General features: G+C 65.5%; 55 protein-coding genes and 1 pseudogene (1 of these 56 running past the window's edge). 33 read left to right on the forward strand and 23 right to left on the reverse strand.

The features are described 5' to 3' along the window. From BST47_RS17270 to BST47_RS17285, 4 genes are all read left to right on the forward strand, one after another. Nucleotides 1-634, forward strand: the 3' portion of a protein-coding gene (locus BST47_RS17270; protein ID WP_207568627.1) for a DUF885 domain-containing protein. The gene continues 581 nt to the left of window position 1, outside the view; only the last 634 of its 1,215 coding nucleotides appear in the window; the start codon falls outside the window, past its left edge; the stop codon is at nucleotides 632-634. Nucleotides 635-660: 26 nt separating this feature from the next. Further along, the gene (locus tag BST47_RS17275; protein WP_083126748.1) at nucleotides 661-2,109 is read left to right on the forward strand and encodes a glycine hydroxymethyltransferase; all 1,449 of its coding nucleotides are present in this window, start codon (nucleotides 661-663) and stop codon (nucleotides 2,107-2,109) included. Nucleotides 2,110-2,163: 54 nt separating this feature from the next. Continuing rightward, nucleotides 2,164-2,991 (forward strand): acyl-ACP desaturase, encoded by an 828-nt coding sequence (locus BST47_RS17280; protein ID WP_083126749.1) that lies wholly within the window; start codon nucleotides 2,164-2,166, stop codon nucleotides 2,989-2,991. Between the two features lie 190 nt (nucleotides 2,992-3,181). Next, nucleotides 3,182-4,495 (forward strand): RNA 5'-3' helicase PhoH2, encoded by a 1,314-nt coding sequence (locus tag BST47_RS17285; protein ID WP_083126816.1) that lies wholly within the window; start codon nucleotides 3,182-3,184, stop codon nucleotides 4,493-4,495. Nucleotides 4,496-4,499: 4 nt separating this feature from the next. On the opposite strand, the gene BST47_RS17290 is transcribed toward BST47_RS17285, so the two are convergent. From BST47_RS17290 to glpX, 4 genes are all read right to left on the reverse strand, one after another. Beyond that, nucleotides 4,500-4,757, reverse strand: a complete 258-nt coding sequence (locus tag BST47_RS17290; RefSeq protein ID WP_083126750.1) for a hypothetical protein — start codon at nucleotides 4,755-4,757, stop codon at nucleotides 4,500-4,502. A gap of 97 nt (nucleotides 4,758-4,854) precedes the next feature. Then, the gene (locus BST47_RS17295; protein ID WP_083126751.1) at nucleotides 4,855-7,614 is read right to left on the reverse strand and encodes a helix-turn-helix transcriptional regulator; all 2,760 of its coding nucleotides are present in this window, start codon (nucleotides 7,612-7,614) and stop codon (nucleotides 4,855-4,857) included. Nucleotides 7,615-7,768: 154 nt separating this feature from the next. Then, nucleotides 7,769-9,187, reverse strand: a complete 1,419-nt coding sequence (locus BST47_RS17300; protein ID WP_083126752.1) for a class II fumarate hydratase — start codon at nucleotides 9,185-9,187, stop codon at nucleotides 7,769-7,771. 31 nt (nucleotides 9,188-9,218) lie between these two features. Beyond that, a complete protein-coding gene (gene glpX, locus BST47_RS17305; RefSeq protein WP_083126753.1) occupies nucleotides 9,219-10,247 on the reverse strand; it encodes a class II fructose-bisphosphatase in 1,029 nt (342 codons plus the stop codon). Between the two features lie 54 nt (nucleotides 10,248-10,301). Between glpX and BST47_RS17310 the strand changes: the two genes are divergently transcribed. Both BST47_RS17310 and BST47_RS17315 read left to right on the forward strand, forming a co-directional pair. Beyond that, on the forward strand, nucleotides 10,302-10,949 hold the full coding sequence (locus tag BST47_RS17310) for a DUF4245 domain-containing protein (RefSeq protein WP_083126754.1): 648 nt from the start codon (nucleotides 10,302-10,304) through the stop codon (nucleotides 10,947-10,949). 23 nt (nucleotides 10,950-10,972) lie between these two features. Beyond that, a complete protein-coding gene (locus BST47_RS17315) occupies nucleotides 10,973-11,800 on the forward strand; it encodes a dienelactone hydrolase family protein (protein WP_083126755.1) in 828 nt (275 codons plus the stop codon). Here BST47_RS17315 and BST47_RS17320 read toward each other — a convergent pair. From BST47_RS17320 to BST47_RS17330, 3 genes are read right to left on the reverse strand one after another with little or no spacing between them, the layout of a single operon-like run. Then, nucleotides 11,781-13,007 (reverse strand): AI-2E family transporter, encoded by a 1,227-nt coding sequence (locus BST47_RS17320; RefSeq protein WP_083126756.1) that lies wholly within the window; start codon nucleotides 13,005-13,007, stop codon nucleotides 11,781-11,783. The two genes, BST47_RS17315 and BST47_RS17320, sit on opposite strands and share 20 nt — an antisense overlap. A 9-nt stretch (nucleotides 13,008-13,016) precedes the next feature. Next, the gene (locus BST47_RS17325; RefSeq protein ID WP_083126757.1) at nucleotides 13,017-13,844 is read right to left on the reverse strand and encodes an SDR family NAD(P)-dependent oxidoreductase; all 828 of its coding nucleotides are present in this window, start codon (nucleotides 13,842-13,844) and stop codon (nucleotides 13,017-13,019) included. Continuing rightward, nucleotides 13,841-14,608, reverse strand: a complete 768-nt coding sequence (locus BST47_RS17330) for an SDR family NAD(P)-dependent oxidoreductase (protein WP_083126758.1) — start codon at nucleotides 14,606-14,608, stop codon at nucleotides 13,841-13,843. The genes BST47_RS17325 and BST47_RS17330 overlap by 4 nt, the downstream gene beginning before the upstream one ends. Nucleotides 14,609-14,669: 61 nt before the next feature. Between BST47_RS17330 and BST47_RS17335 the strand changes: the two genes are divergently transcribed. Further along, complete coding sequence (locus BST47_RS17335) at nucleotides 14,670-15,134, forward strand: SRPBCC family protein (RefSeq protein ID WP_083126759.1); 465 nt, start codon at nucleotides 14,670-14,672, stop codon at nucleotides 15,132-15,134. A gap of 4 nt (nucleotides 15,135-15,138) precedes the next feature. Here the strand turns inward: BST47_RS17335 and BST47_RS17340 are convergent, their stop codons facing one another. Genes BST47_RS17340 through BST47_RS17355 form a run of 4 tightly spaced genes read right to left on the reverse strand, consistent with a single transcriptional unit; the run spans nucleotide 15,139 to nucleotide 20,049 of the window. Beyond that, on the reverse strand, nucleotides 15,139-16,017 hold the full coding sequence (locus BST47_RS17340) for a formylglycine-generating enzyme family protein (RefSeq protein ID WP_083126760.1): 879 nt from the start codon (nucleotides 16,015-16,017) through the stop codon (nucleotides 15,139-15,141). After that, nucleotides 16,010-16,903, reverse strand: a complete 894-nt coding sequence (locus BST47_RS17345) for an HAD family hydrolase (RefSeq protein ID WP_083126761.1) — start codon at nucleotides 16,901-16,903, stop codon at nucleotides 16,010-16,012. Before BST47_RS17345 ends, BST47_RS17340 begins: the two co-directional genes overlap by 8 nt. Continuing rightward, entirely contained in the window at nucleotides 16,903-18,447 is a 1,545-nt protein-coding gene (locus BST47_RS17350; protein WP_083126762.1) for an arylsulfatase, read from the reverse strand. The genes BST47_RS17345 and BST47_RS17350 overlap by 1 nt, the downstream gene beginning before the upstream one ends. A 48-nt stretch (nucleotides 18,448-18,495) precedes the next feature. Continuing rightward, nucleotides 18,496-20,049, reverse strand: coding sequence for an arylsulfatase (locus tag BST47_RS17355; RefSeq protein WP_083126817.1), 1,554 nt, complete (start codon nucleotides 20,047-20,049; stop codon nucleotides 18,496-18,498). A 164-nt stretch (nucleotides 20,050-20,213) separates the two neighbouring features. Between BST47_RS17355 and BST47_RS17360 the strand changes: the two genes are divergently transcribed. Then, a complete protein-coding gene (locus BST47_RS17360) occupies nucleotides 20,214-20,492 on the forward strand; it encodes a DUF1876 domain-containing protein (protein ID WP_083126763.1) in 279 nt (92 codons plus the stop codon). A 19-nt stretch (nucleotides 20,493-20,511) separates the two neighbouring features. Here BST47_RS17360 and BST47_RS17365 read toward each other — a convergent pair whose 3' ends face one another. The 4 genes from BST47_RS17365 to BST47_RS17380 form a co-directional block, all read right to left on the reverse strand. After that, nucleotides 20,512-21,624: a 3-beta-hydroxysteroid dehydrogenase gene (locus BST47_RS17365; protein ID WP_083126764.1), complete on the reverse strand. Its 1,113-nt coding sequence runs from the start codon at nucleotides 21,622-21,624 to the stop codon at nucleotides 20,512-20,514. A 63-nt stretch (nucleotides 21,625-21,687) separates the two neighbouring features. After that, the gene (locus tag BST47_RS17370) at nucleotides 21,688-21,900 is read right to left on the reverse strand and encodes an exodeoxyribonuclease VII small subunit (RefSeq protein ID WP_083126765.1); all 213 of its coding nucleotides are present in this window, start codon (nucleotides 21,898-21,900) and stop codon (nucleotides 21,688-21,690) included. Then, nucleotides 21,897-23,141 (reverse strand): exodeoxyribonuclease VII large subunit, encoded by a 1,245-nt coding sequence (xseA, locus tag BST47_RS17375; protein WP_083126766.1) that lies wholly within the window; start codon nucleotides 23,139-23,141, stop codon nucleotides 21,897-21,899. Before xseA ends, BST47_RS17370 begins: the two co-directional genes overlap by 4 nt. A 21-nt stretch (nucleotides 23,142-23,162) precedes the next feature. Beyond that, nucleotides 23,163-23,726 carry a lipid droplet-associated protein gene (locus BST47_RS17380; protein WP_083126818.1) on the reverse strand — a complete coding sequence of 188 codons (564 nt, stop codon included), beginning with the start codon at nucleotides 23,724-23,726 and terminating at the stop codon, nucleotides 23,163-23,165. 53 nt (nucleotides 23,727-23,779) lie between these two features. Here BST47_RS17380 and BST47_RS17385 point away from each other — a divergent pair, with 53 nt between their 5' ends. Then, nucleotides 23,780-24,781, forward strand: a complete 1,002-nt coding sequence (locus tag BST47_RS17385) for a 4-hydroxy-3-methylbut-2-enyl diphosphate reductase (RefSeq protein WP_083126767.1) — start codon at nucleotides 23,780-23,782, stop codon at nucleotides 24,779-24,781. A 5-nt stretch (nucleotides 24,782-24,786) separates the two neighbouring features. Here BST47_RS17385 and BST47_RS17390 read toward each other — a convergent pair whose 3' ends face one another. After that, nucleotides 24,787-25,797, reverse strand: coding sequence for a DUF6542 domain-containing protein (locus tag BST47_RS17390; protein ID WP_083126768.1), 1,011 nt, complete (start codon nucleotides 25,795-25,797; stop codon nucleotides 24,787-24,789). Between the two features lie 84 nt (nucleotides 25,798-25,881). Between BST47_RS17390 and ychF the strand changes: the two genes are divergently transcribed. Then, a complete protein-coding gene (gene ychF / locus BST47_RS17395; RefSeq protein ID WP_083126769.1) occupies nucleotides 25,882-26,955 on the forward strand; it encodes a redox-regulated ATPase YchF in 1,074 nt (357 codons plus the stop codon). 187 nt (nucleotides 26,956-27,142) lie between these two features. Next, on the forward strand, nucleotides 27,143-27,904 hold the full coding sequence (locus BST47_RS17400; RefSeq protein ID WP_083126770.1) for a bestrophin-like domain: 762 nt from the start codon (nucleotides 27,143-27,145) through the stop codon (nucleotides 27,902-27,904). Nucleotides 27,905-28,023: 119 nt separating this feature from the next. Here the strand turns inward: BST47_RS17400 and arr are convergent, their stop codons facing one another. Further along, on the reverse strand, nucleotides 28,024-28,452 hold the full coding sequence (gene arr, locus BST47_RS17405) for an NAD(+)--rifampin ADP-ribosyltransferase (RefSeq protein WP_083126771.1): 429 nt from the start codon (nucleotides 28,450-28,452) through the stop codon (nucleotides 28,024-28,026). A gap of 133 nt (nucleotides 28,453-28,585) precedes the next feature. Between arr and BST47_RS17410 the strand changes: the two genes are divergently transcribed. Both BST47_RS17410 and BST47_RS17415 read left to right on the forward strand, forming a co-directional pair. Further along, a complete protein-coding gene (locus tag BST47_RS17410; RefSeq protein WP_207568628.1) occupies nucleotides 28,586-29,125 on the forward strand; it encodes a putative immunity protein in 540 nt (179 codons plus the stop codon). Continuing rightward, the gene (locus BST47_RS17415) at nucleotides 29,122-29,868 is read left to right on the forward strand and encodes an alpha/beta fold hydrolase (protein WP_083126819.1); all 747 of its coding nucleotides are present in this window, start codon (nucleotides 29,122-29,124) and stop codon (nucleotides 29,866-29,868) included. Before BST47_RS17410 ends, BST47_RS17415 begins: the two co-directional genes overlap by 4 nt. On the opposite strand, the gene BST47_RS17420 is transcribed toward BST47_RS17415, so the two are convergent. Next, nucleotides 29,869-30,162: a hypothetical protein gene (locus tag BST47_RS17420; RefSeq protein ID WP_083126772.1), complete on the reverse strand. Its 294-nt coding sequence runs from the start codon at nucleotides 30,160-30,162 to the stop codon at nucleotides 29,869-29,871. Between the two features lie 31 nt (nucleotides 30,163-30,193). Then, nucleotides 30,194-31,369 carry an acyltransferase family protein gene (locus BST47_RS17425; RefSeq protein WP_083126773.1) on the reverse strand — a complete coding sequence of 392 codons (1,176 nt, stop codon included), beginning with the start codon at nucleotides 31,367-31,369 and terminating at the stop codon, nucleotides 30,194-30,196. Between the two features lie 88 nt (nucleotides 31,370-31,457). Between BST47_RS17425 and BST47_RS17430 the strand changes: the two genes are divergently transcribed. Both BST47_RS17430 and BST47_RS17435 read left to right on the forward strand, forming a co-directional pair. Next, complete coding sequence (locus tag BST47_RS17430) at nucleotides 31,458-32,768, forward strand: S1C family serine protease (protein WP_083126774.1); 1,311 nt, start codon at nucleotides 31,458-31,460, stop codon at nucleotides 32,766-32,768. Between the two features lie 52 nt (nucleotides 32,769-32,820). Beyond that, nucleotides 32,821-33,828, forward strand: coding sequence for an LmeA family phospholipid-binding protein (locus BST47_RS17435; RefSeq protein ID WP_234809750.1), 1,008 nt, complete (start codon nucleotides 32,821-32,823; stop codon nucleotides 33,826-33,828). Here BST47_RS17435 and BST47_RS17440 read toward each other — a convergent pair. After that, a complete protein-coding gene (locus BST47_RS17440) occupies nucleotides 33,825-34,517 on the reverse strand; it encodes a guanylate cyclase (RefSeq protein ID WP_083126775.1) in 693 nt (230 codons plus the stop codon). The genes BST47_RS17435 and BST47_RS17440 overlap by 4 nt on opposite strands. Before the next feature lie 41 nt (nucleotides 34,518-34,558). Here BST47_RS17440 and BST47_RS30310 point away from each other — a divergent pair, with 41 nt between their 5' ends. Further along, on the forward strand, nucleotides 34,559-34,723 hold the full coding sequence (locus tag BST47_RS30310) for a hypothetical protein (protein WP_107528999.1): 165 nt from the start codon (nucleotides 34,559-34,561) through the stop codon (nucleotides 34,721-34,723). Here the strand turns inward: BST47_RS30310 and BST47_RS17445 are convergent. Then, nucleotides 34,720-35,496, reverse strand: coding sequence for an adenylate/guanylate cyclase domain-containing protein (locus tag BST47_RS17445; protein WP_083126776.1), 777 nt, complete (start codon nucleotides 35,494-35,496; stop codon nucleotides 34,720-34,722). The genes BST47_RS30310 and BST47_RS17445 overlap by 4 nt on opposite strands. Before the next feature lie 31 nt (nucleotides 35,497-35,527). Between BST47_RS17445 and BST47_RS17450 the strand changes: the two genes are divergently transcribed. Both BST47_RS17450 and BST47_RS17455 read left to right on the forward strand, forming a co-directional pair. Then, nucleotides 35,528-36,499 (forward strand): hypothetical protein, encoded by a 972-nt coding sequence (locus BST47_RS17450; protein ID WP_083126777.1) that lies wholly within the window; start codon nucleotides 35,528-35,530, stop codon nucleotides 36,497-36,499. Nucleotides 36,500-36,617: 118 nt separating this feature from the next. Continuing rightward, nucleotides 36,618-37,460 carry a hypothetical protein gene (locus BST47_RS17455; protein WP_083126778.1) on the forward strand — a complete coding sequence of 281 codons (843 nt, stop codon included), beginning with the start codon at nucleotides 36,618-36,620 and terminating at the stop codon, nucleotides 37,458-37,460. A gap of 53 nt (nucleotides 37,461-37,513) precedes the next feature. Here BST47_RS17455 and BST47_RS17460 read toward each other — a convergent pair whose 3' ends face one another. Both BST47_RS17460 and BST47_RS17465 read right to left on the reverse strand, forming a co-directional pair. After that, the gene (locus tag BST47_RS17460; RefSeq protein ID WP_083126779.1) at nucleotides 37,514-40,423 is read right to left on the reverse strand and encodes an aminotransferase; all 2,910 of its coding nucleotides are present in this window, start codon (nucleotides 40,421-40,423) and stop codon (nucleotides 37,514-37,516) included. Then, the gene (locus tag BST47_RS17465; protein ID WP_083126780.1) at nucleotides 40,420-41,292 is read right to left on the reverse strand and encodes an alpha/beta fold hydrolase; all 873 of its coding nucleotides are present in this window, start codon (nucleotides 41,290-41,292) and stop codon (nucleotides 40,420-40,422) included. Before BST47_RS17465 ends, BST47_RS17460 begins: the two co-directional genes overlap by 4 nt. 99 nt (nucleotides 41,293-41,391) lie before the next feature. Between BST47_RS17465 and BST47_RS17470 the strand changes: the two genes are divergently transcribed. From BST47_RS17470 to BST47_RS17540, 15 genes and pseudogenes are all read left to right on the forward strand, one after another. Further along, nucleotides 41,392-41,994 carry a TetR/AcrR family transcriptional regulator gene (locus BST47_RS17470; protein WP_234809751.1) on the forward strand — a complete coding sequence of 201 codons (603 nt, stop codon included), beginning with the start codon at nucleotides 41,392-41,394 and terminating at the stop codon, nucleotides 41,992-41,994. Between the two features lie 30 nt (nucleotides 41,995-42,024). Further along, nucleotides 42,025-42,495: a VOC family protein gene (locus tag BST47_RS17475; RefSeq protein ID WP_083126782.1), complete on the forward strand. Its 471-nt coding sequence runs from the start codon at nucleotides 42,025-42,027 to the stop codon at nucleotides 42,493-42,495. A gap of 192 nt (nucleotides 42,496-42,687) precedes the next feature. Beyond that, nucleotides 42,688-43,455: an MlaE family ABC transporter permease gene (locus tag BST47_RS17480; RefSeq protein ID WP_083126783.1), complete on the forward strand. Its 768-nt coding sequence runs from the start codon at nucleotides 42,688-42,690 to the stop codon at nucleotides 43,453-43,455. A gap of 53 nt (nucleotides 43,456-43,508) precedes the next feature. Next, complete coding sequence (locus BST47_RS17485) at nucleotides 43,509-44,327, forward strand: ABC transporter permease (protein WP_234809755.1); 819 nt, start codon at nucleotides 43,509-43,511, stop codon at nucleotides 44,325-44,327. 4 nt (nucleotides 44,328-44,331) lie between these two features. Continuing rightward, the gene (locus BST47_RS17490) at nucleotides 44,332-45,789 is read left to right on the forward strand and encodes an MCE family protein (protein ID WP_083126784.1); all 1,458 of its coding nucleotides are present in this window, start codon (nucleotides 44,332-44,334) and stop codon (nucleotides 45,787-45,789) included. A gap of 46 nt (nucleotides 45,790-45,835) precedes the next feature. Next, complete coding sequence (locus BST47_RS17495) at nucleotides 45,836-46,867, forward strand: virulence factor Mce family protein (RefSeq protein ID WP_083126785.1); 1,032 nt, start codon at nucleotides 45,836-45,838, stop codon at nucleotides 46,865-46,867. Then, a complete protein-coding gene (locus BST47_RS17500; RefSeq protein ID WP_083126823.1) occupies nucleotides 46,864-48,219 on the forward strand; it encodes an MCE family protein in 1,356 nt (451 codons plus the stop codon). Before BST47_RS17495 ends, BST47_RS17500 begins: the two co-directional genes overlap by 4 nt. Beyond that, nucleotides 48,216-49,538 carry a virulence factor Mce family protein gene (locus BST47_RS17505; protein ID WP_083126786.1) on the forward strand — a complete coding sequence of 441 codons (1,323 nt, stop codon included), beginning with the start codon at nucleotides 48,216-48,218 and terminating at the stop codon, nucleotides 49,536-49,538. The genes BST47_RS17500 and BST47_RS17505 overlap by 4 nt, the downstream gene beginning before the upstream one ends. Further along, entirely contained in the window at nucleotides 49,535-50,692 is a 1,158-nt protein-coding gene (locus BST47_RS17510; protein WP_083126787.1) for a virulence factor Mce family protein, read from the forward strand. The genes BST47_RS17505 and BST47_RS17510 overlap by 4 nt, the downstream gene beginning before the upstream one ends. Before the next feature lies 1 nt (nucleotide 50,693). Continuing rightward, nucleotides 50,694-52,142 (forward strand): MCE family protein, encoded by a 1,449-nt coding sequence (locus BST47_RS17515; RefSeq protein ID WP_083126788.1) that lies wholly within the window; start codon nucleotides 50,694-50,696, stop codon nucleotides 52,140-52,142. Further along, nucleotides 52,106-52,801 carry an Rv1363c family protein gene (locus tag BST47_RS17520; protein ID WP_083126824.1) on the forward strand — a complete coding sequence of 232 codons (696 nt, stop codon included), beginning with the start codon at nucleotides 52,106-52,108 and terminating at the stop codon, nucleotides 52,799-52,801. The genes BST47_RS17515 and BST47_RS17520 overlap by 37 nt, the downstream gene beginning before the upstream one ends. Continuing rightward, nucleotides 52,798-53,553: a hypothetical protein gene (locus BST47_RS17525; protein ID WP_083126789.1), complete on the forward strand. Its 756-nt coding sequence runs from the start codon at nucleotides 52,798-52,800 to the stop codon at nucleotides 53,551-53,553. The genes BST47_RS17520 and BST47_RS17525 overlap by 4 nt, the downstream gene beginning before the upstream one ends. After that, a complete protein-coding gene (locus BST47_RS17530) occupies nucleotides 53,553-54,455 on the forward strand; it encodes an alpha/beta fold hydrolase (protein ID WP_207568629.1) in 903 nt (300 codons plus the stop codon). The genes BST47_RS17525 and BST47_RS17530 overlap by 1 nt, the downstream gene beginning before the upstream one ends. Before the next feature lie 3 nt (nucleotides 54,456-54,458). After that, a complete protein-coding gene (locus BST47_RS17535; protein WP_083126791.1) occupies nucleotides 54,459-55,718 on the forward strand; it encodes a WS/DGAT domain-containing protein in 1,260 nt (419 codons plus the stop codon). Between the two features lie 45 nt (nucleotides 55,719-55,763). Then, nucleotides 55,764-55,880: pseudogene (locus BST47_RS17540) on the forward strand (DivIVA domain-containing protein); the annotation flags it as partial. Nucleotides 55,881-56,037: the final 157 nt, after the last annotated feature.

Below are 56,037 nucleotides of genomic sequence, written 5' to 3' on the forward strand. Positions count from 1 at the left end.
CAACTACTACCTCGGCAACTACACCTCGACGGTGGCTGTCAACGCCGACCTCAAGCAGCAGATGTCCAACCTGCCGCGACTGGTGGCGCACGAGTCCTATCCCGGCCACCACACCGAGCACTGCCGCAAAGAGGCCGGACTGGTCGAGGGCAAGGGTCAGGCCGAGCAGACGATCTTCCTCGTCAACACCCCGCAATGCCTGATGGCCGAGGGGCTGGCCGACCTCGCGCTGCACGCCGCGATCGGCCCGAACTGGGGGACCTGGGCCGCCGAGATCTACGCCGATCTGGGCCTGAGTTTCGACGGCGATCGTGCGCAGGCCGTCTCCGAGGCGGCAGCAACGCTGGCCGACGTGCGCCAGGATGCCGCGCTGATGCTGCACGACGAGCACCGTGACGTCGACGAGGTCGTCGAGTTCCTCAAGCGCTGGCTGCTGGTCAACGACGAGCGGGCCCGCCAGATGCTGCGGTTTCTGTCGTCGCCGCTGTGGCGGGCCTACACCAGCACCTACGTCGAGGGCTATCGGCTGCTGCGCGCATGGCTGGAGGCGCGACCTGCGGATGTTTCGCTGACCCAGCGGTTCGGCCGGCTACTCGACGAGCCACTGATCCCGTCGACGCTGCGGACCGCCTGAAATCTCGCCCGACTAGGCTGAGCTGCATGACTGCAGAGTCCAATGGTCTGGGCGCCGAATACGCCGACACCGCCAGCGAGGCCTACCGCGCCGCCCTGCGGGTGATCGAGTCCGTCGAGCCCCGAATCGCCGATGCCACCCGCAAAGAGCTTGCCGATCAACGGGATTCGCTCAAGCTGATCGCCAGCGAGAACTACGCCTCGCCCGCGGTGCTGCTGACGATGGGCACCTGGTTCTCCGACAAGTACGCCGAAGGCACCATCGGTCACCGGTTCTACGCCGCCTGCCAGAACGTCGACACCGTGGAGGCGCTGGCCGCCGAGCACGCACGCGAACTGTTCGGCGCGCCGTATGCCTACGCCCAACCGCACTCGGGTATCGACGCGAACCTGGTCGCGTACTGGGCGATCCTGGCCACCCGGGTCGAGGCTCCGGGTCTGGCCGAACTCGGCGCCAAGCACGTCAACGACCTCTCCGAAGCCGACTGGGAGACCCTGCGCGGCAAGCTCGGCAACCAGCGGCTGCTGGGCATGTCGCTGGACACCGGCGGCCACCTGACCCACGGCTTCCGGCCCAACATCTCCGGCAAGATGTTCCACCAGCGCCAGTACGGCACCAACCCAGAGACGGGTTTCATCGACTACGACGCCGTCGCCGCTCTCGCCCGCGAGTTCAAGCCGCTGGTACTCGTCGCCGGCTACTCCGCCTATCCGCGGCGGGTCAACTTCGCCAAGATGCGCGAGATCGCCGACGAGGTCGGTGCGACGCTGATGGTCGACATGGCGCACTTCGCCGGCCTGGTTGCGGGCAAGGTGTTCACCGGCGACGAGGATCCGATCCCGCACGCCCACATCACCACCACGACCACGCACAAGTCGTTGCGCGGACCGCGCGGCGGACTGATCCTGGCCACCGAGGAGTACGCACCCGCAGTCGACAAGGGGTGCCCGATGGTGCTCGGCGGACCGCTGTCGCATGTGATGGCCGCGAAGGCCGTTGCGCTGGCCGAGGCCCGCCAGCCGGCGTTCCAGACGTATGCGCAGTCCATCGCCGACAACGCGCAGGCGCTGGCCGACGGATTCACCAAACGCGACGCGGCGCTGGTCACCGGCGGCACCGACAACCACCTCGTGCTGCTCGATGTGACGTCCTTCGGCTTGACCGGACGGCAGGCGGAGTCGGCGCTGCTTGACTCCGGCATCGTGACCAATCGCAATGCGATTCCGGCTGACCCGAATGGCGCCTGGTACACCAGCGGCGTCCGGCTGGGCACACCCGCGCTGACCACCAGGGGATTCGGCGCCGACGACTTCGATCGCGTCGCCGAGCTGATCGTCGAGGTGCTGTCGAACACCGAGGCTGAGGGCACTTCGAAGGCCAAGTACAAGCTGGCCGACGGCACCGCGGACCGCGTGCACGCCGCCGCCGGCGAACTGCTGGCGGCCAACCCGCTGTATCCGGGGCTCACGCTGTAAGACACGCCCCGCGCGATTTTTGGAAACCTGTGAATTCGGGTTACAGTTACTTTCATGGCACAGAGACCTGTCGCTAATGCGCTGATCCTCGAACTCGAGCCGGTCGTGCAGCGGGAGCTGCGTCGTCATATCGACTCGGAAGACCTGTGGTACGCCCACGACTACGTCCCGTTCGAGCAGGGCGAGAACTTCGCCTTCCTTGGCGGAAAAGACTGGGATCCGGCCCAGGTGACGCTGCCCAAGGTGGTCACCGATGCGCTGGAGATCCTGCTGATCAACAAGGACAATCTCGCCGGCTATCACCGCGAGCTCGTCTTCAGCTTCATCCTCGAAGAGAAGTTCGGGCGCTGGATCGGCCGTTGGACCGCTGAGGAGCATCTGCACGCGATCGCGCTGCGCAACTATCTGGTCGTCACCCGTGAGATCGATCCGGCCGCCAACGAGGATGTCCGCGTCGAGCACGTGATGAAGGGCTACCGCGCCGACACCTACAGCCAGATCGAGCGCCTGGCGTTCATGGCCTTCTTCGAGCGCGAGCACGCGGTCTTCTGCCGCAACCTCGAAGCGCAGATCACCGAGTGCACGCTGAAGGCGCTCCTCGGCCGCATCGCCAAAGACGAAGAACGGCACGAGGAGTTCTTCGCCAACCTCGTCGCGCACCTGCTGACGACGAATCGCGACGAGACCGTCGATGCCATCGCCAAGCGCGCCGCCGAGCTCGACGTCGTGGGTGGTGACATCGACGCCTACGCCGACAAGGTGCAGCACCTGGCCGAGGCCGGCATCTTCGGGCCCGAGCAACTGCGCCAGGTCATCGCCGATCGCATCACCGCGTGGGGTGTGGCCGACGAGCCCGCGCTCCAGCAGTTCACACAGCGCTAACTCGTAGCCACGGCGCGCCTGCGCGGCGCATATGGCGCCACGGGAGTAGCGTCGTTTTCGATGGCTAGCGACATGCTCTGCTATCCGGGCGGTACCGATCGTTTGATCACGAGAGGACCGGCCCCGGTCCTAGTACCGCAGCGTCCGCCGAACGGTTCGCGTGGGGCCGCGCGGGCTCGAGGAGCGCTACGTGACTGATTCGCCCTTGCGGACCTATGTTCTCGACACCTCTGTCCTGCTTTCCGATCCGTGGGCTTGCACCCGGTTCGCCGAGCATGACGTCGTGGTCCCGCTCGTGGTCATCAGCGAACTGGAAGCCAAGCGGCATCATCATGAGCTCGGCTGGTTCGCGCGGCAGGCACTGCGGATGTTCGACGATCTGCGACTCGAACACGGCCGGCTGGACCAGCCGATACCCGTTGGGACGCAAGGTGGAACGTTGCATGTCGAGCTCAACCACAGCGATCCGACGGTGTTACCTGCGGGATTCCGCAACGACAGCAACGATGCGCGCATCCTGACGGTCGCGGCCAACCTCGCTGCGGAGGGCAAACTGGTCACACTCGTCAGCAAGGACATCCCCCTGCGGGTGAAGGCGGGCGCGGTCGGCCTGACTGCCGACGAGTACCACGCGCAGGACGTCGTCACGTCGGGCTGGACCGGGATGGACGAGGTCGACGTCACACCCGACGAGATCGACACGCTTTTCGCCGATGGTGAAATCGACCTCGAATCGGCACGGAACATGCCGTGCCACACCGGAATCCGGCTCCTCGGTGGCAGCTCGTCCGCGCTGGGACGGGTGAACGCCGAGAAGCGAGTGCAGTTGGTTCGTGGCGACCGCGAAGTGTTCGGCCTACGGGGAAGGTCGGCCGAGCAACGCGTGGCACTGGATCTCCTGCTCGACGAATCGGTGGGCATCGTGTCGCTGGGCGGCAAGGCGGGTACCGGTAAGTCCGCACTCGCGTTGTGCGCAGGCCTCGAGGCAGTGCTCGAGCGCCGGACCCAACGAAAGGTCGTGGTGTTCCGGCCGTTGTATGCGGTCGGCGGACAGGATCTCGGTTACCTACCCGGCAGCGAGAGCGAGAAGATGGGCCCCTGGGCGCAGGCGGTTTTCGACACGCTCGAGGGGCTGGCCAGCCCCGCGGTGCTGGAGGAGGTGCTGTCGCGCGGCATGCTCGAAGTGCTTCCGTTGACACACATTCGCGGCCGGTCCCTACACGACTCGTTCGTCATCGTCGACGAGGCGCAGTCGTTGGAACGCAACGTGCTGCTGACGGTGCTGTCGCGGTTGGGTGCGGGATCTCGGGTGGTGCTCACCCACGACGTCGCCCAGCGGGACAATCTGCGCGTGGGCCGTCACGACGGCGTAGCCGCTGTGATCGAAAAGCTAAAGGGCCACCCGCTATTCGCCCACATCACCCTGCTTCGCAGCGAGCGTTCGCCGATCGCGGCCCTCGTCACCGAGATGCTCGAGGAAATCAGCCCGGGCGCCCTGCCCTGATCGACTAGGCGCGGCGGCGGCCCCTGAGCCGCCTGGCCGGCGACATGGAACCCCGGACCAGGAACCATCCCGCGGCCGCCGCAGCGCTCAACGCCACGACTCGGTCGCCCCGGTCCGCCCTCGGCAGATCGAGCAGCGACACCAACCCCAGCACCGCGAAGCCTGTCCGCAGTGCCGGTGTACTGGTCGCGGTCGTCACCAGAGCGGTGCTGCTCTCGGAGACCACGGGAGTCGGGATTGAGCCAGTTTGGTCAACGCTCACCTAGTCCTCCTGGGGAAGCCTGTTCGGTCCGGGCGACTTGACGCTAATTCGTCGGACGGCGCTGGGAAATAGGGTGTTTCCCTATCGTCGAGTCGCTCTAGACCCGACCTATGTGGCGGCCCAGCTCCGCACGTGACCGGATGCCGAGCTTGCGGTAGATCCTGGCCAGGTTCGCCTCGACGGTCTTGGGACTGATGAACAGCGCATTGGCGACGTCACGGTTCTTCATGCCCGACGCGGCGAGCTCGGCGACGCGCTGCTCAGACGGGGTCAGTTGGCTGGATCCCTGCGGGCCGACGTTGGCCCGCGCCAGCTCGGCGCGCGTGCGGTTGGCCCAAAGCGGTACGTTGTGCCGCTCGAAGACCTCGAGCGCCATCTGCAGGCTTCTCGACGCCGCCTCCTTCTTGCGCATGCGACGTTCGAGCTGGCCGAGCAGCAGCAGGGTCCGCGCCCGGTCGAACGGCATGTCCACCCGCTCGTGTTCGGTCATCGCCTGCTGCGCCGCGGCGTGAGCGCCGGCGAGGTCACCCGTCGCCGCGAGCGTCATGGCGCGGCCACGCGCGCCGACGGCCGACATCCAGGCCCGGTCGAAGGTACGGCCGTTGCGTTCCAGTGCCTCGATGAGCGGCGCGGCTTCGGCGAGCCTGCCCAACTGCACCAGGGACTCGATGGCATCGGGCAGGAACGCGGCACCGGGCAGTTCGGTCGGCGTGGACGCGGGATCGAAGCCCGACAGCAGCGGAGCGACCGCGGCGAGCGCTTCCGGGTAGTTGCCCAGCGATACCTCGAGGAAAGCGAGGGTGGCAAGCAGCCGCTCCCCGAGCCGGAAAGTTCCTGTCTGCCTGCCGATCTCGAGTCCTGCTGCGATAGTGCGACGAGCTTCATCCTCCTGGCCGGCAAACACGGCCAAGGGTGCGCGCATGCTGTGCGCCAGGAACAGTGGCGTGCCGCCGCTGAGCTGACGGGCGCGTTCCATGGCGTCTTCTGCCACCAGGTTGGCGTTGATGAAGTCGCCCGCCCATACCGAGCTCATCACGACGTGCTGAGCGATGAAGACGTATTCGCCTTCCTCGCCCTTCTCCATGCAGCGCAGCCGGATCGCTTCGAGTTTCTGCCGCGCTGCCGCCAGTTCGCCGGTCCACTCCAGCAGGAGTGCGTGCTGCATTCTTGGCCGGAACACCAGCGGTGTGAAGGTGTCCTCATCCTCGAGTTCGAGCGCACGTTGCAGGCTTGCGCTATCGAAACCTTCGCCGGCCACGAAGTCCAACATGACCCGCATGCCCAGCGCCAGGCTGAGCAGGTGTGGCTGGCCGAGTCGCTCGGCATCTTCGACTGCCTGCCGTGCGACGTCCTTGCCCTCGCGAACCTGGTTGGCGTGCATGAGCGAATAGGCCAGCGTGATCAGCACCTGCACGCGCAGCGGACTGTTGTCATCCGCATCGTTGAGTGCCTGCTGCAGCACGGTCGTCGCCTCGAAAAAGCCCTCGGTGTAGAGGCGTACAACGGCCAAGCGGCACAACGCCTCTGCCCGCAGATCTCCCGGCGGCAGCCGGTCCACCGTCTCCTCGAGCATTGTGGTCGCCCGCTCATGGTCGCCGGCATCGAAGTGATTCAGCGCCGAGCGGAGCCGACGTTCTGGCGCGTCACCGCCGAGGCCGATGGCCAGGTCCATGAGTTCGGCAGCGGCCTCGGGTGCCCCACGCGCCCGCGCCGAGTCGGCAGCCTTGTCGAGCGCGCGCAGCGTCACATCGTCGCCTCTGGTAGCGGCCAGAGCGAGATGCCTTGCGCGCAGCTCGGTCTCGTCAACGAGCTCGGCGAGCCTACGGTGCATCGCTCGGCGGGTTGCGGGACGCGCCTCGGTGTAGACGCCCCTTGCCAGCAGCGGGTGCGTGAAATGGATCCGGTTGCCGTCGATGGAGATGATGCCTTTGCCCTCGGCGATCTCGAGAAGGTCCACCAGCTGGTCACCGTCGCCGATCGTCGCCATCGCCACCGTCTCGACTGTGGGCGTGGCCATGCACGACGCCGCGAGCAGCGCTTCGTGCACATCGGGGTCGAGGCTGCCGAGGCGGCTGCGGACGACATCGTTGAGCGTTCGCGGTAACGATGCCACCGTGGTGCTGAGCGTCCCGTCGTCCAGCGCCCTGGCCAATTCGATGGCATAGAAAGGATTTCCGCCGGACACCTGATGGATACGTCCCATTGCGGGCCGTGAGAAGGGCCGCTGCAGGCGCGACGAAACCGCGGAGTGCAGTTCGCGAACATTCAACGGACTGAGGCGAATACGGGTCAGGGCTTCGGGTCGCGGCAACTGCAGCCATGCCGCGCTCGCGCCGTCGTGGACCTCGGTGCGCACGCTGCCGAGTATGCCGACCGGCCCGGTGAGGCGCCGCGCGACGAATGCGATCACGTGCACGCTGGAAGGGTCGAGCCACTGCAGATCGTCGATGGCCAGCAACACCGGGCCGATTTCGGCGTGGCGCTCGATGACGGCGAGGAACGCGGCCGCGACGGCGCGTTGGTCGGTCACCTCACCCGTGCCTGCGCGCAACAGCACCTGGTCCACCGCGAGCAGCTGGGGGGCGGGCAGGTCCGCCCACGTGTGGGGGTCGACGTCGTCGAGCATGTCCGCCAGGGCGGTGTAGGCAAGAACGGATTCAGCGGCCGCGGCACGCGTGGACAGCACCCGGAACCCTCGCGCCGTTGCCTCCTCGATGGCGGCCAACCACAGCGTGGTCTTGCCGATTCCCGGCTCGCCTTCGATCAGCAGCGCGGATGGCCCGACGGTCGTCGAGGTCAAGAACGTCTTGACCGAACGATCCTCCGTCGGGCGGCCTCGTAGACCAGCCTCCGGCATCCACAATTCCCGGCACGTAGACAACTGACACAACCCCTGCACCGCACGACGCCCCGGACGGGACCGGGATCACGCGGTGGCAGTGTGCCTGTACCCGCTACGCGGCGGATCTAAGCAACTGCTCAGCGCAATGGGATGCTCTTCGCGCGAGCGCTCATCGCTCGCCGTCCTTGACCTTCGCCATCGCCAGCACGTCGAGACGCTTGTCGAGTTCTTCGAGGGACAGCTTGTCGCCGATCAGCCCGCGGTCGATCACGGTCTGACGGATGGTCTTCTTCTCCTTGAGCGCCTGCTTGGCGACCGCGGCGGCCTCCTCGTAGCCGATCGCCGAGTTCAGCGGCGTCACGATCGACGGCGAGGACTCGGCCAGCTCGCGCAGGCGCTCTTCGTTGGCGACCAGGCCGTCGATGCAGCGCTCAGCGAACAGCTTGGACGAGTTGGTCAGGATCTTGAACGATTCGAGCAGGTTGCGCGCCATCATCGGGATGTAGACGTTGAGTTCAAAAGCACCCGATGCGCCTCCAAAAGCGATCGCGGCATCATTCCCGATGACCTGCGCGGCGACCTGGGTGATCGCCTCCGGAATCACCGGATTGACCTTGCCCGGCATGATCGAACTGCCTGGTTGCAGGTCGGGAAGCTGGATCTCGCCGAGGCCGGTCAGCGGGCCCGAGCCCATCCACCGGACGTCATTGGCGATCTTGGTCAGCGACACCGCGATGGTGCGTAGCGCTCCGGACGCCTCGACCAGTCCGTCGCGGGCGGCCTGGGCCTCGAAATGGTTTGCGCAGACGCGCAGTTCGGCCAGACCGGTCAGCTCCGTGAGGACGGCGACGACACGCTCGTCGAAATCATCGGGGGCATTGAGGCCAGTGCCCACGGCGGTCCCGCCGATGGCCAGTTCACCCAGCCGCGGCAACGTGGACTTCACCCGTTCGATCGAGGCCTCCACCTGGCGGGCGTAGCCGCTGAACTCCTGGCCCAGCGTGACCGGGACGGCGTCCATCAGGTGGGTACGGCCGGACTTGACGACCGTGCGCCACTGGTGGGCCTTGGAGTCGAGCGACTCGTGCAGGATCTCGAGCGCCGGGATCAGGTGGCGTACAGCGGCTTCGGTGGCCGCGATGTGCGTCGCGGTGGGAAACGTGTCGTTGGACGACTGCGACATGTTGACGTCGTCATTGGGATGCACCTTCACGCCGTTGCGCTCGGCGACGCTTGCGATGACCTCGTTGGTGTTCATGTTCGAGCTTGTGCCCGAACCGGTTTGGAACACGTCGATGGGGAACTGGTCGTCGTGCAGACCGTCGGCGATCTCGCCGGCGGCGGCGATGATCGCGTCGGCCTTGTCGGGCGCCAGCAGACCGAGATCCTTGTTGACCTGTGCGCAAGCGCCTTTCAGCAGGCCGAGTGCACGGATCTGGGTCCGCTCGAGCCCACGGCCGGAGATCGGGAAGTTCTCCACCGCACGCTGGGTCTGTGCCCGCCAGAGCGCGTTGATCGGCACCCGGACCTCGCCCATGGTGTCGTGCTCGATGCGGTATTCGGTGCTTTCCGCAGCGCTGTCGGGCATTTGTGCTCCCTGTTCTTCGGTGTGTTTGTGGTTATGGCAGCGGGTAGACCGCATTGCTGTCGCCGATGAAATCGATCGCGGAGTACTCGTTGAGTTTCGAGAGGCGGTGGTAGGCCTCGATCATGCGCACGGTGCCGGACTTGCTGCGCATCACGATGGACTGGGTGGTGCAGCCGCCGCCGGAGTAGCGCACGCCCTGCAGCAGGTCCCCGTCGGTGACACCGGTGGCGCAGAAGAACACGTTCTCCCCGGACACCAGGTCTTCCGTGGTCAGCACCCGGTCGACGTCGTGGCCCGCGTCGATGGCCTTCTGCTTCTCATCGTCGTCGGTGGGTGCCAGCACTGCCTGGATGGCGCCGCCCATACAGCGGATCGCGGCGGCGGCGATGATGCCCTCGGGAGTGCCACCGATGCCGGCCAGCATGTCGGTACCCGAATTGGGTCGGCACGCGGAGATGGCGCCTGCCACGTCGCCGTCGGAGATCAACCGGATACGGGCGCCCGCCTCGCGGACGTCGGCGATGAGTTGTTCGTGGCGCGGCCGGTCCAGGATGCACACGGTGACGTCCCGCACCGACAACCCCTTCACCTTGGCGACGGCGCGGACGTTCTCGCCGATCGGCGCGGTGATGTCGATCGCGCTCACCGCGTCGGGACCGACGGCGATCTTGTTCATGTAGAAGACCGCCGACGGATCGAACATGGCGCCGCGCTCGGCGACCGCGAGCACCGAGATGGCGTTGGGCATGCCCTTGCTCATCAGGGTGGTGCCGTCGACCGGGTCGACCGCGAAGTCGCACTCCGGTCCGTCACCGTTGCCGACCTCTTCGCCGTTGTAGAGCATGGGCGCGTTGTCCTTCTCGCCCTCGCCGATCACGACGACGCCGCGCATCGATACGGAGTTGACCAGCTCGCGCATTGCGTCGACGGCGGCCCCGTCGCCGCCCTCCTTGTCACCTCGGCCTACCCAGCGTCCTGCTGCCATCGCACCGGCTTCGGTGACTCTCACGAGTTCAAGGGCGAGGTTACGGTCGGGTGCTTCACCGCGCGCGGGTGTCATGGGCAGATTGTCCCATTAGCCCCCCTCCCTTTGGGACCTGGGATACTGGCGACCATGACCACCCAGCCGCAGCCGGCTCCGAAGCCAGCGAAGTCGCGGCTACTGCAGGACGGCCGGGATATGTTCTGGTCGATCGCACCGCTGATAGTGGCCTGCATCGTGCTGGCCGGGGTGCTGGGTATGTGCTCGTTTCAGGCCAGCGGGCCCGCCGAGGGTCCCGTGCCCACCTACGACGCACCGGGCGCGCTTCAAGCCGACGCGGACGCCCTCAAGATCCCGATCAGGGTGCCGCAGCTGCCCGAGGGCTGGCAACCGAACTCCGGCAGCAGGAACGGCATCGATGGGGGCCGCACCGACCCGACGTCGGGGGAGAGCCTGCGAGCGGTCAGCTCGACCGTCGGCTTTCTGGCGCCGAGCGGCATGTACGTGAGCCTGACGCAGAGCAACGCCGACGAGGACAAGCTCGTTGCTTCGATGAGACCCGACATGCGCCCGACGGGCGCCGAGGACGTCGACGGCGTGACGTGGGTGGTCTACGAGGGCGGAGATCAGGAGGGGCGGCCTGCCGAGCCGCTGTGGACGACGCGGCTGAACGGCCCGACGGGGCCGGCGCAGGTTGCGCTGACCGGGGCCGTTACGACCGACGAATTCCGTACGCTGGCTGCGGCGACGCAGACCGCCGCTCCACTGCCCACCAAATAGCCGACTGCCAAGTAGGAGACGTCATGACCGCGCCCGATCCCGATGTCGCCGGCCAGGCGGCTCCGGAAGCAGACCTCACCGGCTGGACCGTTTCGCCGTTCGCCGCTGCGGGCTTCACCCATGACGTGTATCGCAGAGGTGAGGGTCCCGGAGTGGTGCTGATCCCGGAGATGCCCGGCGCCCATCCTGGTGTGTTCGCGCTGGGAAATCATCTGGTGGACAACGGGTTCACGGTGGCAATACCGTCGCTGTTCGGCACTCCCGGGGCGCCGGCGATGCGTCCCGGCGCGGTCCCGGTCATGTTGCGCGGTTGTGTGGCAAAGGAATTCGCGGGTTTTGCGACCAACGCCGACCGTCCGGTCGCGCACTACTTGCGTGCGCTGGCCCGCGATCTCAATGAGAACACACCGGGTAAGGGCGTCGGTGTGATCGGGCAGTGCTTCACCGGCGGCTTCGCGCTGGCGGCTGCGGTCGACGACAGCGTGCTCGCGCCCGTTCTCAGCCAGCCATCGCTGCCGTTTCCGCTGACGCCGAAACAGCGGCGCGACCCGGGACTGTCGGAAGCCGAGCTGAAGATCGTCGAACGGCGCGCGGCCAACGAGGGACTGTGCGCGCTGGGATTGCGCTTCAGCGAGGACCCGCTGGTGCCTGCCGAACGATTCAAGACTCTCAAAGACCGGCTCGGCGATGCGTTCGAGGTCATCGAGATCAACTCGAAGAAGGGCAACGAGCACGGCTTCGGCAAGATGGCGCACTCCGTGCTGACCCTTGAGCGCCGCGAGCAGGAAGGCCACCCCACCGACGACGTGATGAAGCGCGTCATCGAGTTCTTCAATCAGCGCTTGAGGTAGCGGCGGGCGACTTTTCGTCCATCTCGGGCTCGCCCTCGCTCTCGGCTTCTTCTTTGGCCTGTTCACGCTTCTGCTTGATGCGGCGGCCCAACCGCCACAACGGGTTTCGCTTCTTGGGTTTGGTGTCTTTCTCGTCGGGCTGGTCCATCGGCACACCCTTGTAAACGGCCAGATACACGCTGATCGTGGTGACGATGACGATCATCAGCACCGGGCCGATCACGATGCCCCACGCGCCGAACATCGCGATTCCGGCGAACACCGCCAGCAGCATCAGTGCCGAGTCCAGGCGGGCAGCGCGGGGAACCAGTATGGGGCGCAGGAAGTTGTCGATGTTCGTCACCACGATGAGGTGGAACAGGATCACGAATATGCCGCCGTAGATATTGCCGAACAGGATCATTCCGACACCGAACGGGATCGTGATGATGCCGCTTCCGAGCGGAATGACCGACAGCGCGGACAATAGAACGGCGAGCAGGAAGAAGCCCTGGTGGAATCCGGCGATGTAGATCGACCCGGCGCCTGCGACACCCTGGCAGACGGCGATGACGAACTGGCCCATGACGGTGCCCTTGACCATCGCGCCCATCTTCGACATGTAGAGGTCGGTGATCTCCTCGCCCAGCGGATTCAGTCGCCGGATGAGCAGCAGCACCTTGTCCCGGTTGGTCAGCAGCGACAGGAACACATACAGGAACAGGATGGCCGACGTGATCGCACCGAACGCGCCGCCGGCCGCGCCCTGGAGTAGGCCGAGCAACCACTTGCCGACTTCCTGAGCGACGGTCGTCATCGAATCCTGTAGTGACTCAGGGGTGATCGTGTAGTCGACAAACGGCACGCGGTGCAGCAGTTCGTTGGCCAACGCCAACGACCGGTCGCCGAGGGCCGACAGATCGGTGTTCTCGACCCAGACGGCGACCCGCTCGACCATGGTGGTGATCTGGATGACCGCAAGGAACACGAACAGGCTCAACGGCACGATCACCGCGGCGAAGGCGGCCAGCAGCGTCAGCGTCGCCGACAATCCCGCGCCGAGTTTCTTGTTGAGCCGTGAGTAGAGCGGCTGGAACAGATAGGCCGCCACCGCGGCGACCACGATCAGAATGAAATACCCACGCAGGAAGTACGCGCCGAAGGCGATCGCGACGACGGTCGCGACGGCAAGCGCACGTTTTTGTGTCAGCGTGAATTCGGTGTTCACGCGCTATTTCTACAGAACTTTCGCTCGGGCCTCGACCTGTTTGGCGCGTTGACCCTCGATGAACCGCATCGACATGCGATTCAGCAGAGTGGGGGCCATCCTGGCGAACAACCATTGAACGCGCGCGATCCGTGGCTTCACCAGGATCGCCTTGTTCTTCTCGACCGCGCGCAGGATGTCCTGCGCCAACCGGTCGGCGTCGTACGGCTTGCCGCCCTGCGTTTGCAAAAAGTAGTCACGGCCGACGAATCCGCCGATGGCGCCCTTGTCGAGGATCGGCGTCTCGACGGCGGCCGGGCACACCACGAGCACGCCGACGCCGCGCGGGACCGCTTCGGAGCGCAACGCCATCGACAACCCGACGACAGCATGTTTGGTCGTCACGTAACTGGTTATCTGGCCCGCCGCGGCAAGGCCTGCCATCGACGCGGTGTTGACGATGTGGCCGTGGCCCTGGCGCAGCATCAGCGGATAGGCCGCCGCGACGCCATGGACGACGCCGCGCAGGTTGATGTCGATGATCGCGTTCCACTGGTCCAGCGTCAGCAACTCGGTATCACCGCCCCAACAGATTCCCGCGTTGTTGAACATCAGGTCGAGTCGGCCGGCGCGGTCGACCACGTCGTTGACGACGGCCTGCACCGCCCCCGCGTCGGTGACGTCGAGTCGTGCGGCGCGTGCCCCGCCACCCAGTGCAGCGGCGGTCCGCTCAGCGGCCTCACCGTCGATGTCGGTGCAGACCACATGCGCGCCCGCGCCGACGAGCGCGCGGCACAACGCTGCGCCGATGCCCGACCCGGCGCCGGTGACGATGGCCTGCTTGCCGGCGAAACTCACTGCGCCTCCGCCAGTTTCATCACATGTCCCAGCACATCCGGGTACTTCTTCAGGTGTGCGCCGCCGTTGAGATCGAGGACTTCACCGGTGAGCCACGAGTTCTGCGGCGAACACAGGAACACCACGGCGTTCGCGATCTCCTCCGGCTTACCCGCACGCCCTAGCGCGGTGTTCTCGGTGTAGTCCTCGACGAGGCCGGGGATGAGCGACGAGCCCGCCGTCAGCGGCGTGTCGACGAAACCGGGCGCCACCGCGTTGACCCGGATGCCGCGCGGCCCCCACTCCAACGCCGCGACCTGGGTCAGCATCGACAGCCCGGCCTTGGCCGAGCAGTAGGCGCTCATCCCGACGGCAGGCTGGCGACCGTTGAGGGAGCTGATCGACACGAGCGAGCCGCCCGCTCGCAGCTTCTGTCCGGCGTACTTGGCGACGATGAAGGAGCCGTTCAGGCACACATCGACGACTCCGCGAAACTCGTCGACCGACAGGTCGGTGATCAGGCCGAGGCTGCCGAACCCCGCGCAGTTCACCACGACGTCGAGCGGACCGATCTCGTCGAAGAGGCGTTGCACCGAGGCCTCGTCGGTGACGTTGACCTGTGCAGCGGTATGGGGCTCGCCGAGTTCGGCGGCCCGTTCTCGCGCGCCGTCGGCGTTGAGGTCGGCGATCGTGACGCGGCAGCCGTCGGCGGCGAGCGCCTGCGCGCTGGCCCAGCCGATGCCGGACGCACCACCGATCACGACTGCCACTCGCCCGTTGCTCATACAGTTGCCCTTTCGACGCAGTGGAACGCGTTCCAACTTAGCGCTTTGACACACTCGACTCATGAGCGATCTGAATATGTCGCAGACGGTCCACGTGGCGGCCACTCCCGAGGACCTCTACGAGATGGTGTCCGATGTGACGCGGATGGGCGAGTGGAGTCCCGTCTGCCGGGACTGCTGGTGGGACGAGGGCGCAGGTCCGCGCGAAGGCGCATGGTTCACGGGCCGCAACGAGACTCCGGAACGGACCTGGGAGACCCGCAGTCAGGTGGTGGCCGCCGAGCCCGGCCGCCGGTTCGCGTGGGAGGTCAACAACGGCTGGGTGTATTGGGGATTCACCTTCGCACCCGACGGCGAAGGCGCCCTGCTCACCGAGTCCTGGATTTTCCTTCCCGCAGGTATCGCGGGTTTCCGCGAACGGTTCGGTGATCAGGCTGACGCCGAGATCGAGAAGCGTCGGGCGGCGGCCGAGAGCGGCATACCTGCCACGCTCGCCGCGATCAAGAGGGCCGCTGAGAAGGGCTAGCACATCAGCGCTTGACGCAGCGAAAGCCGATGTGGCTCATGCCGGTATCGACCGGCTGGGGGCGGCGCGCGGCGGGGCGGTATCGCAGGCAGTAGACGTCTGCGCAGAGAAACGAACCGCCCTTGACCACCTTGCGCGGCACCTGAAACTGCGGTTGTCGCGAATCGTAACTGTCTGAACCGCAACAGGATGGGTCGTCACGGGTTTCGCCGTACCAGTCCGTGGTCCACTCCCAGACATTTCCGGCCATATCGAACAGGCCGTAGCCGTTGGGCGGGTAGCTGCCGACCGGGGCCGTGCGCCCGTAACCCTTTTCCGGCCGCCACGGGAAGTCGCCGTGCCAGTAGTTGGCCAGCGGTCGGTCCGACGATTCCGGCTCTTCACCCCAGGTGTATTCCGCGTGGTCCAGTCCTCCCCGGGCCGCGGTTTCCCATTCCGCCTCGGTGGGCAGGGACATGCCTGCCCACGCCGAATACGCTTCGGCGTCTTCGTATGCGACGTGCACGACCGGGTGTTCGGCGCGTTTGTCGATCGACGACAGCGGACCGACAGGATGCCGCCACGACGCCCCGGGCGTCCACGTCCACCACAGGTTGAGATGCCGAAGGTCCACCGGCCCCGGTGTGCGAGTGAACACCATCGACCCCGGTTGCAGATTCTCCGGTGGCGCGTCCGGATAGTCGGTGGCATCCAATGGCCGCTCGGCGACCGTGAGATATGCTGTGGCTTTGACGAATTCGGCGAATTGACTGTTTGTCACGGCCCTGGCCATCATCCAGAACCCCTCGACGTCGGCCGCCCGCGCCGGCGCCTCCTCGGGGTAATGGCGATCCGATCCAAGCGTCGCGGTCTGCGACGGGATCCAGACGAGGTCGTCAGTCACTGAAGACGGTCGTCCAGTCATTCTTCATGCTGACGACTGTCCAGCCATCGGTCACCGCCTGTTTCAATGACTTCTCCGCGCCTGCGGTGTAATCGAATTCGCGGTCCGCGTCGTCATGCAAGATCAAGAGGCGGAAGCCGTCGGTGAACTCGAGCATCTCGATGTCACCGTTGGAGTTGCCTGCAGCGAGGATCGGGCGGCGTCCGATTCGGCTCCACAGCCGAACGGGTTTCATGGGCCCGTCATCGAGAAACTCCGGTTGGTCTGTCGTGTAGAGATGGCCGCCCCGATAGACCAGGCCTACCGAACTGCCCACCACCCGTTCGGGCGGAATGCCATACAGCGCGCTGGTAATCGGACGCATGAAGTCGCGGCCACCACCGGAGACGATGTAGTTGGTGAAGCCATTGGCCTCGAGATAGCGGAGCAGATCCACCATCGGCTGATAGCCGCATGACGTGTATGCCCGGCCCAGTGTCGGGTGCTTCGCCTCGGCGAAGAACGTGTTGACCCGGCCAGCATGCTGCTCGACGGTGATCTCGTGATGGGCTCGCAGTATCGCGCCCATCAACGGTTTCAGATCGGTGTCGTCGCCCTGGTAGTGCTTCGTGACCGCGTCGCCCAGCCATTGGAGGTCGCCGGAATAAGCAGCCTTGTACGGCTGGTGATCGCGCAGCGACGGGTCAGCCTCGGCCTGCTCCTTGAAACGCCGGAGCAGAAAATCCAATTGGATGTACATCGGCTTCTCACACCACAGCGTGCCGTCGTTGTCGAAGACTGCGACGCGCGCTTCGGGCGAAACGAAATCCGGGCCGTCGGCGGTGACCCGTCCCACGAAGTCGAGGATCGCCGACTTCGTGGGACCGTCGGTCCACGATTCGAGCATCAGCCGCCCCGGGTGGCCAGGAACTTGTCGAGCTCCTCGACCGCGTGGTTGATCGTGAACGTCGCCGGCTCTTGGCGCGGCGGAAACTCCTTGAAGGTCTCCAGGAACTGTGTCGCGATCGCCGAGCCGTAGAGCACCAGGAAGATGCGGTCTATCACCCAGTCCCAGTATGTGTTTGACGTGATGTCCGCGCGTTCGAACGGGTCGGTCCGCAGATTGAACAACTTCGGCGCACGCAACGGGGTGAATGGCTCGAACCAGATCTGCAGGGTGCCCTGGCAGCGCTGCTCCTGGAACACGACCTTCCAATTCTCGGCGCGGATGCCCAGGACATCGCAGTCGTCGGAGAAGTAGATCATTCCTCGCCGCGGACTCTTATCGACCTCACCGGTCAGATACGGCAGCAGGTTGAAGCCGTCGATGTGCACCTTGTAGGTTGTGTCGCCGGCCTGGTGGCCCTTCTTGAGTTTCTCGACGATGTCGGGGTCACCCGCGGCGGCCAGGAATGTCGGCAGCCAATCATGATGCTGGACAATCTCGTTAGAGACGCTGCGCGGCTTGATCTTCCCGGTCCAGCGGATCATCTCGGGTATCCGGAAGGCGCCCTCCCAGTTGGTGGCCTTCTCACTGCGGAACGGGGTCGTCGCACCGTCAGGCCAGCTGTTGGCGTGCGGCCCGTTGTCGGTTGAGTAGATGACGATGGTGTCCTCAGCGATCCCGAGTTCGTCAACGAGATCCAGCAGCGTGCCGACATTGCGGTCGTGGTCGATCATCGTGTCGTGGTACGGCGACTGCCAGCGTCCCGCCTGCCCGCGGCTCTCGGGCTTCGTGTGGGTCCGGAAGTGCATATGCGTCATGTTCATCCACACGAAGAACGGAGTATCCGCCTCGTGCTGACGCCGGATGAAATCCACACACGCTGAAGTCGTCTCGTCGTCGATGGTCTCCATTCGCTCCTTCGTCAGCGGTCCCGTGTCCTCGATTCGCTGCTTGCCCACGGGGCCGTACCGGTCGTCGACCTCGCCGGAATCCTCCTCGGTCGCCCACGAGTGGATGACCCCACGGGGGAGCAACGCCTTGCGGAGCAGCGGTGCCTCCTCGGCCGTCGGATAGTCCTCATGCTCGGGTTCTTCCTCGGCGTTGAGGTGGTACAGGTTGCCGAAGAACTCGTCGAATCCGTGCGCGGTCGGCAGAAACTTGTTCAGGTCGCCGAGGTGGTTCTTGCCGAACTGTCCGGTGGCGTAACCCATCGGTTTGAGGAGTTCGGCGATTGTCGGGTCCTCCTTTTGCAGGCCGATGTCCACACCTGGCATACCGACCTTGCTCATGCCGGTGCGGTAGACGCTCTGCCCGGTGATGAACGACGACCGGCCCGCTGTGCAACTCTGCTCGCCGTAGGAATCGGTGAAAAGCATTCCCTCGTCGGCGATCCGGTCGATGTTGGGGGTGAAGTAGCCCATCATTCCGCGGCTGTAACAACTGAGGTTGGAGATTCCGATGTCGTCACCCCAGATGACGAGAATGTTCGGCTTGGAATCGGGCATGCGCAGTTCCCTTCTTGAATTGTGTTGGCCATCGGTGGCGGGCAGGACCTAATCGGACGCCAAGAAATCCTCGAGCTTCTTGACAATCTGGTCGACGCTGAAGCTGGCGGGCTCGTGTCGTGGCGGGAACTCTTTGAACGTGTCGAGGAACTGCGCCGCCATCGCGGTCGCGTAGAAGACGAAGAAGTCGCGGCGCAGGAACCACTCGTAGTACGTGTTCGATGTGATGTCGGCGTACTCGAACGGGTCGGTGCGAAGGTTGAACAGCTTCGGCACCCGCAGAGGCGTGAATGGCTCCGCCCAGGTCCGAAGAGTGCCCTGGCAGCGCTGCTCGGCGAAGACGATCTTCCAGTTCTCGAAGCGCATCCCTACCAGTTCCGCATCGTCGTTGAAGTAGAAGAAGCCTCGTCGCGGGCTGTGCTCGACCTCACCCATCAGGTAATGCATCAGGTTGAACCCGTCGATATGAACTTTGTACTCTCGCTCATTCCCGGCGGACCCGATCTTCAAGCCCTTCTTTAGCTTTTCGCTGACATCGGGGTCGCCTGCGGCGGCCAGCAGCGTCGGCAGCCAGTCGTGGTGCTGGATGATGTCGTTGGATACCGTGCCCGCCGTGATCTTCCCTGGCCAGCGGATCAACTCCGGAACTCGATACGCACCTTCCCAGTTCGTGTTCTTCTCGCTGCGGAACGGCGTGGTGCCTGCGTCCGGCCATGAGTTGCGGTGCGGGCCGTTGTCGGTCGAATAGATGACGATGGTGTCGTCCGCGATGCCGAGGTCGTCCAGCACATCGAGGACGGTGCCGACGTTCTTGTCGTGGTCGATCATCGCGTCGTGGTACTCGGATTGCCACAAACCTGCCTGGCCCTTGCTGCCGGGCTTCAGGTGTGTGTACAGGTGCATGTGGGTGAAGTTGCACCAGACGAAGAACGGGTTGCCTGCGTCGTGCTGCCGCTTGATGTAGTCGACGGTGGCGTCGGCGATGTCGTCGTCGATGGTCTCCATGCGCTTGCCGGTCAGCGGGCCGGTGTCTTCGATGGTCTGCTTGCCAACCGGGCCGAACTTCTCGTCGTCGGGTTCCGTCGACACCTCATCGAGGGCCTTGCACTTCAGGACACCGCGGGGCAGCGCCGTGTCGTACAGCCGCGGGAACTGGTCCTTGTGCGGGTAGTCGAACTGCTCGGGCTCCTCCTCGGCGTTCAGGTGGTACAGGTTGCCGAAGAACTCGTCGAACCCGTGGACGGTCGGCAGATACTTGTTGAGATCGCCGAAGTGGTTCTTGCCGAACTGCCCGGTCGCATAGCCAAGCGGCTTGAGCAACTCGGCGATGGTGGGGTCCTCGGCGGACCAGCCGATGTCCACACCAGGCACGCCGACCTTGCTCATCCCGGTGCGGTAGACGCTTTGTCCACTGATGAAGGCCGCACGGCCCGCGGTGCAGCTTTGCTCGCCGTAAGAGTCGGTGAAGCGCATGCCCTCGGCGGCTATGCGGTCGATGTTCGGCGTGCGGTAACCCATCATGCCGTCGCTGTAACAGCTGAGGTTTGAGATGCCGATGTCGTCGCCCCAGATCACCAGAATGTTCGGTTTTCCGTCGGGCATCGCCATCTCCTAGTAGGTCGTTGAACGAACGCTATGCGGCGTCAACAGAAGTCGTCGGCGGAAAGGAGAGGCTCTCAGCAGAAACTTACGTGCGCGTTTTCGGGCCCATGAACGACTGGAGAGGAGCAGTCTGTACGTACCAGGCAGAGGGCGGAGACCCAAACATGTACGACAGAGATCTGACCAACACGTGGCGCATCGAGATCCGGTTCGATGAGGACGAGACGCATACGCATGCGACCGTCCGTGTCGACATCGACGACGACGACAGCATGACCGCCGTTGGCGACGCCCGCCGCAATCCCAGGGACCCCAGCCAGCCCATGATCGGTGAGGAGATCGCCGCGGCGCGTGGGCTGATCGCCCTCGGTACCGAACTCTTACACCGGGCCGGGTCGCGGATCGAGGCTGTCACCCGACACCCCGTTCACCTCGTCAGCTGACGCGGTACGGCGAAAGGGATCAGCCTTCGGGCGGTGCGGTGCCGGCGATGCTGACGGCCGGCGCATCGCCTTCGTTCTTGATCTTGTGGAAAAGGTCGACGTAGTAGGGCAAGCACTCTTTCATTGCCTGCTCGGTGGTGAACAGCGGCTCGTACCCGAGGTCGCGCTTCGCTTTCGCGATCGAGAAGTAGTTGTCGAGGTACAGCCGTTCGACGCCGAGGGGTTCGATCATCGGCTTGGGGATGCCGAACTTGAAATGGAACCACTGCCACACCGTCATCGCGAACCACACCAGCCGGCCGGGCACGCGGATCTTGGGGTAACGCTGGCCGCACGCCTCCACCACGGGCCGGGAGAACTCGAACATGTTGATCGGGTCGCCGTCGTTGATGAAATATGCCTGGCCCGGTGCGCTCCCGCCGGGCACCAGATGCTGCGCGGCGAGGATGAAACCATGAATCAGATTGTGCACGTAGGAGTTGTCGAGCTTGACGTTCTTGCCGCCGACCAACACCTTGACGTGTCCGGCGAGCACGCTCTCGAACACCTTGCGGAACATCGTCTGATCGCCTCGGCCCCAGATGCCACTCGGCCGGATCGAGCAGGTGAGCAGGCCGCCCTGACCGTTCTGCGACAGGACGAACTTCTCCGCGACCACCTTCGTCTCGGTGTAGAGGTCGTTGAACCGCTCGGTGTAGGGCAGGGTTTCGTCTCCGCCGGAGATCTTCTTGCCGCCCATGACGACGCTGTTGGACGCGGTGTAGACGAAGCGCTTCACCCCGGCCGCCTGCGCGGCGTGCACCAGGTTCTCGGTGCCCGTGACGTTGACCGAGAAGCTGCGCCTGCGGTATTCCTCGGTGACCGACGCGCCACCCATCAGGTCGATGATCGCGGCGGTGTGGAACACGGTGTCGACGCCGGCGACGGCGGCGGCGACGGTCTCTTCGTCGCAGATGTCGCCCTCGAGGACCTCGAGCCGCGGATGTGCCGCGAGCGGCGAGGGCGCGCGATCGAACGAGCGAACGTCGTGTCCGCGCTCCAGTAGTTCGGTCACCAGGTTGGCGCCGACGAATCCGGAGCCACCGGTGACGAGGACGCGGCCGAGTTCGGTGGTCAACGTTGAATCACCCATGCCGAGCAGAATAACTGAAACGTGTTACAGTTTCGACCCTCAATGCCGGAAATCGTTCCGATCTCAACTTTCTCCCGCGTCCTTGGCGGCCAGCGCATCCTCCACCCGCTTACGCGCTCCGGCGAGGTGTTCCTCGCATCGTTTGGCCAGCTCCTCGCCCCGTTCCCACAACTTCAGCGAGGTGTCCAGGTCCAGTCCGCCCTGCTCCAACTGCTGCACCACGGCGATCAGCTCATCGCGGGCTTCTTCGTACCCCAGCTGACTAATGGGCTTCATTCAATGTCCCCTTCTGGGCCGTCGCTGACAGCCGTGATCGCGCCGTCGGCCACCCGGACCCGAAGCCGGACGCCTGACGGCGCGTCGGCGGTGGTCCGCAGCACCCTCCCAGTGCTGAAGGCATCCGGCAGAGTCTGCACCACCGCGTAGCCGCGGGCGAGCGTCGCCGCGGGCCCCAGTGTGCCCAGCCGCGCCGACAGATGCTCGACCCGGTCGGCTTCGGCGGCCACCAGACGGGCGATGTCGCGACGGGCCGCCGCTCGTGCGCGATGCACCTCGTCGGAGCGGGCGGTGATTGCGGCCAGCGGTGCGGCGAGCACCGGCCGGCTGCGCAACTGGTCCAAGTGGTGTTGTTCACGGTGCACCCAGTTCCGCAGTGCACGACCGCCGCGACGGCACAGATCCCGGATGCCGGCCTGTTCGGCGGCGGCGTCGGGAACGATGCGCTTGGCCGCGTCGGTCGGCGTGGCGGCGCGTACGTCCGCGACCAGATCGCACAGCGGATTGTCGGGTTCGTGACCGATGGCGCTCACGATCGGCGTTGTGCACCTGGCGATCTCACGGCACAGAGTCTCGTCGTAGAAGGGCAGCAGCGCGTCGATGTCACCACCGCCGCGGGCGATCACGATGACGTCGACGTCGGGGTCCGCGTCGAGCTCACGCAGCGCGTCGACGACCTGCGACACCGTGTTGGGGCCCTGGACCGCCGTGTTGCGGATCTCGAACTGCGCTGCGGGCCAACGACTTTGCGCGATGAAGACGACGTCGCGTTCGGCGGCTGAGGCGCGTCCGGTGATCAGTCCGATGGTGTGCGGCAGAAAGGGCAGCGGCCGCTTGAGACGCGGATCGAACAGGCCCTCGGCCTCCAGCAGTTTGCGTAATCGTTCGATACGCTCGAGCAGCTCGCCGAGGCCGACAGCGCGAATCTCGCTGACGCGCAAAGAGACTGTGCCCCGTGCGGTGTGAAACGCCAGCTTGCCGAACATGATGACCTGCACGCCCTCGGCCAGTTCGACCGGCGCGTTCTCTACCAGGTCCCGTGGGCACACCACGGACAGCGACATGTCGGCGGCCGGGTCACGGAGCATGATGAACGCGACGGTGGGCCGTAGGTTCAGCTGGGCAATCTGGCCCTCGACCCAAATGGTGCCCAGTTTGTCGATGTACTTGGCGACGCGGGTGGAAACCGCGCGAACCGGCCAAGGGTTGTCGGGGGACTTACCCGGCTCGGCGTCCGTCATATTCCCGCGCGGCTGGGGTCGTCACTTCGCGGTCGCGCGAGTGATCCTGTTGGAAAGCAGCGTCTGGAAGGGTGCGCGAGCCTTGGAGGCTTCCTCGTACGCGAGCAGGGCCTCCAAGTCCGCGACCCGCAGCGTCGTCAGACGCGCCCGCAGCTGTGCCAGGGTGAGCGTCTCGTATTCGAGCTCCTCGACGATCTCGGGCACGCTTTCTGACGTCGTCCGCACGATCGGCTCGGGCTCGGACTTCTTGTCGGTGGCGGGTTCGCCGCCGGTGAAGAGCGCGAATCGCCCCTCGGTGAGGCGTTCCCCGTCGGCCACCGGCGTCGCAGGGGCGTCCTCGAGGTCCTCGTCAAAGGTGGCCCATTCGGGCTGCTCGTCCTTCGGCGGAAAGAGCGACTCGAGGGTCTCGTCGCCCTTGATCACCAGGTCAGCGACGTCCTGCTGCATTTTCATGACGAGGTGCGCGAGCTGACTGGCCACGGTCATCGGGTACGTGAGTATGGTCTGCGGAATCTTGCGGGTTTCCTCGATGGCGGTCACTGCCGCCCCTATGAGCAGACGGACCCCATATGGTGCGGTTGCCATGGCCTCCACCCTACGGTTGGCCTGATTACCCCGCGGGTCAGTACCCTGGAAACATGCCACCGACTATCAATATGGGGATTCCGGGCGCTTCGAGCTCGGTCACCGGTGGCGTCGCAGGCAAACGGGTGCTGCTGGCCGAGCCGCGCGGCTACTGCGCCGGGGTCGACCGCGCCGTCGAGACCGTGGAGCGCGCACTCGAGAAGCACGGCGCGCCGGTATACGTACGCCACGAGATCGTTCACAACGTGCACGTCGTGGAGACGCTGGCCAAGGCGGGCGCGATCTTCGTCGAGGAAACCGACGAGGTGCCCGAGGGGGCCATCGTGGTGTTCTCCGCCCACGGCGTGGCCCCGACGGTGCATCAGACCGCCGCCGAGCGCAATCTGAAGGTCATCGACGCGACGTGCCCGCTGGTCACCAAGGTGCACAACGAGGCCAAACGTTTCGCCCGGGACGACTACGACATTCTGCTGATCGGTCACGAAGGCCACGAAGAGGTGGTGGGCACCGCCGGTGAGGCGCCCGATCACGTGCAGTTGGTCGACGGGCCCGATTCCGTGGACAACGTCACGATCCGCGACGAGAACAAGATCATCTGGCTGTCGCAGACCACGCTGAGCGTGGACGAGACGATGGAGACCGTGCGCCGACTGCGGGAACGCTTCCCGACGCTGCAGGATCCGCCCAGCGACGACATCTGCTACGCCACCCAGAACCGCCAGGTCGCGGTCAAGGCGATGGCGCCGGAATGCCAGCTGGTGATCGTTGTGGGGTCGCGCAACTCGTCGAACTCCGTGCGGTTGGTGGAGGTCGCGCTCAACGCGGGTTCCGATGCCGGCTATCTGGTCGACTACGCCGAGGACATCGACCCGGCGTGGCTCGAAGGGGTGACGACCGTCGGCATCACATCGGGTGCGTCGGTGCCGGAACTGCTAGTGCGGGGTGTGCTCGAGCGTCTCGCCGAGTATGGCTACGACACGGTGCAGCCGGTCACCACAGCCAACGAGACGCTGGTTTTCGCCCTGCCCAGAGAGATCCGGCCGGCGCGCGTCTAGCTGGGTCAGATGTCGTACTCCCAACTTTCGACGGCTCGGTCGCGCGAACGCGGCGGCCGCCGGTACTGCGCATAGTCATCGCCGTCTTCTGATCCCCGGTAGCGCACCCGCGACACCGGGTGATGCGTGCCGCTGCCGTTGCTGCCGTGCAGCGGCGGGTCGTCGTCGTAGCGGCGTCGACGCGCGGGCCGCTCGTATCCGCTGCGTCGTTCCGGCGGCGGCGTCGCCCTGCGCTGGCTCGACCCTGACCGGGGCTTGCGGCGCGGCGGCTCCATGGGCGGCTCGGCCTGTCTGCTGGGGCGCGGGCGCCGCCGCCGGTCTCCGGGTTCGTAGTCCGACTCGGGGGGGCGGGCGTGCCGGGAACGCGGTGGGGCGGTGCGGCTTGCGGGTCTGCCGGAGCGGCCCGACGCTCGGCTGGGGCGCTCCGCGCCGGTTCGGCGGCGAGGCGGTTCGTCGGCGTCCTCAGCTTTGGTCGTGGAACCGAGGCCGGCCAGCAGCGCGGACACCTTGGCGCTCACCGCGGCTCCCAAACCACCCTTGCTGGTCTCGTCCTTATCCGTCGCGGCAGGCGCGCCCCGGCGTGCGGACATTCCGGTGTACCAACGGGCCATGCCTATGAGCAACACCACAGCAGATGTGAAGAACATCAGCGGGAAGCGTTCGATCAGCGGGTAGGCGCAGTTGATCAGTGTGTCTTTGAAATTCGAGAGCGTGCTGTCGGTGAAGACGAAGTACGCGCTGGGGACGGCACCGAACAGCAGTAGCGGCGGCTGTATGACGGCGGTGAAGACGCCGGACTGTCGCACCGCGAGCACCGCGAAGATGCAGCCGACCACATAGGTGCCGGCAAACACCGACGTCAACTCTTTGGCGCCCGAACCGGCGTCGTAGGCGAACCCGACCGCCATCAATGTCGCGGCGATGAGCACGGCGCCCCACCAGGGAACACCCGGGATGTTGGGGTGCACGGAACGATGGTCGGCCGCGACGGCCGACCTCGCGCGCTGTGCTGACACACGTAGACCGTACCGGCTATTGCTTAGCGAGGCTGTGAGCGCGCTGCTGGCGAGCGCGTCACAGTCTCCTAGACTGTCGTTCCTGTGAGCCTGAATCTCGGAATCGTAGGACTGCCGAACGTCGGCAAGTCGACGCTGTTCAACGCGTTGACGCGAAACGACGTGCTGGCGGCGAACTACCCGTTCGCGACGATCGAGCCGAACGAGGGTGTCGTCCCGTTGCCCGATCCGCGACTCTCGGAGCTCGCGAAGATGTTTGACTCGGAAAAGATCGTCCATGCGCCGGTCACGTTCGTCGATATCGCCGGAATAGTCAAAGGCGCGTCCGAGGGCGCGGGTCTGGGAAACAAGTTCCTGGCCAACATTCGCGAGAGCGACGCGATCTGCCAGGTGGTCCGGGTCTTCACCGACGACGATGTGGCGCACGTCGACGGCCGCATCGACCCGAAGTCCGACATCGAGGTGATCGAGACCGAGCTGATCCTCGCCGATATGCAGACGCTGGAGCGCGCGCTGCCGCGCCTGGAGAAGGAAGCGCGGACCCACAAGGACCGCCGTCCGGTGTACGACGCGGCGGTGGCGGCGCAGGAGATTCTCAACGGCGGCACAACGTTGTTCGGCGCAAGTTTTGATTCAGCGCTGCTGCGCGAGCTGAACCTGTTGACCACGAAGCCGTTTCTCTACGTGTTCAACGCCGACGAGGGTGTGCTCACCGACGAAGCGCGGGTTGCGGAGTTGCGGGAGATGGTGGCGCCCGCGGATGCGGTGTTCCTCGACGCCAAGATCGAAGCCGAACTGCAGGAGCTCGACGAGGAGTCGGCCGCTGAGTTGTTGGAATCGATCGGCCAGACCGAGCGCGGTCTGGATGCGTTGGCGCGGGCGGGTTTTCACACACTGAAGCTGCAAACGTATCTGACGGCAGGCCCGAAAGAGGCGCGCGCGTGGACAATTCACCAGGGTGACACCGCGCCGAAGGCGGCCGGGGTCATTCACACCGATTTCGAGAAAGGCTTCATCAAGGCCGAGATCGTCTCGTACGACGACCTGATCGAGGCCGGATCGATGGCCGCCGCGAAGGCTGCCGGCAAGGTCCGGATGGAGGGCAAGGACTACGTGATGGCCGACGGCGACGTGGTCGAGTTCCGCTTCAACGTCTAGCGGCAAGCACTAAGCAAGTCCGCCGGGCAGACCTCCCGGGCGCTTGAGCGCAACGCAATAGGGCTGACATTCCCAGGCCATAGAAGGCAACCTCATCGATCGTCGATATACGCCGGACGCCACGCAGTACGTTGAATGCGGCCGCAGACGATCTTCGAGTTCTCGCGGCGGGGAGTTGAGGGGCTCAGTGAAAGACATCTTGATCGGCATCGTTGTCTTCGCGATCATCTTCGGCGGCTCATTGTTGGGGATGTTCCTCGGAAAGATCCTTCCCGACCCGCATATGAGCAGCGAGTCACGAGACGCCGTCAGGACCATAATGGCCACGCTCGGGACGCTATCGGCGGTGGTTCTCGGGCTCCTCACCGGCTCATCCATCAGCTCGCTCGCCGAGAAAGAAAGTGAATTGCGAAGTGCGGGAGTGCAATTCATACTGCTTGATCGGACCCTGGCCGAGTACGGGCCGGAGACCGCCCCAATCCGAGCGTTGGCCAAGGACCTGCTTGCACAACGCATAAGTCAGATTTGGCCGGAGGAAGGCGGTGCAGTGTCGCTCACGCCGCTCGGCAGTGGGGCTGGCATCATTTTGGTTCAGCGGGACCTCTTTGAACTCTCACCGCAGACGGAACGACAGAAGTGGCTGCGCTCCCACGCGCTCGAGAGCACCAACACGATTGCGCAGTCGCGGTGGACGACCTTCGAACAAATCGGAAGCCGATTCCCATGGGCGTTTTTCGTTGTCGTCGTAGGGTGGCTCACGGTGATCTTTGCCAGTTTCGGGCTGTTCGCACCGCGGAATGCAAGCGTGATCGCGGCATTGCTGGTCGCCGCGATTGCACTGGCCGGGCCGATCTTCATGATGCTCGAAATGGATCAGCCTTATGGCGGGCTGGTCAAGATCCCCAGTACTTCTCTGCGCGTCGCCTTGGACGAAATGGGTCGATCGTAAACGCGTGAGTCATTTGCGTTGACTCTGCGGTGAGGCCGCCGCGCCTCGGCGTGTCCCCGCCGTAGTCGCAGTGTCCACGACGATTCGTCCAACACGCTGCTCTATCTGCAGGATCCGCCTCAGTCGTAGATCACGTCCAGTCCGCGCCGCGCCAGGTCGGCCAGTGTGTCGCGCATGGCTTGAATCTGTTCCGGCGAATGACCCACCCAGTCCGTGATCTCGCCGACGATTCTGACGGGCTCCCTGGTGCGATACGAGCGAGTCGGGTTTCCCGGGAGTCGCTTGTCCGTGACGTTCGGATCGTCCTCGACGGGGCCCGTCGGTTCCACGAGGTATATGCGGCCCCGGCCCTCGCCGACCGCCAGCTCGGCTCCCCATGTGGCGGCGTCGAGTGTCTGGGTCACATAGACATGGTTGGCGCTGCGTCCCGCGTCGTAGTTCATCCGACGCCCGGGGACCAGCAGATCTCCGGCCGCAAGGTCGGCTTTGGTGCCGTGCAGGAATGCGCCCGACTCATGTGGCTCAAAAGGTTTCGGGCTGTTTGTCACGAAATTCTCCGTCCGTCCGATGCTTGGTCGGACGAGTTTGCAGCACTGAGGGGGTCTTGCCGCAAGCCCCCGGGTCTGTCATATTTTGAAGTGGGAGCCCACGACCGACAGCTCCGACATCTCAGGCGGTTGTGTGGCAGGCGATTTCGAGCTGACGGACGACGAGCTGCGTGAGGTCGCGCGCTACGTTGCCGAGTCGGCAGAAGGTGTGTTGCGCTATTTCGAGCGTGTCGTGCCCGACGACGATCGTGCGCGTGCGGCCATCGAGGCGGCTCGGGAGTTCGTCAACGGGACGCCCAGAAGCCGGTTGCAGCGCGTGACCGCCATGGACGCCCACCGCGCGGCGCGTGCCGCCCCCACAGAGACTGCGCGCTTGGCCGCGCAGGCGGCCGGTGACGCGGCCGCCGCCGCCTACCTACATCCGATTGCGCAGTACCACCAGGTCGGGCACATCCTTCGTGCCGCGGCCAACGCTGCCCGCATCGCCGAGATCGAGGCCGGCGACGATCCTGATGTCGGCGCCAGGTTCATCGACCAGGCCCGCGACAGGGCGACGCCGACGCTGATCGCCGTTCTGCGCAGGTATCCCGTGGCGCGCACCGGCAAGAGTCGCTCGGCGCAGCTCATGTCGGCGTTGGACGCCTCGCTACGCGTGCGAGGATGCCGCCCATGACGTTTGTTCTGGTGCACGGCAATCCGGAGACCGAAGCGCTTTGGGGCCCGCTCGTCTCAGCCCTGGGTCGCGACGACGTGGTGCGGTTGTCACCGCCGGGGTTCGGCGTCCCGCTGCCCGACGGATTCTCGGCGACCTACCTCGCTTACCGCGACTGGCTCGAAAAGCAGCTCGAAGGCATCGACGGGCCGATCGACCTCGTCGGCCACGACTTCGGCGGTATCCACGTGGTCAACGCGATGATGCATCGGCCCGATCTCGTCCGCAGCTGGGTCAGCGACGTGGTCGGGATGTTCGACCCCGACTACGTGTGGCACGACCTGGCACAGGTGTGGCAGACGCCCGGCGAGGGCGAGGAGATGGTCGAGGCCTTCCTCGGCGGCACTGCTGAGGGTCGGGCCGCCGCCTACGCCCTGGGCGGTATGCCGATCGAGGTGGGAATTGAGATCGCTGCGGGCCAGGATCCGGACCTCGGCCGGGCCATGCTGCTGGTGTACCGCTCGGCGGCGCAGCCGGCGTTGGCGCACGCCGGTCGTGAGCTGGAGAACGCGGCAGCCCGACCGGGCCTGTCCATTCTCGCCACCGAGGACACCTACGTTGGCTCCGCCGAAATCCGCCGGCGCGCAGCCGACCGTGCCGGCGCGCGCACCGAGATCCTCGACGGATTGGGGCACTGGTGGATGGTCGAGGATCCCGCCCGCGGCGCGGCGGTACTCAACGAGTTCTGGGATGGGCTCGACTAATTAGAACTCGCGCGGTTCCATGACGGAGATCCCGAGGATCGCGGCGAGCAGCCCGAAGATGGTGATCGCGGACAGTAGATCGCCCCACTGGAACGGGTAGAGCTCACCGTCGATGGACAGCACCAAGACTGTCTCGATGACGCCGAACAACACGAAGAACGCCACCAGGGTGGTACGGGATACCTTGCGGTGCAACGCGGTACGCCGCAGTTCGATGATCAGGGTCAGCAGCAGCAACGGCAGGATCTGCGCCAGCGCGGATGCCGTCGGGCCATCCATCACCACGATCGTCACGCGTTCGCCCTGCCCATCGCCACGGACGCTATCAAGCGCGGACAGATTCGCGGCCGATCGACTGCGGTGTGTTCGCGGCCCGGCTATGGCCAGCCCAGGCCGGCCGCGTCCACCGATGCAGTAGCCAGGCCGGCGGAGCCGTCATCGCCACGGTGACCGCGAAGACGACGGCCCACGATCCTGTGAAGACCGGCCAGTCCAGTACCGACGCCATCACGATCTCCATCACGATCACGTGCAGCAGGAAGACCTCGTAGGAGATCTCGCCGAGCCAGACCAGGGGAGCGGAATTCAATAGTCGGTCGTATCCGTCGCCTTCGCCGAGCACCAGTGCCGCGACGGCCGCGCACGCGATGGCGGCGTAAAGGGCGACTTTCACCAGGGTCTGCCACAGCGCGGCCTCCCCGGTGGTGACGTCGCCGGCGATCGGCGTGGACACGATCAGATAACTGAATACCGCGACCGCACCCGCGATGAGCAGTGGCACGCGCGCTCCGATGACCTGCAGCACCGCCAGTGTCATTCCGCCCACGAAGTAGAGAAGATGCGCGGGCAGCCACATGCCTGCCGAGGTGGGCAGCCAGTCGGTCCCGTGTTGGAGCGACAGCCATGCCGGTGTGATCGCGGCCAGACAACCCAGTCCCGCGAGTAGTAGTCCAGGCCGCCATACCCCCTTGCAAAGCACCCTCAGCAGCAGCCCCGCCAGCAGCGGCAGCACCGCATAAAAGGCGAATTCGACTGCCAGACTCCAGGTTTGAGTCAGACCCTGATGCATCACGTAGAAGTAGACCGGTTCGTAGATCTGAGTCAGGGTGAGGTGCTCCAGCAGACCCTTCCAGGTGTGCCCGGGATTGGGCCCGGCATCTCGGAAGTGGTACAGCGCGTACGCGAGGAGGACCACGACGAGATAGGGCGGCACAATGCGACGGATGCGCCGAGATGCATAGCGGCGCAGCGACGGTGGCGGTGCTCGGTCGGCGGCCGCCCGCGCCCACGGTCGGAACAGCAGGAAACCCGAAAGCGCGAAGAAGATCGGGACGCCGACTTCCAAACGCGCATAAAGTGTCCCGAGATAACTATTCGATAACTGCCCGGTGCCATACGCCGCGTGGGTGCCCACGATGAGCAGCGCCGCGACCGCGCGCAGCCCGGTGAGCGACGTCACCCGATCATCGCTGCAGGACAGGAAAAGTCGTCGACTCTCCATAGGTAACTCTCAGTTCACTCTCAGATGGCGGCGGCATGCTGGTCTAATCAACTGTGCAATACCAAGATTCAGGAGCGACTAAGACGTCATGACCAACACCCCGCCGCGCGCCCCGCGACATCCCTACCGTCCGCCGTATGCGGATCATGCTAGGGGACAAGGGCACCCGACTGACGTCACGACAGGATCGAATCGCTCTCCCTATGACTGGCGCTACGCTGGTCAAGCGGTTATCACGCAGCCCTATGATTCGTATCACAGTGCGCGTGAGGAGATTACGGGCCCCATCCGAGTCCAGCGCAAAGGTCGCTCGCATGGTCGGGTGAAGATGATCGGTGGAGCCGTCGCCGTGGCCGTGGTGAGCGGTGGGATCGGTGCGGCGGTAGTGGCGGGTCAGTCGGACCCCGCGCCCGTCGCACAGTCCGCGCTGACTCAAGAGCCGTCCACCAGGCCCGCGGCGAGCGCGCCTGCAGGCTCGGTCGAAGAGGTCGCCGCCAAGGTGATGCCGAGTGTCGTCAAGTTGCAGATCGACACGGGCAGCTCGAGTGGTGAAGGTTCGGGCATCGTCCTCACCTCGGACGGGCTGATCCTGACCAACAATCACGTGGTCTCCGAGGCTGCGTCGGGCTACGGTCGCGGCGCCCGTGCCACCGTCTCCTTCTCCAATGGTCAGACCGTGCCCTTTGAGGTCGTCGGCACAGACCCGGCAGGCGACATCGCCGTGGTTCGCGCCCAAGGGGTTTCCGGGCTCACACCGATCACGATCGGATCATCCGCCGACGTCCAGGTCGGCCAGAATGTCGTCGCCATCGGCTCGCCGCTGGGTCTGCAGGGAACAGTGACGACGGGCATCGTGAGCGCGCTGCACCGGCCGGTCTCCGCGGGAGGTGGAGGCGAACAGCCGACGGTGCTCGACGCGATCCAGACCGACGCGGCCATCAACCCGGGCAACTCGGGTGGCGCGCTGGTGAACATGAACGGTGAACTGATCGGGGTGAACTCCGCGATCGCGACTCTCGGCGGCGGCCAAGAGGGGTCCGGGCCGCCGAACGGTTCCATTGGCCTCGGCTTCGCGATCCCCTCGGATCAAGCCAAGCGCATCGCCGAAGAACTGATATCGAACGGTACGGCCAGTCATGGCTCGCTGGGGGTGCAGCTCAGCAGCGACGCCGGCGGTCCCGGCGCGGCCATCGCACGGGTCGTCGACGGGGGACCCGCCGCCGAGGCTGGACTGCCCGACGGCGTGGTGGTGACCAAGCTCGACGATCGGGTGATCGACGGCCCCGAGGCCCTGATCGCGGCGGTGCGGTCGAAGGCGCCCGGTGACACTGTCACCCTCAGCTACGTCGACAGGTCCGGCGCGGATCAGACCGCCGAGGTCATCCTGGGCCAGGCGTAGGTCGCGCCCGGCGCTTCCCCTGAGCTGGCCCGGTTAGGGCACAATCGCGCAAATGACACCGCCGCAACGTCCCGGTCAGCCCGACTGGCGCGACAGGCGTACGCCGCCGCCCGATCCGGCGACGCAGCGGCTCCCACGTCCGGAGCCGCCGACCGAAAGGCTCCCGTCGGCCGGGCGTCCGGAGCCGCCGACCGAAAGGCTCCCGAAGTCGCGCCGGTCCTTCACCGGGCCGATCCGGAGGATCCGGCGGGCACCGTCGCCTGCCGATGCGAGGCCGACGCAGGTGATTCCGCCCGTGGCGGCGGCGCCACCGGCGTTCACCGACCGCCCCCGGGGTCCGCGCCGCCGCCACCCTCAGACAGTGATCCTGACCTCCGTCATCGTGCTGGCTCTGATTGCCGGCGGACTCGCGGCTGCCGAGCTCTACGCCCGGCACCGCGCGGACACGATCCTGGTCGAGGTCGCCGAATGCGTCGTCGAGGACGCCGCCAGCGTCTCGTTCGGCGTGAACCCACCTTTCCTGTGGCAGTACATCACCGGCGACTACACCAACATCTCGGTCGCCACCGACGGCAACCGCGTGCAGAGCGCCAAGGGAATGACGGCCGAAGTAACTCTCGCGGACGTGCGGTTGCACGAATCGGGAGATGCCAAAGGAACGATCGGCTCGCTCAACGCGACGCTCAGCTGGACGTCGGCCGGAATCAAGGACACCGTGGCCGAAAACTTACCTGGCGTAGGCAATCTCGTCACAGGCGTGCGCACCGACCCCGCGGCGGGGACGGTGATCCTGGACGCCGGCGACAACCACGTCACCGCCAAGCCCGTCGTCGCCGACGGTGACTTGAACCTGGAAGTTCTCGAGGTGACAGGGCCGCTGCCGAAGGATGGCGTGCAGGACGCACTGGACGGATTGACGAAGAAGCTGAACGACAACTACCCGCTGGGGATCCATGCCGACAGCGTCGACGTGACCGACACCGGAGTCGTCGGAAAGTTCTCCAGCCACAACGCATCGATCCCCAACGAGGACGCCAACCCCTGCTTCGCGCGCCTCTAGCCCTCGCGCGCAGGGTCGACGACGACCGAGATTTCCTTGCCCAGTTGGTATCCCGGCATCAGCGGTAGCTCGTCGCCGCTCCAGAACACCCCGGGGTCGAACCAGTTGTAGCTCTTCTCCGTCGACATCAATCCCATCTCCTCATAGGTGATCGCGACGGTCTCGGCGCAGTATGCGGTCTCCAGACCGCCTTGCAGCTTCGCCTGCTTCTTCTTCTGGGTGGCTTCACTGATTTTCCGGTGCAGGAACGGAAGTCCGCGCGTGAAGTCGGCGGTGTTCACCCGGCCACGGAACCACCGGCCGGTGAGCCTCGCCGTGCTGGGAAAGGGTGTGCCGTCCATGCGGGCAACCACTTTCAGCGCGCGGTCCTCCTGCTCGCGGGTGGCGTACGGCGTGATCTGACGAATCCAGCAGCGCTGGTGATAGTTGTGCACCCAACGTTCGACCACCTGGCGCGCATCGTTGAGCTGAACTCCGCGGTGATTGCCGCCGGTCCACATGTCGGTGAGTTTGTCGCCGAGTTCGGCGTGCCAGATCAGCGGCGGCAAATCCTCAACGGCGATCGTCATGCCGACGTGGTTGACCGGGCTGTTGCTCATCGTCTGAATGGCGCGATCGGGTCCCGACGTGCCCCGAAACAGCCAGAGATCGCCGGTCCGGGTCTCTTCGAGCGCCTTGGCCAGCGACACGGAGCTTGGATTCACGAGAGCAGCTTAGGCAGACTCTCGGTATGCGTGGCATTTGGAAGTGGGTCGGACTGGCCGGGGTCGCCGGTGTCGTGGCGGGCGGGGCGCTGGTCGCGCGCGATCAACGGCGGCGCAATGCGTACACACCCGAGGACATTCGCGAACGATTGCACCAGCGCGTGGCCGAAGCCGACAAGGCCGGAAGCTAGGCCGCCACGGCGTACAGGCGGTACGTCCCGCTGAAACCCTTGAGGTTGGCGTCGCGGCCATCGTCGAACTCGAACCCGTCAACGAGTGTGTCGCGCACCTCCTTGCTGACCAGCACCTCACCGCCTTCGGCCTCGCCCGCCACGCGGGCGGCCATCGCGACGTTACGCCCGAACAGGTCGTCGCCACGCCGCACGGACTTGCCCACGTGGATTCCGATTCGCACCCGAATGTTCTCGGACTCCCTGCGAAGCGAGCGCTGGATATCGAGGCTGCATCGCACCGCCTGATCCGGCTGGGCGAACGCGACCATGAAACCGTCGCCCTGGCTCTTCACCACGTGGCCCGAATGCTTCGTGACGTGCCTGCGCACCATTTTGTCGTGTCTGCCGATCAACCTGACCCACGCGCGATCCCCGATGCGTTCGTTGAGTGCCGTCGACTCTTCGATGTCGGAGAACAGGATCGCGACGCGACCGCTGGGCGCCAGCCGGGCCAGGTCTGGACGTTCGACCTCGGCCCAGTCGGCGAGGTCCTCGATCGAGGACCGCACCGCGGCGCCGAATCCGTCCTTGCGCAGGATGTTGGCCGTCTGCCACACCGTCTTGACGGCTTCGCGACCACCGGTGAGCAGCATGTTTCTGGTGTCGACGCGGCTGCGCAGCGCTTCGAGTTCCTCACGGTCGCGGTTGCGCTGTACGTAGAGCACGACGAGCGCGACGGCCTCTGCCATAGCGATCGCACCGAGCACGTAGGCCGCGATCTGTGCACCCATCACCGCTCAAGTATTGGATGCTGAAGCCGTGATGTCTGGGAAGTCTGGGATGTCGGCGCAAGCCCCCTATTACGAGAGTCGGTATATCCGGGCCAACCACCCTGACCGGCCGCAAGCGCTGTGGTTGCGCGAGACGCTGTTGATGCCGACGGCGGGGGATCCCGTCGCGGACGTCTGGGTGATGGTGTTCGACCCCGACGGGTCGGGCAATCGCGCGCTCAAGGAGCCCTACGCCATCGACGCGGCCTCCTACGAGTACGAAGATTGGACTGCACGGATCGGCGCCACCACCCTTGATGATCGGTCCGCGCGGGGCGTCGTCACCGGCGGCAACCGCTCCGCGCGCTGGGATCTGCGGATCACCCCCGGACTGGACGCACCGGTCAAGCTCCTCACCGAGCGCGCGTACCGGGCGCGGATCCCCACGGCGAAGACCACGGTGCGACATCCGCTCGCGCGGTTCAACGGAGCACTCGAGCTCGACGACGCCCGCGTCGTCGTCGACGACTGGACCGGCAGCGTGAACCACAACTGGGGAACCAAACACACGCCGGCGTATGCCTTCGGTCAGGTGTGCGGGTTCGACAATGCGCCGGACTCAACCCTGGAGATCGTGACGGCGCGAGCGGCGATCGGCCGTTTCCTGACGCCGGCCGCCACGCTGGTCGTATTCCGGCACGAGGGTGAGGAGTTCGCGGTCCGCTCGATCCTGCACAGCCTGCAAACGCACGCGCGTTATCGACCGTTCACGTGGACCTTCGGTGGCCGGATCGGGGACCACATGATCGAGGGGGAGATCGTCGCCGAGCCCGAAGAAGTCATCGGGCTGACGTACACCGATACCGACGGCGGGCAGAAGTACTGCTACAACTCGGCCATCGCGACGTGTCGAATCCAGGTGGCGGGCAGGGCATTTTCGCGAGCGGAACTCGTCGCCTCCCGGCGTGCGATGTTCGAGATCCTCACCGACACCCGTCATGACGCGGTGCCATTGCTGGCTTAGGCGAACCCCTTCGTCACCGTCGCCTCCGCGGTTGTGAAACCACTGCGAATTTCCAAGCGGATTCTCGCAGTGGTTTCACACGCGCGGGCTTGTCGGGGTGAGTCGGCACACTCACGCCATGGGGGAGTTGCCTTTCATCGGCAGCGAGGCGGTCGCAACAGGACGTTTGACGCCTTATGCACTGAGAAGTCGGTTCGCCTCGATGCATCCCGACGTCTACATGCCGAAGGATGCAGAAGTCACGGCGGTCATCCGCGCCAAAGCGGCGTGGCTGTGGTCTCGGCGTAGAGCAGTGATCGCGGGACAGTCAGCCGCTGCGCTGCACGGGGCGAAGTGGGTCGACGCTCGCGCTCCTGCTCAGTTGATTTACGACAATCGACATCCTCCACGCGGTATCCGCACGTGGGCCGACCGCTTTGACGATGACGAGGTTCAACTGCTGAACGGCATGTTCGTGACGACGCCTGCGCGCACCGCATTGGACCTTGCCTGCCGGTACGACGTGGACTCCGCCGTCGCAAAGATCGATGCGCTCGCCCGTGCGACCAAACTTAAGCTGCCCGATGTCGAACTGCTCGTTGATCGGTATCGCGGTCGCCACGGACTCAAGAATGCACGCATTGCATTGGATCTCGTCGACGCGGGAGCCGAATCCCCACGCGAAACGTGGCTGCGGTTGTTGCTCATCCGGGCAGGATTTCCCCGGCCCCAAACCCAGGTACCGGTGTACAACGAGTACGGAGTGCTGGTGGCGATGTTGGACTTGGGCTGGGAGGACGTCAAGGTAGGTGCCGACTACGAAGGGGCGCACCACTGGAACAGCCGCACTCAGATCGACCATGACATCCGGCGCTTCGAAGACATCAGCGAATCGGGCTGGATCGACATCCGAGTGACGAGACGGGACACCGAGGCTGGTGTCATCCGTCGTATCGCTGCCGCTCGAGCGCGTCGGTTGTGAAGCCACTGCGAGTTTCCATGCGGATTCTCGCAGTGGTTTCACAAGCGCGGCGGCTAGAAGCCTTCGGTCAGCACCCGATCCAGTGTTTCGACGTAGAAGTCCGCGCCCTCGATGTCAATGCACAACGGCGGCTTGGTCTTCAGGATGTTCAGGTGATCACCCGTCGGCTGGATGATCACGCCGAGTTCGAGCATGCGGTCGCAGATCGCGGCGGTCTCTTCGGTCGCGGGCTCGAGGGTCTGCGCATCACGGACCATCTCGACGCCGAGGTACAGCCCGATCCCGTGCACGGTGCCGATGATGGGATGCCGCTGCTGCAGCGCCTGCAGCCCGGACTTGAGATGTGCGCCGACGTGAGAGGCGTTCTGCTGCAGCGCCTCTTCCTCCAGTACGTCGAGCACCGTGATGCCGATCGCACACGACAGGGGGCTACCGCCGGTCGACGAGAAGAAGTAGCCCTGCGACGCAAACCTGTCCGCGACCTCGCGGCTGGTGATCACCGCACCGAGCGGGTAGCCGTTGCCCGTCGACTTGGCGATCGACACGATGTCGGGCACGGCCTGCTGCTGCTGAAAACCCCAAAACCATTCGCCGAGACGGCCATATCCGACCTGCACCTCGTCGGAGATGGCGAGCCCACCGCCTGCCCGCACGGCCGCATACACCTGCTGCAGGTAGCCGTCGGGCAGTGCCATACCGCCCGCATTGCCGTACACGCTTTCGCAGATGAACCCTGCGGGCGCATGGCCGGCGGCGATCAGTTCGTCGATCTGTCGCACCGCCTCATCGGCGTAGTGCACCGCATCGGCCCCGCGATACTTGCCACGGAAGCTGTTGGGCGACTCGACCGTGTGCACCCACTCCGGCCGGGTCGCGAGCGCGTTCGGGTTGTCGGCGATCGAGGTCGACACCGCATCGGTGCCGTACGTCCAGCCGTGGTAGGCCTCCCTTACCGCGACCACATCGCGGCGGCCGGTCGCCGCCGTCGCCAGCCTGATCGCCAGATCGCTTGCCTCCGAACCGGAGTTGACCAGGAACACCGTGTCCAGCGGGTCGGGCAGGGTCGCGGCCAGCCGCTCACTGAACTCGACCACCGCCTCGTAGTTGAACCGTGAGTTCGTGTTCAGCTTCCGCAGCTGACGGGCGGCGGTGGCGGCGACGCGGGGGTGTGCGTGGCCGAGCACGGTCACGTTGTTGACCATGTCGAGATAGCAGCGGCCCCGCGTCGACAGCAGGTAGTTGCGCCATCCGCGCTCGATCTGCGGCGGCGTGCGGTAGTAGTGCTCCTGCACTTGCGCGAAACTGGCGTCGCGGCGCGTCAGCAAATCCGGCGCCGTGGCCACCTCTGTCGGGCCCAGCCCGAGCAGGGGACGTGGATCCCGCGTCAGCGCAAGCCATCCCGGCGCCAGCTCCGCGGTCGCGAATGGCGGCGCCGCAGGTGCACCTATCGGCCGCACCGATACCTGCACCCAGCTTTGCGCCGACGCCTCCGCCAAGGCCGCGCCGGCGCGCAGGCTGCCCGACGCCACCGGACGCACCCCGGCGAGCATCAGCTCGTAACCGGGGCCCTGAAAGGTGATGCCATCGGCGGATGCGGCGGCGACCTCGCCGTCCCACGGGGCGCGCAGCGCGATGTCGGTCGCCGGCCACATACCGACGCCGGTCGGTACGACAGCCGGGCTGTCCTGGCTCAACTTGGGCGCCCGGTTCAGCCTTGGCTGACCGTAAACGGTCACCACCAGTTCAGCGCCGTCTCGCACGGCGGCGCGCGCCTGCGAGTCCTCGAGATCTGCTGTGAGCCAGCCACCGTCGTCGTAGATATCCGCCGTCGTAGACAGGTCGAGCGTCACCGCTGCGGCGTCGACGATCGGTGTCGTCACCTCGAGCGCCGCAGGTGCCCGGCTCAGCCCCAGGTCGGCCTTGACGATCTCGGTCATGACGTCCATCGGTACCGAGATGGCCTGTTCGAACATGCGCCATTCACCGTCGGACTGCTCGGTGACGTAGTCGTTGTCGGGGTCGAGCGCCGCCTGCTGCGCACCGCTGACGATCAACACCGCGGTGCGCAACACCAACAGCGGCCACAGCGCGTTCGCTTCCGTCGCGGTGAGTGGACGAATGTCGTTGAACGCCCTGATCGCCGGCAGCACCGACGTCGGATCGCTGCCGGCATGCCCCAGCACACACGACGCCGTGATCGCGAGTTCGGCGACCGCCCAGGTGTCGGTCAGGTCGCCGAAGTCGATGACTCCGTCGGCGAGGGCGCCGGACACCACCACGTTGGCATCGGTGAGATCCAGGTGGACCGCCTGCCGCGGCAGGTCATCGGCCAGTGGCGCGAGGCGCGACCACGCCTGACGCGTCGCCGTCTCGAGCGCGGTCCGGTGTCCGGGGTCCGATACGTGCGAAATCAGTTCGGCGACAACGTCGGCGCCATGCCGTAGATCCCATTGCAGGATTCGGTCCAGGCCGGGATGGGTGAAACCGGCGAGCGCACGGCTCACCCGGCCCGCGACCTCGCCGAGACCGGCGACCGCTGCCGGCGACAAGTAACCCGACTGCAGCAGGGTGCCGCCGGGAAGGTACTGCAGCAACCGGACGTAGGCGGGGCCGTCGACCAAACCCATTATGGTCGTGCACTTCTCGCCGGTGAGGTTCGGCAGTGGAACCGCGATGCGCAAACCGGGTTCGGCCGAGGCGATCAGATCGGCGGCGAGGTCCTGAGCCTGCAGCTCGGTGGCGTTGAAGGCCGGGTTGGCGACCTTCAGCACACCGGCGATCGTCCCGTCTTCAGAAATCACTGTGAAGTTCCGGTCTTGCTGGCTGCCAAGAGGTTTGGCGCTGGCCGACAGTCCGTAGTGCTCACGCAGGATCTGCTCGGCCTGCTCCTCGCTCACCTGCGGCGCGGGCAACTCCGGTTCTTCGAGGAAATTGAAGCCGACGGTGCGGCGGTCGACGGTCACTTGCAGACGAACTGAACTACGACTTCGGAGAAGGCGTCGTTATCGTCCCCGGCTGCGGTGTGCCCGGCTTCGGATAACTCGACGAACTCGGCGCGGGGTACCTTCTCCAGAAAGTCTTTGACACCTTCGGAACTGACCACGTCGGAAAGTTTGCCCCGGATGAGCAGGATCGGGATCGTCGATTCGACGACTGCCCGTTCGAGCTTCTCCACCCGGACGAACGGGTCGTCCATCGGTGCGGTGAGAAACGCCGGATCCCAGTGCCAGTACCACCGTCCGTCACGCATACGCAGATTCTTCTTCAAACCTTCGGGGCTGCGCGGCTTCGTCCGGTAGGGGAGATATGCGGCGACTGCGTCGGCCGCCTCGTCGAGCGACGCGAAGCCCTCGATGCCGCTCGCCATGAACTCGCGAATGCGAGCGCTGCCGTCCTTCTCGTAGCGCGGGACCACGTCGACGAGTACGAGTTTGGTCACCCGCTGCGGTCCGGCGGCGTGTGCGACCACCATTCCGGTCATTCCGCCCATGCTTGCGCCGATCAGGATCACCGGACGGCCGATCTGGTCGATGACGGCCAGGGTGTCGTTACACAGCGCATCCACCGTGTAATTGGCATCAGGTGCGCGGTCACTGTCGCCGTGTCCACGGCTGTCCAGAGCGACGACGTGCAGCCCGTGATCGGCCAGGATCTGCCCGGTGCCGTTCCACGAGAAGCGGTTCTGGCCGCCGCCGTGGAGCATCAGCACCGTCGGCCGGTCCTGTGCGGACGGTGCCCCGCGGTTCCACTCGTCGGCGACCAGGGTGATGTCAGCGTCGATGCCGGCTACCCGGAACTTCACCGTCTGCGGCTCGCTGCGTGTGGTATCCAACCGACTTCCTCTCCGCCGATCCGGAGCCTCACGTTACCGAGGAAGAATTTGCGCGTGACTTCGGCCCGGCTGGCGAACGGCGTCCCTATGATTTGCGACGTGCAGCCAGAGACTGCCGAGGATGATGACCGTGGTTGCATCATCGATGCCGCCTATACCTGCCTGTCAGAGCCCCATTCCGGCGCGATCCCGGTCGCGGCGATCCTGCAGCGTGCGGGAGTGTCTACGCGGGCGTTCTACCGCCATTTCGAGTCCAAGGACGAACTGTTCCTGGCGATGCTGCGTCAGGAAACCGACTTGTTGGCTGAGCGCCTGGACCGCATCTGCGCCGAGGTACCGGGTGGTCCGGTCGATCAGCTCAAAGCCTGGATCTCCGGCATGTTCGGATTGATTCACGACGACCGGACCCGAAAGCATTTCACGGTCATCGATTCGGACGAAGTGCGCGCCGCCAAGGGATACCGGGAGACGCGCGAGAAGGCCCACGCCGATCGCGAGCGCTCGCTGGTCGGGATCCTGCGTCGCGGCCGCGACGACGGCACATTTCCGCTGGCCCATCCCGAAGAAGATGCGATCGCGATCGGTGCACTGATCAGCAGGGTGCTGCTTTCCCAGCACTACCAGGACGGAGACGGTATCCAGCGGGCGCAGAACCGGGTCCTGGATTTCGCGTTACGCGCCCTGGGCGCCAAATCGCGATGAGTTTCGGTCGCCCTGGAAGTCCGTTCTGGCATGCCTTCCATTACGCCAAGCCTGTGGTTCGACAACAATCTCGAGGAAGCCGCGGCGTTCTATACCGCGATCTTCCCCAACTCCTCGATCGAGGGGTTCGAGCGCTACACCGACGCCGGACCGGGTACGCCCGGTGAGGTGGCGTGGGGCAATTTCTCGCTGGACGGCCAACGGTTCATCGGCATCAACGGTGGTCCGCAGTTCCCGTTTTCCGAGGCGGTGTCTTTCGAAATCCGCTGCAAGGACCAGGCGGAGGTCGACTATTACTGGGAGCGGTTGCTCGACGGGGGCGAGGAGTCGCAGTGCGGCTGGCTCAAGGATCGATTCGGCCTGAGCTGGCAGGTTGTGCCCGACCGGCTGTATGAACTGCTTGCCGACCCCGACCCCGCACGCGCCGCTGCGGCGAACAAGGCGATGCTCGGAATGCGCAAGATCATCATCGCCGAATTGGAAGAAGCTGTCCGTTTTTGACGGTTACGGCATCTAATTAGCGTCCCGGAAGTAGCCTTTCGTATGCCTTTCGGGCGGAGACCACGCCGCAGCCACGGTCCTATCGCGCGTCCTGGAACCCGTGATGTTACGGTCACCGGCGTCCCATCGCGGTGCCCAGCTTCACAGCACTTCTGGGGGCAGGGGATCTGTTCAGGCGGAAGGAAGTAGCAGGTGGTCGCTTCCGACGTCCTCGTCAAGCCGGTCCGCGCAGTCGGCGGTTTCTACGGGATGGCGCTCGACACGTTCGTCGCCATGGTCAGGCCGCCGTTCGCATGGCGCGAATTCATCACCCAGGCGTGGTTCGTCGCGCGGGTGTCGATCGTGCCGACCTTGATGTTGACGATCCCCTACACCGTGCTGCTGACGTTCACCTTCAACATTCTGCTCAGGGAGTTCGGTGCGGCCGACTTCTCCGGAACCGGTGCCGCGCTCGGTACGGTGCGGCAGATCGGTCCGATCGTGACGGTGCTGGTTGTCGCGGGCGCCGGTGCCACGGCCATGTGCGCCGACCTCGGCGCCAGGACCATTCGTGAGGAACTCGACGCGCTGCGAGTGATGGGCGTCGATCCGATCCAGGCCCTCGTGGTGCCCCGCGTGCTGGCCGCGACCCTGGTATCGCTGGCACTGTCCGCGACGGTGATCCTCGTCGGACTCGCGGGCGCCTACTTCTTCTGTATCTACATCCAGAACGTGTCACCCGGTGCGTTCGCGGCCGGGCTCACCCTGATCATCGGCGCGCTCGACGTTACGATCGCGCTGGTCAAGGCGGCGTTGTTCGGGCTCTCGGCAGGTCTGATTGCCTGCTACAAAGGCATCTCCGTCGGCGGCGGCCCGGCAGGCGTCGGCAACGCGGTCAACGAGACCGTCGTCTTCACGTTCATGGCGCTGTTCGCGATCAACGTCGTCGCGACCGCGGTGGCAGTGCGGGTGACGATGTGAGTAGCGCACCTTTGGAGCGGACCCGCCGGCCGATCGACCGGCGGTTCCCACGCTTGGCGAAGCGGCTCGACGGTTATACCGCAGCCTGGAATCACGTTGGCACGCAGACGAAGTTCTACGGCAAGACGCTGCGCAGCATCCCGTACGTGTTCACGAACTACCGGATCGAACTGATGCGCATCATCGCTCAGATGGGCCTGGGCACAGGCGCTCTGGTGGTGATCGGCGGAACGGTCGCGATCGTCGGCTTTCTCACGGTGACCACCGGCGCCCTGGTGGCGGTGCAGGGCTATACCGACTTCTCCGAGATCGGCGTCGAGGCGTTGACGGGGTTCGCGTCGGCGTTCTTCAATGTTCGCCTCATCGCGCCGGCGACCACGGCGATCGCACTGGCGGCCACCATCGGCGCCGGCGCCACGGCGCAACTGGGCGCCATGCGGATCAACGAGGAGATCGACGCGCTCGAGGTGATGGGCATCCGCAGCATCGCGTACCTCGCGTCCACCCGCGTTATGGCGGGCCTCGTCGTCGTGATCCCGCTGTACTGCGTCGGCGTGCTCGCGTCGTTCTGGGCCGCACGATTCGGCACCACCGTGATCTACGGCCAGTCGACCGGTGTGTATGACCACTACTTTTACACATTCCTAAATCCCACGGACCTGGTGTGGTCGTTCGTTCAGAGCATCGCGATGGCCGTGGTGATCATGCTGATTCACACCTATTACGGCTTCTCGGCAAGCGGCGGACCGGCGGGCGTGGGGGAGGCTGTGGGACGTGCGGTGCGGACCTCGCTGATCGTCGCGGCCTTCGTCGTGATGATGATCTCGCTCGCGGTGTACGGGCAAACCGGCAACTTCAATCTGGCTGGATGACGCGATGGCTGACGCGAGGGACGACGAGGGGCTGCACCCGGGTTGGTGGACGCTGTTCCTGGTTCTGTTGGTGATCGGCGCCATCTGGCTGACGGCGGCGTTGTTCACGGGCTCGCTGGAGAAGTTCGTGCCGGTCACGCTGACGTCCGAGCGGTCCGGTCTGGTGATGGAAACCGACGCCAAGGTCAAGCTGCGTGGCGTTCAGGTCGGGCGGGTCGCTGCAATCGAGGGCGGCAGCGAACCGGTCAAGCTCAAGCTCGAGATCTACCCGGATCAACTCCAGTACATCCCGGCCAACGTCGAGGCGCAGATCCGCGCCACCACGGTGTTCGGCGCCAAGTTCGTCGACCTCGTCTATCCGAGCGATCCCAGCTCGGAACGGCTGAGGGCCGGCCAGGTGCTGGTGTCGCGCAACGTCAGCGTCGAGGTCAACACGGTGTTCGAGAACGTCGTCGGCGTGCTCGACCAGATCGACCCGGCCAAGCTCAACAGCGTGCTGTCGGCGCTCGCCGAAGGTGTCCGCGGCAAGGGCGAGCGGATCGGAGAGGCGACCACCGACGCCAATCAGGTCCTTCTCGCGCTGAACCCGCGCAGCGAGACCATCCGCGCTGACTGGCAGTCGCTCAAGAACTTCAGCGACACCTATAGCGTTGCGGCACAAGACATTCTCGCGACGCTCAACGCGGCAAGCACCACCAGCGAGACCATCGTCAGGCGTGCGGACGCCCTGGATGCGTTGCTGCTCAGCACAATCGGGCTCTCCAACAGTGGCATCGCGCTGCTCGCGCCGAGTCAGGCGAATCTGATCAGGGCCATCAACGTGCTCGAGCCGACGACCAACCTGCTGTCCAAGTACGACCCGTCCTACACCTGCTTGCTGTTGGGCGCCAAGCATCTACTGGACCACGGCGGGTACGAAGCGCCGGGCGGCAACGGGCGATCGATCGTCCTCGACGCCGGCCTGGCCCTCGGGGATGACCCGTACAGCTTCCCGCGGCACCTGCCGATCGTCGGTGCCAAGGGCGGTCCAGGTGGCAAGCCGGGTTGCGGGTCACTGCCGGACGTCAAGGAGAACTGGCCCGTCCGCCAGCTCGTGACGAACACCGGCTTCGGAACCGGCGTCGACTGGCGACCCAACCCCGGCATCGGTTTCCCCGGCTACGTCAACTACCTGCCGACCACCCGTGCGGTGCCCGAGCCGCCGAGTATCCGAAACCTGTTCGGCGGCCCCGCGATCGGGCCGGTCCCGTATCCGGGTGCCCCGGCATACGGCGCGCCGCTGTACGCGCCGGACGGAACGCCGCTGTGGCCGGGTCTGCCGCCGGCCCCGCCACCGGGAGCGCCGAAGGATCCGGGTCCGCGGCCGGGGTCGGAGCCCTTCGTGGTGCAGGCGCCCGCGTTCCAGCAGCCGACACCGTTGCCGCCGGTTCCGTTGCCGCACTTCGCGGCACCAGGACCGTGACCCCCCGACACTTCGACCGACACTTCGACCGGAAAGGAATGCCGCAGTGACCGCCAACTGGAAAAGCGCAGCCGTGCGTCTCGGCGTCTTCCTGGCCGTGTGTCTGCTCGGGGTGTTCGCGCTGTACGCGGTGTTCGGGCAGTTGCGCTTCGGAGAGAAGGCCAACACATACAAGGCCGAGTTCCTGAACGTGACCGGCCTGGAGAAGAACGACTTCGTCCGCATCGCGGGCGTGGAGGTCGGCAAGGTCGAGAACATCTCGATCCAGGGGGACACGACCGCACTCGTCGAGTTCACCGCCGACGATTCGGTCGTGCTCACCGACGGCAACCGGGCGGTCATCCGGTACGACGACCTCATCGGTGGCCGTTACCTGTCGGTGGTGGAGGGTGCGGGTGGCACCACGAAAGTCAAGCCGGGGGAAACGATTCCGCTGGCCCGCACATCGCCCGCACTGGATCTCGATGCGTTGATCGGTGGCTTCCGGCCGCTTTTCTCGGCGTTGGACCCCGACCAGGTGAATGCCTTGTCCGGACAGCTGATTGCGGCGTTCGAGGGCCAGGGCGCGACGATCGGCTCATTCCTGACGCAGACCGCGGCATTGACCAACACCCTGGCCGACCGGGATCAGTTGATCGGAGAGGTCATCGTCAACCTGAACATCGTGCTCGGGTCGCTCGGCGGCCAAAGTGACCAGTTCGCAAAGGCGGTCGACTCGCTTTCGGAGCTGGTGCAGGGACTCGCGGAGCGCAGGACCGATATCGCCAACGGTGTTGCGTATGCGAACGCCGCAGCAGGTAGTGTCGCGGATCTGCTGTCGCAGGCACGTCCGCCGTTCGCGAAGACCATCCAGGAAACGGACCGGGCGGCAGGCATCGTGGTGGCCGACATCGACTACTTCGACAACCTGATCAACACCCTCCCCGACGCCTATCAGGCGTTGAGCCGGCAGGGCATCTACGGTGACTTCTTCTCGTTCTATCTGTGCGACATCGTCCTCAAGCTCAACGGCAAGGGTGGCCAGCCGGTCTACGTGAAGATCGCCGGACAGCAGACGGGGAGGTGCGCGCCGCGATGAAGCCGTTCTCTGAACGTAGTCCGCTCGTCATGGGGGCCATCGGCCTCGGCCTGACCGCCGCGATCGTGCTCGTCGCGCTGCAATACGACAAGATCCCGTTCATCAACCAGACGAAGGAGTACTCGGCGTACTTCGACGAGGCCGGCGGACTGACAACCGGTGCGGGCGTGCAGGTTTCGGGCTTCCAGGTGGGCCAGGTCCGGTCGATCGACCTGGATGGGCCGCAGGTTCTGGTCAAGTTCACCATCGACGACGACATCGCGCTCGGGGACCGCACCGAGGCCGCGATCAAGACCAAGGGTCTGCTGGGCGCGAAGATCCTCGAGGTCATGTCGCGCGGCGACGGCCGCCAGGAGGGCACGATTCCGCGTGACCGCACGACGTCGCCGTACCAGCTGCCCGACGCGCTGGGTGAGCTCGCGACGACCATCAGCGGTCTGGACACCACTCAGCTTTCCGATTCCCTGCGGGTGGTTGCGGATACGTTCTCCGAGACCCCGCCCCAGCTTCGGGTCGCGGTCGAGGGCGTTGCCCGGTTCTCCGAGACCCTCAACGAACGCGACGCGGAGCTGCGGGAACTGCTCACCAACGCCAACAAGTCGACGGCGGTGCTGGCCGAGCGCAGCGACCAGGTTGTCAGCCTGATTGCCGACACCAATGCGCTTCTGGCGGAGCTGCAGAACCAGAGCGCCGCAATCGACCAGATCTCGGGCAGCATCTCGGCGTTGAGCCAGCAGTTGGAGGGTTTCATCTCCGAGAACCGCGACACGATGAGGCCCGCGATCGACAAGCTCAACGGCGTGCTGACGGTCCTCGACAACCGCAAGGAGCGGCTGCAGAAGGGGCTGAAACTGCTGACCGGCTATGCGATGTCGCTCGGTGAGTCGGTCTCGTCGGGGCCGTTCTTCAAGAACTACATCGCCAACCTGCTGCCCGGCCAGTTCCTGCAGCCGTTCATCGACGTGGCGTTCTCCGACCTCGGTCTGGATCCCAACGTGCTGTTGCCGTCCGAGCGCACCGACCCGCAGATCGGCACACCCGCGGTCCCGGCGATGCCGGTGCCGTACCCACGTACCGGCCAGGGCGGGGATCCGAATCTTCAGCTGCCCGATGCCATCACGGGCAATCCGGGTGATCAAGGGTGTGGTCCGCCAGGGCTGCCGCTGCCCGGCCCGACCGGCTGCTACCCCTACCGCCCGCCGCTTCCCGCACCGCCGCCAGGGGGACCGCCGCCGGGACCGCCCGCGGAGGCGCCGGCGGGGCTGGGGTCCATCCCGGTGCCGACGCCGAGCCCGGTGATGGTTCCCGCACCCGGTGAGGCGCCGCCGCTGACCGGGGAGGCGGGCCAGTGAACCGTATTCGCAAGAGCTGGGTGGCCCTAGCGCTGGTCGTGCTGCTGGTCGCGGGTGTGGTCGCGCTACTGCGCACCAGCGACACCATCAACCGCACGAATGTCGTTGCGTACTTCGAGAACAGCAACGGCATCTACGAGGGTGACGACGTGCGGATACTCGGGGTGAACGTCGGCTCGATCAGCAAGATCGAGCCTGAGCCCGACCGCGTCAAGATCTCCTTCTGGTACAACAGCAAGTACAAGGTGCCCGCGGACGCCAACGCCGCGGTCCTGTCGCCGACGCTGGTGACCTCGCGCGCGATCCAGCTGACGCCGGTGTACACGGGCGGGCCCACGATGGCCGACAACACGGTGATTCCGCGTGAGCGCACGGTGGTGCCGGTCGAATGGGACACGTTGCGTTCTCAGCTCGAACGACTGGCCCAGGAGCTGCAGCCCACGGAGCCCGGCGGGGTGAGCCCGCTCGGCTCGGTGATCAACACCGCCGCCGACAACCTGCGTGGCCAGGGTGCGAACATCCGCGACACGGTGATCAAGCTGTCGCAAGCCTTTTCGGCTCTCGGCGACAAGAGCACCGACATCTTCTCTACCATCAAGAACCTGTCGATCCTGGTGTCGGCGCTGCAGGACAGCACGAACCTGATGCGTCAGCTCAACCAGAACCTGGCGTCGGTCACCGGCCTGCTTGCCGACAACCCCAATGAGGTTGCCGACGCCGTAAGGGATTTCAACGCCGTCATCGGTGACGTCCAGACGTTCGTCGCGGACAACCGAGAATCCCTGGGCACCACATCGGACAAGCTGGCCGGAGTGACCCAGGCGCTGAACGACAGCCTTGACGACGTCAAACAGTTCCTGCACGTGGCGCCCAATTCATTCCAGAACTACGTCAACGTGTATCAACCGGCGCAGGGTGGCGCGAGCGCGATCCTCGCGGTCAACAACTTCGCCAACCCGATCAGCTTCCTGTGCGGCGCGGTGCAGGCGGCCTCGCGGCTGAATGCCGAGCAGTCGGCGAAGCTGTGTGTGCAGTATCTGGCGCCGATCATCAAGAACCGTCAGTACAACTTCCCGCCGATCGGCCAGAACCTCTTCATCGGTGCGCAGGCGCGGCCGAACGAGATCACCTACAGCGAGGAGTGGATGCGGCCCAACTACATTCCGCCGCAACCGCCCGCTGCGCCGTCGCCGTCGCCGGACGGCGCTGCGCCGCCCCCGCCGCCGGGACCCCCGCTTCCTGCCGAGGCCGTCGTGGCCACGAACCCAATTGACGGTCTGCAGGGCATGATGGTGCCGCATGGAACGGGGCCACGATGACGACGCGACGAATTCGATTGCGCACCAGCGCGGTACTGCTGGCCGTCGCCGCTGTGGTTTCCGGTTGCGGTGATTGGCAGGGACTGAACTCGATTCCGCTGCCGGGGGTGCAGGGCCGCGGGCCCGGCGCGTTCACCATTCAGGCGCAGATGCCCGACGTCGACAACATCGAGCCGAATTCCCGGGTCCGGGTCGCAGATGTGACGGTCGGCAACGTGACCAAGATCGAGCGGCAGGGTTGGAACGCCCTGGTCACGATGGAGCTCAACGAGAATGTCCAGCTGCCCGCCAACGCCACGGCCAAGCTGGGGCAGACCAGCCTGTTGGGTTCGCTGCACATCGAACTCGCGCCCCCGACCGATGTGGCGCCGGAGGGCAGGCTGCGCGAAGGTTCGCTGATTCCGCTGAAGTCGGCGAGCAATTACCCGAGCACCGAGCAGACGCTGGCGTCGGTCGCGCTGTTGCTCAATGGTGGTGGGATCGGGCATGTTCAGGACATCACCGAGGCGTTCAGCACCGCGTGGACGGGCCGCGAAGCCGACCTGCGCAGTCTCATCGAGCAGCTCGACATCTTCATCGGCTACGTGAACGACCAAAAGGGCGACATCATCGCCGCCAACGAGGGCATCAACAATCTGGTCGGCCAGATCGCCGAGCAGAAGCCGGTGGTGGACAGGGCATTGCGCACGATCCCCGATGCGCTCGAGGTGCTGAAGGATCAACGGGACAACCTTTCCGAGGCGCTCGTACAGCTGGGCAGGTTCAGCGCGCTGGCCGCCGATTCGGTCGACCAGACCAAGGAAGCGCTCGTCCAGGAGCTCAGGGACCTGGGGCCGACGCTGGAACAGCTTGCCAATGCGGGTCCGGCGCTGACGCGGGCACTGAGCTTCCTGCCGACGTTCCCGTTCCCGAAAGAGACGCTGACCAACTGGATCCGGGGCGACTACGCGAACCTGTCGTTGATCGTGGACATGACGCTCAGCCGCATCGACCAAGGTTTCTTCACCGGAACGCGATTCGAGTGCAACCTGACGTGGATGGAGTTGTTCTGGGGCCGCACGGTCGGTCAGATGCCCAGCCCCTGTAACCACAACGTTCCGCCCCCTGGCGGCAACCCGTTGCTCGAGGCGTATCGCTGGGATCAGGGGCCGTGACATGCGACTGACTCGACAGATCGTCATTCAGCTGATGATCTTCAGCGTGCTGGCCGTGGTGGCACTGGGCATCATGGTCATCTCGTACATGCGCCTGCCCGCGCTCATGGGCATCGGGGAGTATCGCGTCACCCTGGAACTGCCGGAAGCCGGTGGGCTGTATACGCGCGGGAACGTCACCTACCGCGGAACTCAGGTCGGCATCGTGAAGAGTGTCAAACTCACCGATAACGGTGTCGCGGCAGATCTTTCGCTTGATTCCGACGTGCCGATCCCCGCCGACCTCGAGGCCGAGGTACACAGCGTGTCCGCGGTGGGTGAGTTGTACGTTCAGTTGATTCCGCGCAGCGGCGACGGCCCGATACTCCGGGACGGCGATGTCATCCCGCAGGATCGCGCGCGGGTCCCCATCGATGTGAACACTGTCCTGGATGCCACCAACCGCGGTCTTGCCGCGATTCCGCGCGACAACCTGCGCACCGCAGTCGATGAGGCGTACACGGCGTTCGGCGGCCTCGGACCCGAGCTGTCCCGATTGGTCGACGGCGGGACAAACCTGGCCATCGACGCGCGCGAGAACCTCGACCCGTTGACGACTCTGATCGATCAGTCGCAACCGATCCTCGATTCCCAGACCGACACCGGCGGCGAGATTCAGGCGTGGGCGTCGAACCTCGCGTCGGTCACCGAACAGCTGCAGTCACAGGACCCCGCGGTGGCAGGCATTCTCGAGAAGGGGCCCGGCGCAGCCGAAGAGGTGCGCGCGCTGTTCGACCGATTGCAGCCCACGCTGCCGATCGTGTTGGCCAACCTGGCGAACATCGGCGAGGTCGCCGTCGCGTATCAACCGAGCCTCGAGCAGTTGTTGGTGCTGTTCCCGCAGGGCACCGCGACGACTCAGGCGATCGGCGTCGCCAAGGCGAACACCAAGCAGGACTACATGGGCGACTATCTGACGCTGAACCTCAACTTGAACCTGCCGCCGCCGTGCACCACCGGATTCCTGCCGACCCAGCAGCAGCGGGTGCCCGCCCTGCAGGACTATCCGGACCGGCCCGCCGGCGACGTGTACTGCCGCATCCCGCAGGACGCTCCGTTCAACGTGCGCGGTGCGCGCAACCTGCCGTGTGTCACGGTGCCGGGCAAACGCGCACCCACGGTGAAGATGTGCGAGAGCGGGGAGACCTACGTTCCGCTCAACGACGGCTACAACTGGAAGGGCGACCCCAACGCGACCCTGTCCGGTCAGCCGATTCCCCAGCTGCCTCCCGGAGAAGTAGCTCCTCCGCCGGCTCCGGCGCCGCCGCCGATCGCGGCCGCTGAATATGATCCGGCAACAGGCACGTATGTTGGTCCGGACGGACGTGTGTACACGCAGTCCAACCTGGCCCGAAGCGCCGCAGAGGAGCAAACATGGCAGACGATGCTGATGCCCCCGAGGGGGAACTGACCAAGAGCGCGGCGTCCGAGGAGGAATCCGGCGCCGTCGAGCCAGAGTCAGCCGCTGAGGAGGACAGCACCGCATCGTCGGGTGACAAGCCATCGCCGGATGACGAGGACGCGGCGTCCTACGACGAAGAGGCAGCGGCTGCGACTGCTTCAGACGTGAAGTCCCCGAAGGCGCCGATGTCGTCTGTTCGGCTCGCGACGATCGCAGGACTCGTCGTGGTGGTTCTGCTCGCCGGGCTGGCCGGCTGGACGGGCTACCGCGGTTACCAGGCGTATCAGGGCGAGAAGGAACGGCAACTCTTCCTGCAAGTAGGGAGGCAGGGTGCGATCAATCTGACCACGATCGACTGGCAGAACGCCGAGGCCGACGTGCAACGCGTGCTCGATTCGGCGACCGGAACGTTCTACGACGATTTCCAGAACCGCTCGGCCCCGTTTGTACAGGTGGTGAAGCAGGCGCAGTCGAAGTCGGTCGGGACGATCGCCGAGGCGGGGCTCGAGTCGGCATCCGACAACGAGGCGCAGGTGCTTGTCGCGGTGACCGTCACCACCTCGAATGTTGGTGCGCCCGAGCAAGAGCCGCGTGCGTGGCGGATGCGGCTGACGGTTCAAAAGGTAGGTGACGACGCAAAGGTGTCCAACGTGGAGTTCGTGCCGTGAGCAGCAGACACCGGATGCCGGCGGGAAGCGGCAAAGAATCCGTCGAGAAACCTGAACAGCCCACGGAGGACACGGCTGTCGCCGAGGTAACCGACGCCGAGACAACGGATGCCGAGGTAACCGACGCCGAGACAACGGATGCCGAGGTTACCGACACGGAGTCGTCGGCAACAGAGGCAACGGACGCCGCCGAGGAGTCAACGGAATCCGCAGACCCCCCCGCGGCCACGAAGAAGAAGACCAATTGGGCACGCGTTTTCGCATTCGGCGTGCTCCCGGCGATTGCCCTGTTGCTCGCGCTGGCAGCAGGGTACGCGCGGTGGGAGCTCAACACCAGCGAATACGGTGCCGTACCACCGGCTGCGTCGGAGCAGAATCCTTCTCCGGCATTCGATTCGGTGAATGCGGCCAAGGACAGCACCATCAAGATGCTGTCGTACAAGCCGGATACCGTCGAGCAGCAACTCAACGACGCTCGCGATCTGTTGACGGGTGAGTTCCGGGATTCGTACACGTCGCTGATCAACGATGTGGTGATCCCGGGGGCGACGCAGAAGCAGATTTCGGCCGTCGCGTCTGTTCCGGCCGCTGCGTCGGTGTCGGCCGATCCGACCCATGCCGTGGTGCTGGTCTTCGTCAACCAAACGGTGGTCGTCGGCCAGGAGCTTCCGACCGACACCGCATCCAGCGTGCGGGTGACACTGGACAAGGTCGATGGCCGCTGGCTGATATCGGAGTTCGAACCCGTCTGATGCTCGAACCCGAGACGATCGACGTCGCGACGCCTGTGGTGCAGCTGCGTGTGCTGTCGTGGGGTCCTGAGGGCGCGCCGATCGCGTTGTGTCTGCATGGTTTTCCCGACACCGCGCATGGCTGGCGCAAGGTGGCGCCATTGCTGGTCAATGCGGGATGGCGGGTGATCGCCCCGTTCAATCGTGGCTATGCACCGTCGTCGCTGCCCTCCGACGGCAGCTTTCACATCGGTGCACTGATGGACGACGCGCTGCGGGTGCTCGACGCGGTCGGGCCGACGGGCCGCGATGTGATCGTTGGACACGACTGGGGCGCCATGGCCGGCGCGGGGTTGGCCGCAATGCCGGACAGTCCGTTCAAGAAGGCCGTGATCATGTCGGTGCCTCCGAGCGCGTCGTTTCGGCCGCCCGGCGGCGGGAGGGTGTCCGACGCCGGCCGACTCGTCGCGACGTTACCGGCGCAGCTGCTGAAGAGCTGGTACATCCTGTTCTTCCAGTTACCTTGGCTACCAGAACGTTCCACCAAATGGATCGTGCCGCGGCTGTGGCGGAAGTGGTCGCCCGGATATCGAGCCGACGAGGACGTGCGGCACGTCGACGCGGCCATCGGCGCTCCCGATCGTTGGCGCGCTGCACTGGGCTACTACCGCGCAGTCATACGCAATACCAAAGTGCCGCCCCAGTACGCCGAGCTGCACCAGCACTGGCTTGAAGCGCCGAAGATTCCCACACTTTATCTGCACGGCCGCGACGATGGTTGTGCCACACCCGATTACGCGCAGTGGGTTGAGAAGATCCTGCCGGACGGCAGTGAGGTGGTGATCGTCGAGAACGGCGGACATTTCCTCCAGCTCGATCAGCCTGACGTGGTCGCGAAGCAGATTCTCGACTTCGTCGGCTAGTCGATGACGGTCCGTCGACTGTCCGCTGTGGACGCGCAGACGTATTGGATGTCGGCGAAGATCCCGAATGACACGGTTCTGTTGTACGGATTCGATGGCGTGCCTGCCGATTTGGACGCGGCGATCGAAGAGATCGCCCAGCGCGCCCGCCGTTGTCCCGATCTGACGGTCCGTGTCGAGGACGGCGGACGCTTCAGCTACCCGGCGTGGGTGCATCACGAGGTCGACCGAACGCAGTTTGTGGTGCACGACATGGGGGACTGCAGCTTTCAAGCCTGTCTGGACGAGGCGCGCGTTCTGACGGCCGAGCGATTGGATGCGCGGGTGGCAGCGTGGCGCATGCATGTCTTCGCCGGCATCGAGGGTGTGCCGGGGGCGGCGGGCCCGGGTACGGTTGCGGTGCTACACATCTCGCACGCGCTCGGCGGCGGCGGACGAACGTCGGCGCCTGCGGCGATCATCTTCGGCCGACGCGATGGCGTCGTGCCGGGGATCGATGCTGCACGCACCGGGCCTCTGCTGCTACCGCTCGCGGGATTTCGCGCGGCCCGTGCGCACCGCCAGTTGGTCGAAGACACCAAAGCGGGAAGGGTTCCGGCGCCGGCAGATCTGCGACCGGCGCTGCGGACCAACGATCGGCCTGTGGGATCGCGGTACTTGCGGACCCTGGCGCGGCGGCGTGCGGATCTGAACGGCCCGACGGTGACGGTCGCGGCGCTGTCTGCGGTGTCGGTGGCGCTAGCCGCGCAGTTGCGGAGCCTGGGTGAGGACCCGTCGTTCCTGGGAGCTGAGGTGCCGATGGTGAAGCCGCCACCGCGGTTGGCGTACAACCACTTCGGGAACGTGGGAGTGGGTTTGTACCCTGGGCTGGCCGAGCCGGAGCGCGGTGTGCGCATCGCCGCCGATCTCGAGGCGCGCCGTCGCCGAGCGGCGCACCCGGCCATACGGATGGCAGACCGCGCGTTCTCCGCGACGCCGGCGCCGCTGTTGCGTTGGGGCATGGATCGATTCGATCCCGGTGTCCGTGTCTCGAACGTCACGGGTAACACCGTGGTGTCCAGCGTGAATTGCGGCGCGATGGATCTCCATTTCGGTGGCGCACCGGTCACTGTGGCGTGCGCGTTCCCCGGCCTGTCACCGATGATGGGGCTGACGCATGCCGTGTGCGGCGTCGGCGACACGATCTCCCTGAGCGTGCACGCGGCCGAGTCGGCGATCGGCGACATCGACGCCTACGTCGAAAGATTGGACGCTGCGCTCTGACGCTGAGTGCTATGCGACCACGGGCGGGTGTCGCAGGACGATCGCCTGACCCCGGAACAGGTCCACGCTGTCGCGTTCTCCAAACCGCCCATTGGTAAGCGGGGGTACAACGAGGACGAGGTCGATGCGTTCGTGGAGCGCATCAGAATCGAACTGTCCCGCCGCTGATCGGCTCAGAACGGTGCTGGGTCTTCGTGGCTTGGCGGCGGTGGCCGGGTGGGGAAATAGCCGTCGGCTTCGGCGTGGATGAGGGTTTGGTTGTGTCGGCGTTCGTCGTTGATGGCTTGGGTGCGGTTCTGTGCGCGGGTGGTGGTGCGTC

The sequence above is a fragment of the Mycolicibacterium tusciae genome, assembly GCF_002086795.1.
Classification (GTDB): domain Bacteria; phylum Actinomycetota; class Actinomycetes; order Mycobacteriales; family Mycobacteriaceae; genus Mycobacterium; species Mycobacterium tusciae.

Excerpts from the sequence above, each read along its gene's own strand:
- BST47_RS17500 (WP_083126823.1), top strand. The coding sequence starts at position 46,864 with ATGAAGCCGTTCTCTGAACGTAGTCCGCTCGTCATGGGGGCCATCGGC.
- BST47_RS17535 (WP_083126791.1), top strand. The coding sequence starts at position 54,459 with ATGACGGTCCGTCGACTGTCCGCTGTGGACGCGCAGACGTATTGGATG.
- BST47_RS17490 (WP_083126784.1), top strand. The coding sequence starts at position 44,332 with ATGGCTGACGCGAGGGACGACGAGGGGCTGCACCCGGGTTGGTGGACG.
- BST47_RS17345 (WP_083126761.1), bottom strand. The coding sequence starts at position 16,903 with ATGCTCGAATCGTGGACCGACGGTCCCACGAAGTCGGCGATCCTCGAC.
- BST47_RS17450 (WP_083126777.1), top strand. The coding sequence starts at position 35,528 with ATGTCTGGGAAGTCTGGGATGTCGGCGCAAGCCCCCTATTACGAGAGT.
- BST47_RS17415 (WP_083126819.1), top strand. The coding sequence starts at position 29,122 with ATGACGTTTGTTCTGGTGCACGGCAATCCGGAGACCGAAGCGCTTTGG.
- BST47_RS17455 (WP_083126778.1), top strand. The coding sequence starts at position 36,618 with ATGGGGGAGTTGCCTTTCATCGGCAGCGAGGCGGTCGCAACAGGACGT.
- BST47_RS17530 (WP_207568629.1), top strand. The coding sequence starts at position 53,553 with ATGCTCGAACCCGAGACGATCGACGTCGCGACGCCTGTGGTGCAGCTG.
- BST47_RS30310 (WP_107528999.1), top strand. The coding sequence starts at position 34,559 with ATGCGTGGCATTTGGAAGTGGGTCGGACTGGCCGGGGTCGCCGGTGTC.
- BST47_RS17365 (WP_083126764.1), bottom strand. The coding sequence starts at position 21,624 with ATGGGTGATTCAACGTTGACCACCGAACTCGGCCGCGTCCTCGTCACC.
- BST47_RS17475 (WP_083126782.1), top strand. The coding sequence starts at position 42,025 with ATGCCTTCCATTACGCCAAGCCTGTGGTTCGACAACAATCTCGAGGAA.
- BST47_RS17315 (WP_083126755.1), top strand. The coding sequence starts at position 10,973 with ATGACCGCGCCCGATCCCGATGTCGCCGGCCAGGCGGCTCCGGAAGCA.
- BST47_RS17300 (WP_083126752.1), bottom strand. The coding sequence starts at position 9,187 with ATGCCCGACAGCGCTGCGGAAAGCACCGAATACCGCATCGAGCACGAC.
- BST47_RS17275 (WP_083126748.1), top strand. The coding sequence starts at position 661 with ATGACTGCAGAGTCCAATGGTCTGGGCGCCGAATACGCCGACACCGCC.
- xseA (WP_083126766.1), bottom strand. The coding sequence starts at position 23,141 with ATGACGGACGCCGAGCCGGGTAAGTCCCCCGACAACCCTTGGCCGGTT.
- BST47_RS17355 (WP_083126817.1), bottom strand. The coding sequence starts at position 20,049 with ATGCCCGACGGAAAACCGAACATTCTGGTGATCTGGGGCGACGACATC.
- BST47_RS17280 (WP_083126749.1), top strand. The coding sequence starts at position 2,164 with ATGGCACAGAGACCTGTCGCTAATGCGCTGATCCTCGAACTCGAGCCG.
- BST47_RS17335 (WP_083126759.1), top strand. The coding sequence starts at position 14,670 with ATGAGCGATCTGAATATGTCGCAGACGGTCCACGTGGCGGCCACTCCC.
- BST47_RS17430 (WP_083126774.1), top strand. The coding sequence starts at position 31,458 with ATGACCAACACCCCGCCGCGCGCCCCGCGACATCCCTACCGTCCGCCG.
- BST47_RS17510 (WP_083126787.1), top strand. The coding sequence starts at position 49,535 with ATGACGACGCGACGAATTCGATTGCGCACCAGCGCGGTACTGCTGGCC.
- BST47_RS17350 (WP_083126762.1), bottom strand. The coding sequence starts at position 18,447 with ATGCCCGATTCCAAGCCGAACATTCTCGTCATCTGGGGTGACGACATC.
- BST47_RS17520 (WP_083126824.1), top strand. The coding sequence starts at position 52,106 with ATGGCAGACGATGCTGATGCCCCCGAGGGGGAACTGACCAAGAGCGCG.
- BST47_RS17370 (WP_083126765.1), bottom strand. The coding sequence starts at position 21,900 with ATGAAGCCCATTAGTCAGCTGGGGTACGAAGAAGCCCGCGATGAGCTG.
- BST47_RS17515 (WP_083126788.1), top strand. The coding sequence starts at position 50,694 with ATGCGACTGACTCGACAGATCGTCATTCAGCTGATGATCTTCAGCGTG.
- glpX (WP_083126753.1), bottom strand. The coding sequence starts at position 10,247 with ATGACACCCGCGCGCGGTGAAGCACCCGACCGTAACCTCGCCCTTGAA.
- BST47_RS17360 (WP_083126763.1), top strand. The coding sequence starts at position 20,214 with ATGTACGACAGAGATCTGACCAACACGTGGCGCATCGAGATCCGGTTC.
- BST47_RS17330 (WP_083126758.1), bottom strand. The coding sequence starts at position 14,608 with ATGAGCAACGGGCGAGTGGCAGTCGTGATCGGTGGTGCGTCCGGCATC.
- BST47_RS17445 (WP_083126776.1), bottom strand. The coding sequence starts at position 35,496 with ATGGGTGCACAGATCGCGGCCTACGTGCTCGGTGCGATCGCTATGGCA.
- BST47_RS17310 (WP_083126754.1), top strand. The coding sequence starts at position 10,302 with ATGACCACCCAGCCGCAGCCGGCTCCGAAGCCAGCGAAGTCGCGGCTA.
- BST47_RS17380 (WP_083126818.1), bottom strand. The coding sequence starts at position 23,726 with ATGGCAACCGCACCATATGGGGTCCGTCTGCTCATAGGGGCGGCAGTG.
- BST47_RS17295 (WP_083126751.1), bottom strand. The coding sequence starts at position 7,614 with ATGCCGGAGGCTGGTCTACGAGGCCGCCCGACGGAGGATCGTTCGGTC.
- BST47_RS17435 (WP_234809750.1), top strand. The coding sequence starts at position 32,821 with ATGACACCGCCGCAACGTCCCGGTCAGCCCGACTGGCGCGACAGGCGT.
- BST47_RS17385 (WP_083126767.1), top strand. The coding sequence starts at position 23,780 with ATGCCACCGACTATCAATATGGGGATTCCGGGCGCTTCGAGCTCGGTC.
- BST47_RS17425 (WP_083126773.1), bottom strand. The coding sequence starts at position 31,369 with ATGGAGAGTCGACGACTTTTCCTGTCCTGCAGCGATGATCGGGTGACG.